Here is a 57,671-nt window from a genome sequence, read left to right on the forward strand (position 1 = left end):
GCTAAGTTACCGTTACCATCACCCGCAACTTCAATTAAGTGCACAGGTAAGCCAGTCGCTTTTAACATAGCAGCATGGTTAACAGGATCTGCAGAATCTACCGCTGTTTGAACCGCAAAGGCAAACGTCGGAATAAACTGTGCGTATACCGCCTGCACCAGTGCCGCATATTCAGGGCTACCAGGCTCATAACCTGCTGTATTAGCCGCATCGACCTGTGCTTGGAAAGTTGCAGATGCCGTAATATTACTAAACAGTACTGGGCCAAAAGTTGCAGAACCTGCGAATGATCCTGCTAATCCACCTGCTGGCGCAACTAAGGATACAGCATTGATAACATAAGCATTTGGCAAGGCATCGCCGGTTGCTGGATTCTTCATACCTGTGCTGGCATAGGTCGCAAAATCGGTGCCCACAATGGCGCCTAAACTCAGACCTTGAGCACTGATTTTAGTCACATCAAATACTTGCGGCTGACCTGCTTGTGCTAAGCCCTGTGCTAAGCCCGTAAGAGCAAGACGCACCCCTAAATGGTCCATCGTCGCTTGACGGAAATTATCTCGCACCGACAAAGTGCTAGAAATATTCACAAACACCAACGGGTTACCATTTTTAAAGGCGTCCGGTTTACCGACAACTGCACCGAAGGCAGGATCTGTCGCAGAGACTTCATAAATACCATCACCGTTAGCATCGAATGAACGCGCACCGTGAAGTGGCATATCAATAGCCACAGTCGCAACCCCCATTGCTGCATACGTGCCGGCATAGGCCAATGACATTTCTTTACCGCCGCCTAAACCATGCAGTGCGATTGTTGTTGGCCAACCAGATGTAGGAGGAATAAACTCACGACCTTGCTGTTGATAAAAAGCGGCCAATTTCGTTGCATTGGGCATAGAAATCAGCACAGATACTGTTTCATAACCTTTAATTGCTGGAATAGGATTGAATTTAGTCAGATGTTTGGTTTTATCAACTGCCGTACCATCGTCTAAAACCCATGTTTTACCCGCCATTAACGAGGGATTAGCTAAAGCATCAGCAGGGTTGGCAATACCATTAGCCACCGCTTGCATACCAAAATTATTCTGGCTGAGTGTGCCCGCTTGCAGTGCTAGTAGCACAGAGACAGGGCTATCACCTTGTGCTTTCCAATGACCATTAATTAATGGTTTACCTTCAGCGGATAAACAACCAACTGAAGAACAATCACCGTAAATAGGCAGTTTAATTTTTGCCGTATACACATCAGCCAAGTTTGCGGCAACATAGGCAGCTCCAGCAGCTGGTGTTAAGCCCGCCACTTGAGCCACAGTCAATCCAGTCGGTGTTGGCATCTGGGCAAAGCTTGGTGCATAGGGAGCACCCTTCGCCATCAGCAATTTGGTGGTTTCATAGACGTTAGCAACAGACTGAGTGGTAAATAAGCCAGAGTAACTGATGGTTAAAGGATCGACCTTATGGGCCGCAGCAATCCCTTTCTCATAACTGTTCACTAAGGTTTGCAGCATCAATTGATCTGGCGTTTCTAAAGGTAACGTATTGATATCCAGCTTCAACAAACCATAGGTCGTTGAAGGAGCGATACCACGACCTTCAGAATCTTGAATAAGATTCGTTGTCGCATAAATATAAGATTGCCCGGCTTTGAGTGGCTTAAGCGGAATTATCACCACTTTTTTGCCCGAAGCGGTTGATATAAAGTCAACGCCAAACTGCAACTCAGCGCCCACTTTACAGGCTGAAACTGACGGTTTAGCCTTACATTCGGGATCAGATGATAATGCGCCGCCTACTGTGGCTTCAAACATTCTGACAGCACCCGGTTGCGCAACCGATGCCGCCATTAAGGTCAGCGGTGTACCGTCATGTTTTTTCGCCAAATCGATATCAATAGAAATCGGTGATGTCGTCGACCACCCATCTAACGCCCCAAGCGCTATTTGTGGATCAACATAATTGCCCGAGCTTTCACCCGGAATTGATAATGTGCCATCTTTGGTGCCACTGAACAGCAAATCATTCGGTAATGGAACTTTTGAATTAGCAGGGTCGAACACCATGTGCGATTCAGGGATGAGCACTTCTGTCTTATCCTTGAGTTCATTAAAACTGTCCTCACCACATCCTGTGAGGCCCAGTGCAGATGCAATCGCAACACCCAAAATGAGTCTTTTCATCTTTTTTCCCCAAATCTTGTTGTAATAGTTTTGTTTTCCCCAAGAAATTAGTCACAATAGCTTTTAGATCTGTGACCAATAGGGCTTATGTTAGCCCCTAACTCATTTCAAGTTAACGTAAAAATATTGAGTTAGCCACAAGTTTGTCACAAAGATTTTAGCTATTGATAACAAAGTTTCATTCATTTGTTTGAAACATGCGTTTATCACTTCGGCGACTCTAGAAGTGGCGGGCATTCTCGCCAAGAGGAAAAAGAGACTCATGTTGGAATATCAAGCAGCAAAAGATTTACTCAAGGGCAAGACGATTTTAGTCACAGGCGCTGGTGCTGGCATAGGCCGTACCGCCGCCATTGAGTTTGCAAAACACGGCGCCACTGTGATTTTACTTGGTAAAACAGTGAAAAAATTGGAAGCAGTTTACGACGTAATAGAACAAGCCGGTTATCCCAAACCTGCCATAGTGCCATTGGATCTTAAGGGCGCAACGGAACAAAATTATCGCGATATGGCCGATACCATAGCCGAGCAATTCGATCATTTAGACGGCTTATTACATAACGCTAGCTTACTCGGTGCCTTAGGTCCGTTTGAACACATAGATATTCCATCACTCGAAGACGTGCTCAAAGTGAACGTCACGGCCCAAGTCATGCTAACTAAAGCATTACTACCTGTGATGCGCCAAGCACCCAGTGCATCGATTATCTTTACGTCGAGCAGTGTGGGTCGTCAAGGCCGAGCCTATTGGGGACCTTATGCTTTCTCTAAGTTTGCCACCGAAGGCATGATGCAAGTTCTCGCCCATGAATGCGATGGCACCTCAGTTCGAGTTAACAGCATCAATCCAGGAGCTACCCGCACTGAGATGCGCGCTAAAGCCTACCCTGCAGAGAATCCACTGGATCTCAAAACCGCTGAAGAGATCATGCCGACCTATCTATATTTGATGGGTCAAGATTCTAGTGCCGTCAACGGACAGCAGTTTAACGCACAGTAATCGAATCGCTTATTGAGTTTCTGTCGGTATGATTCGGCAATATTAAAGGGCCTATTTATGGCTCTTTATTATTTTAGATATTCTCAAAATGAAACCCAGAACTTTGTCGATGACATTAAGTACGACAAAGATAGCGCACCGCCAATCTTAGCTTAACTGAATTTTTGCAAAATAAATCATCGTTTTAGCTTTGGCGACTCTGTTTGATTCATCAAGCGAATTTTGCGTATCCAGCTGTGAGTCAGCTAACTCATGGCTGGAGTAATAACTTACCCACAACTCATTTCCATCAATAACAACGCCCGCATAACTAGTATCGCCCTTCGATGGCAGTGTCAGTAGTTCTTGAACCACGCCAGTATCTGGATGAATTTCAACTAAAGCCGTGCGAACTTGCTCATCGTATAAACGCACTACAGCCAACAAACGGGATTGATACATTAACATCACTGGCCCACCAATGCGCTTATCGAGTTCTTGCCATTGCCAATCAGTGAATGGCATTTGACTGCGGCCGAGTAAACCGACAAATTCTGGGCCCCATACGGGATCGCGCCTCAATAGACAAAAGCCGTTTTCTTGATGAAAAACAATGGCAGTTTCGTTGACATAACCTTGATTATTAAACACCTTTAACCAAGTCTCAAACTGCACCCCATCATCACTTTTATACAAGCGAGTATCGCCATCAGGCCCAGCGCGATAACCCACGCCATAGAGTGCATTTTGATGCTCGGTTAAGCGCCATAACCAATAGCCTTTATCAGCGACTTTTAACGCATCCGACCACGCTAGCCCATTGGCTGAGCGCCAAAGATGTGATTGTAAGCCGGACTTATCGTGTAAAGTCCCGCCGCCGAGTAAGAGTAATTCCCCTTGATACTCAATCAGTTTGCCATCGCGTAAATCCGCCTCATCCGAACGGATCAGCGCCACGCTCTGCCAAGTGTCGCCTAAATCCGCTGAGCGTAGAATTCGTAGCGCACCATCGGGTGACACATGGGCAGTCCCTTCACGGAAAACGCAAAACAGTGCCCCCTGAAACGTGATTAAATCGGTAAACGCATTATGGGCAGCGTGTTCCCAAATCCGTTTCACTGAAATTAGCTTCATCCATTCACTCCTCAATCCAACTGAGACTTGTTATAACATAGCTGCAAATAACAGAAAGCAAAAAGGCCGCTTAGCGGCCTTTTTCATTGGGATAAAACAACTTAGCTGCGCTGACGCGATGGCTTAGGTTTTCCCGATCCGGTTACTTTATGCTTACGTACGGCGCGGCGAATTTTAGCACTCTTCACCTGAGCACGGGCTACGCTGTGTTTATCAGCGGCGAGCATAGTACGAGTTTCGGGCTCAAGACCTGCCAGCTTACGCAAGTAGTTAACTTGCTCTACGGGCAATTCAACCCAGCCACCACGAGGCAGTGATTTTGGCAGTTCGACCATACCATAACGAATACGGATCAAACGGCTCACTTGCACTTCTTGGGATTCCCACAAACGGCGCACTTCACGGTTGCGACCTTCGCGTAAACACACATGCCACCACTGGTTCATGCCTTCGCCGCCCGCTGGTTTGATGCTATCAAACTGCGCAGGGCCGTCTTCTAACATGACGCCAGTACGTAAACGTTGCACTGTCGCCTCAGGGATTTCACCAAAGGTACGCACTGCGTATTCGCGGTCGACTTCGTTCGATGGATGCATTAAACGGTTCGCCAACTCACCATCTGACGTAAACAACAATAAGCCTGAGGTGTTAATGTCTAAACGACCAACCGCTACCCAGCGTGAATCACGCACTTTAGGTAAGCGATCGAATACCGTTGGACGGCCTTCAGGATCTTTACGACTACAAATTTCGCCTTCAGGTTTATGATATGCCAGCACACGGCAAATCACATCTTCGGCAGACTTTAACGAAATGGCTCTGCCATCGATACGCACTTTAGCATCAGCTTCAATACGATCCCCAAGGCTAGCAATTTCACCATCAATACTAACTCGGCCTGCAGCAATCCATGCCTCCATCTCACGACGGGAGCCATGGCCTGCACGGGCCAAGACTTTCTGCAATTTTTCACTCATTTAGTATTTTGCTCTTCTGACTGTTCTGGCGTTGATTTCAAACCTGAAAAAACCGCCTGCAATGACTCAGTATCCGACAACGGCGGTAAATCCGCTAAGGTATCTAAGCCAAAATATGCTAAAAATTCTAAGGTAGTGGCATATAACGCGGGTCGCCCCGGTACTTCTTTATGGCCAACTACTTTAATCCAATGTCTATCTGACAAACTTTTTATGATGTGACTACTAATGGCCACACCGCGCACCTGCTCAATATCGCCGCGAGTCACAGGTTGACGATAAGCAATCACCGCCAAGGTTTCTAATGTCGCACGCGAATATTTAGGCGCCTTTTCTTGCCACAGAGGCTGCAAAAAAGGACTCAAGACTTCTAAGGTCTGGAAGCGATAACCTCCAGCGACTTTCACAAGTTGCACACCTCTGTCTTGATAATCCTGCTGCAGCTCATCCAATGCAGCTTTTATTTTGTCTCTAGAAACCGTGAAATCCACCAATACAGTGTCTTTCAACATTTTCGCCGACAAGGGTTTCCCCAATACAAACAAACTCGCTTCAATAAGCTGTTTTAATTGAGTCGGATTTATCTGCATCAATTAATAGGCCTTAACGTAAATAGTTGAAAACGGCTCTGTTTGGTACAATTCGACCAATAATTCTTTGACTAATTCCATCAAAGCTAAGAAGGTGACTACCACGCCGGCACGGCCTTCTTCTAGGGTAAATAAACGTTCAAATGCCGTAAAATCTTCCGAGTTCAACATGGCTAAAATCTGGCTCATGCGCTCACGGGTCGATAACTGTTCACGCTTAACATGATGATCTTCATAGGCATCGATACGTTTGAGTACATCACCAAAGGCGCGGGCAATTTCAAACAACGAAACTTCTGGCGGGATCATTAACGGCTTAATGTCGGGTGCTGCCACTGCTTTGGCTTGAAATACATCCCGCTCGAGCCGCGGTAAATCATCGAGTTTTTGCGACGCTTCTTTAATCACTTCATAGGCTTTCAACTGACGGATCAATTGCGCCCGAGGATCTTCCTCAACCTCATCTTCGGCCACCATACGCGGCAGCAGCAAACGGGATTTAATCTCGGCAAGCGTTGCCGCCATCACTAAGTAATCAGCGGCAAGTTCGATTCTAGCCTGAGTCAGCAACGTAATATATTCTAAATACTGCGCGGTGATTTGCTGAATGGGTAAATCGACAACGTCTAATTTTTGCTTACGGATCAAATATAAAAGTAAATCCAATGGCCCTTCAAAGGACTCGAGGAATACTTCTAATGCCTCAGGCGGAATAAACAAATCCAGCGGCATTTCGGTCATTGCCTGACCACGAATAACGGCTAAGGGTAAACTTTGTTGCGTGCCCTGCATCCGCTATCTTGCTCCGTTAACACTGCGCTATCCAACCTAGGCTAACGCCAAACGCGCGATTATACCTGTAAATCTACGGCGATAAAACTGCCAAATGTTGACTACCACTATCCGAATCACTTACCCGCATCCATTAGCGATAAATCTAATGCGGCAGATTTAGAGGAACGGCGTGATATCACCCGCGCCTTCACGTAAAATCTCGGCGCCATCTTCAGACATATCAATCACAGTCGTTGGCTTTTCGCCTAAATAACCACCGTGGATAATCACATCCACTTGATGCTCGAGCAAATCACGAATTTGTTCAGGATCAGACTCGGCAAATTCTGCATTCGGCATCACTAAACTGGTCGACATCAGCGGCGCATCTAAGGCTTCAAGTAACGCCAGTGCGATCACATTGTCGGGCACACGAATACCTATGGTCTTTTTCTTGTCATTTTGTAAGCGACGCGGTACTTCTTTAGTCGCTTTGAAAATGAACGTATAAGGCCCAGGCGTGCAACTTTTTAGGATGCGATACGCCTGATTATCCACTTTAGCGTAAGTCGCAAGTTCGGATAAATCACGGCACATCAAGGAAAAGTTATGATCGTTCTCAATTTGACGAATTCTCGCCATCCGCGTCATAGCGTCTTTCTCACCAATCAAGCAGCCTAAGGCATAGCCCGAATCGGTGGGATAAACAATCACACCGCCGCTTTTCAATACGGCGACCGCCTGACTAATAAGCCGCGTTTGCGGATTTACTTCATGTACATAAAAAAACTGACTCATGGTCGTTCCATCCAAGATTCCGATTGCCAGACCCAATCAATACCTTGGGGCTGATACAGATTTTTACCTAATTCTATCCAACTGCTCGGAAAGTGAAAATCACTCCCTATCGATGCGAGCAACTGGTTTTGGACACTCAGCGCCACAAGATTGGCCCTGTCGTCTAACGTTTGCTGGCCAAGCACCACTTCCATGGCATCTCCACCCGCTTCTTTAAATTCACGCACTAAGCGCTTAAGCCACTTAGCCGATAACTTATAACCACTGGGATGCGCCAACACGGCTAATCCACCTGCGTTATGGATGATATCAATGGCACTGGCCATATCACCCCAATTATTAGGCACATAACCGGTTTTACCGCGTGCAAGGTAGCGTTTAAAGACGCTGGGCATATCCACAGCATGACCATTTTCAGCCATCCAGCGAGCGTAATGTCCACGGCTCAATGCCGCATCACCCGCCAACGCCTTAGCACCTTCGTAGGCACCTTCAATGCCGGCTTTAGCTAATCTATGGCCAATTTCTTGAGCACGTAATTCACGTAATTCACGCTGGTTTTCTAAAAATGCTAATAACGCTGGATTATCAGCATCGAAGTTAAGCGCCACTATGTGGATATCGTAACTGTTCCAGCGAGTAGAGATTTCCACGCCAGAAATCAATTTCAATGGAGTAGCTTGAGCCTGATTAAAGGCACGGGCTTCAGGTAAACCAGCCACTGTGTCGTGATCGGTAATGGCAAATAACTGCACACCCTTTTCAAGGGCTCTTGCCACCAATTCAGACGGCGTTAACTGACCATCGGACGCGGTCGTGTGGCTATGTAGATCAGCCAATATGCTTTGAGTATTCATGGCGCTATTGTACGCGAACTTGTTAACAAATGCGCTGCTATCTCGTATTTTGTGGCTGAGTAACATCAATTTTATGCATCATTGCAGCGAATAAATCGCAGAAAGTGAAAAATATTCAATTGACATTCAGCTCCAGCTAAGGTTTTCTATACACCAATTGACTGAATTAGCGAGACCCTTTTGAATGACACACATTAACGCTTCATTAAACATCATTTGGTGGTGGCACTTCCCAACGTAGCGGGTGGTGTGAAGCTCTGTGCTCATTTGAAAGTGACCAGAATCAACAAGAAGCCCGCAGAAATGCGGGCTTTTTTGTTAGGTGCGAAAAATGTCGGCAGACTCGGGTAAAAAAATTAAGAAAGCGAGATAACTCATGATGTTAAAGACATTTTATAAGGTAGCTGGAATATGAACATGCCCAAACAGACATTCGCACGCTCAAGCACACTCAAGGCGGCATTAACCTACCACAGCGATCCACTACGCTTATATCAGCACATCACACAAGATGCGCCCCATACTATGTTGCTCGAATCGGCCGAAATCGACAGTAAAGATCACTTAAAAAGCATGGTGATGACCCATGCCGCCATGATGATCCGCTGTGACGGTTATCAGCTGACCTTCACCGCACTGACCGACAATGGCGCGAGCTTACTTGCTCCCATCGCGCTCTTTTTCAGTACTGCTGTCAATGTGGCCCGAGATAACTTGACCTTAGTGGTGACATTGCAAAAAGACACTCAGCTGCAGGATGAAGATGCACGCTTAAAATCGACCTCGCCACTCGATGGTCTGCGGATGTTTATCCAGCAGATTGATTGTGGCGCTCATACTGGCAGCCAGACTAAACCCGCATTTGAGGATCTGTTTTTAGGTGGCGTGCTGGCATACGACTTGATTGATACCGTCGAACCGCTGCCAGCCGTACCGAACCGCGATAACGATTGCCCTGATTACTTATTTTACCTCGCTGAAACCTTAATCCTTATTGACCATAAACTGAAACAAGCTGACATCATTACCCATAATTTTAGTGGCGATTCCGACCAGTATGCCGCCATTACCGCAGCGCTAAGCGAGCGAGTTCAGCAGTTAAGCACACAATGTAAAACTCTGGGTAATTCACCTGCTGATATACCGACACTGGTCGCCATCGACGCAACTGAGCAAGTCAATATTTCCGATGAGGTGTTTAAACAAACCATTATCGATTTGAAAGAACACATTATTGCGGGCGATATTTTCCAAGTAGTGCCATCCCGTAGCTTTAGTTTGCCTTGCCCGAATACTTTAGGGGCTTATCGTGCCCTGCGCCTGACTAACCCTAGCCCTTATATGTTTTATTTCAGAGGCCAAGATTTCACGCTTTTTGGTGCCTCACCAGAAAGTGCGCTCAAATTTGATGCCAGCAGTAATCAGGTAGAAGTCTACCCGATTGCAGGCACCCGCAAACGCGGTAAAACCGCCACGGGCGAGATTGATTTTGACTTAGACAGCCGTATTGAACTTGAACTGCGTTTAGATAAAAAAGAACTGTCGGAACACTTAATGCTGGTCGATTTAGCTCGCAACGATATCGCACGCATCAGCCAAAGCGGCAGCCGCAAAGTCGCCGAACTATTAAAAGTTGACCGTTATTCCCACGTGATGCACCTCGTCAGCCGTGTAACGGGTCAACTGCGCCAAGATTTAGATGCCCTGCATGCTTATCAGGCCTGTATGAATATGGGCACATTAGTGGGCGCACCAAAAGTACGTGCATCACAACTGGTACGCCAAGCAGAAAAAGCCCGTCGCGGCAGCTATGGCGGCGCTGTGGGTTACCTTAATGCCCTTGGAGACATGGACACTTGCATCGTGATCCGCTCCGCCTTTGTTAAAAATGGTACCGCCTTTATTCAAGCGGGCGCTGGCGTGGTATTTGATTCTGATCCCCAAAGCGAGGCTGATGAAACCCGTCAAAAAGCCCAAGCCGTGATTTCGGCCATCAAAATGGGCGCTGGACTGCTAGTAACTGAATCACCAGTGAATGAATCGTCAGCCCAATCCACTTCAGCACAATCCTCTTCAGCACAATCCTCTTCAGCACAATATAAATAGGAGCCAAACATGAAACTCTATCTACTCGATAACTTTGACTCCTTTACCTATAACTTAGTGGATCAATTTCGCAGCCTTGGCTGTGAAGTGGTGATTTACCGCAACGATGTTGCCGCCGATTATATCGCTGAAAAACTGCTTAACGAACAAGAGCCTGCAGCCCTCGTGTTATCACCAGGACCAGGTGCACCCCATGAGGCAGGTTCTATGATGGCACTTATCGCCAAAGTTGCGGGTAAGGTGCCTATGCTGGGTATCTGCCTTGGGCATCAAGCCATGGTGGAATATTACGGCGGCACAGTGGCACGCGCACCTTTTGTGGTACACGGCAAGGCAAGCCCGACTTTCCATGACGGTACTGGCGTATTTGCCAGTTTGCCCTCTCCCCTGCCCGTTGCCCGCTATCACAGTCTCGTCGCCACTCAAGTGCCGGATTGCCTGCAAGTGATCGCAACCACTGAAGATATGCCTATGGCGATTTTGCACCCTGAGCATAAAGCCGTTGGGTTTCAGTTCCACCCAGAATCAATTCTGACGACGTTGGGCAGCACACTGCTCATTCAAACCTTGGCATTTCTGACCCAAGACATGACAGTAGGAGTAAATGCATGAGTACAAACAATATTCAGCCTTTACTCGACCTTTTATACCAAGGTAAGAGTTTAAGTCGCGAGCACACCTTTGAGATTTTTAGCGCGTTAATTCGCGGTGAAATGAGTGAAGCCACTATGGCTGGCATGTTAGTCGCGCTCAAGATGCGCGGCGAAACCATTGATGAAATCAGCGGCGCCGCCGATGCGATGCGCGCCGCCGCCAAGACGTTTCCCTACTCGAATGGCGATAACCTTAGCAATGGCATCGTTGACATAGTTGGCACCGGTGGCGATGGCTTTAATACCATTAATATTTCCACCACTGCGGCCTTTGTTGCCGCGGCGGCGGGCGCCAAGGTCGCCAAACACGGCAATCGTAGCGTGTCGAGTAAATCGGGTTCATCGGATCTTTTGGCGCAGTTTGGTATCGACTTAACGATGTCACCAGACACCGCCAGTCATTGCCTCGACGCATTGAACCTGTGCTTTTTATTTGCGCCCCACTACCACGGCGGAGTAAAGCATGCAGGGCCGGTCAGGCAAGCACTGAAAACGCGCACTTTATTCAATGTGTTAGGGCCACTAATTAATCCCGCCCGCCCCGAATTTATGTTACTTGGCGTTTATAGCCCTGAGTTAGTCTTACCGATAGCGAAAGTATTAAAGGCGCTTGGCACAAAACGCGCTATGGTAGTGCACGGCAGTGGTTTAGATGAAGTCGCGCTGCACGGCAACACCCAAGTGGCCGAATTAAAAGACGGCGACATCATAGAGTATCAACTCACGCCCGCCGATTTAGGTGTGCCTTTAGCACAAATCAGTGACTTAGAAGGCGGCGAACCCGCGCAGAATGCCTTGATCACCGAGGCAATTTTAAAAGGTTGTGGCACAGATGCGCATGCCAATGCAGTCGCCATCAATGCCGGTTGTGCTTTATATGTGTGTGGAATTGCAGATTCAGTGAAAACGGGAACCTTACTTGCGCTCAGTACCATACAAAGCGGTAAAGCCTTTGAATTGTTAAGCCAATTAGCTAAAGTCAGCAGTGAAACAAAGGAATAAGTGGCAATGACTCAAGAACTGATAACAAATAGCCAAGATATGAGAACTCAGCCACAGGCAGAAACAAACCCTATGCCAAAAAGTAATGTGTTAACCCGTATAGTCGATACCAAAGCGGCCCATATTGCCGCCCTGAAGCTGCGTTTCCCCGAGGCAAGCTTGTCGCCAAAAATCTCTGACCGCAGTTTATTTGCCGCACTCAAGGCGCCCAAGGCGGGTTACATTTTAGAATGTAAAAAAGCCAGCCCCTCTAAAGGGCTTATCCGCGATGTTTTTGATGTAGAAGCCATTGCCGATATTTACGGAAAATATGCGGCGGGCATTTCAGTATTAACCGACGAGCAGTTTTTCCAAGGGGATATGGACTATATCCCTAAGGTACGCGCTCGGGTGAACCTACCTATTCTGTGCAAAGATTTTTTTGTCGATGAATACCAAATTAAACTCGCCGCCCACCAAGGCGCCGATGCCATTCTGTTAATGCTGTCCGTACTCGATGATGCACAATATCACCGCCTAGCGAAAGAAGCCGCTAAGTATCAACTCGATGTGCTGACTGAAGTCAGTAACGAAGAAGAACTTAAACGCGCCATCGCATTAGATGCGCCGATTATTGGGATCAATAACCGTAACTTAAGGGATTTAAGTACCGATCTCGCCACCACAGAAACGCTAGCGCCACACATTGGCAGCGACCGCGTGGTGATCAGCGAATCAGGCATCTACAACAATGAGCAAGTACGCCGCCTGAGTCCACTGGTTGATGGTTTCCTCGTCGGTAGTTCGATAATGGCCGAGGCTGATATCGACTTAGCCTGCCGTAAATTGATCTTCGGTCACAATAAAGTCTGCGGCCTCACCCGCATGGAAGATATTCGCGCCGCAGCAACGGCAGGCGCCGTCTACGCCGGGCTGATTTTTGCAGAAAAATCCCCGCGCGCGTTAACCCTTAACGCCGCTGAACAATTGCTCAGGGAATATCGCGCATCCGCGGCTCCCGCCATTGAATTCGTCGGTGTGTTTGTTAATGCCGCGCCAAGCACCATTACGGATACCGCAGCCAGTTTGCAGTTATCTGCCGTACAGCTGCATGGCACTGAAACTGAACTTGAAATCGCACAACTCGCAGAGCGACTTGAGCAAGCGGGACTCACTACTCAAATTTGGAAAGCCGTCAGCGTCGATGCGCAAACGGGTGAGCTTGGTAACTTACCTCAGGGAGCATCGCGATATCTCTTTGATAGTAAAACGGCAGACCAATTTGGCGGCTCGGGCCAAGCCTTTAATTGGCAAAGCATTGATGCGAAATCCCTCTGCCCACAAAAAGCCCATGCCATGTTGGCGGGCGGACTCAACGCCGACAATGCGGCCAGTGCCAATGCCCAAGGATTTTACGGTTTAGATTTTAATTCTGGCCTAGAAACCGCCGCAGGAATTAAATCGGCGCAACTGATCCAAACGGCTTTTACCCATTTACGTCTCTAGCCTATCGCGCTAAGCAAGAAGCCCTAGATGCAGTTGGTGCTCGACAAGCGTGATGCTCGACAAAAATATGAACCTATTAATGCCAGTGGCCAAATAGATAACGATACGGTTAACCCCAAGATGCTGTTAGCACCATCAAGCCACTGACAAACTGATTGATAAGATAAGGAAAAAGGTATGTCAAAGTTAAAGCTTAACCCTTATTTCGGCGAATACGGCGGCATGTATGTGCCACAGATTTTAGTGCCAGCCCTTAAGCAATTAGAAACTGCCTTTGTGGAAGCACAGGAAGATGAAGACTTTAAAGCCGAGTTTACCGATTTATTGAAAAACTATGCGGGTCGCCCAACAGCACTCACCTTAACTCGCAATTTAAGCCCAAATCCTATGGTGAAAATCTACCTTAAACGGGAAGATTTACTCCACGGCGGCGCCCATAAAACCAACCAAGTGTTAGGCCAAGCCCTCCTTGCTAAGCGCATGGGTAAAAAGGAAATTATTGCTGAAACCGGCGCAGGACAACACGGTGTTGCCACCGCCCTTGCCTGCGCGCTGTTAGGCTTAAAATGTAAAGTCTATATGGGTGCCAAAGACGTTGCGCGCCAATCACCTAACGTATTTAGAATGCGTTTGATGGGTGCGGAAGTGATCCCTGTCACCTCAGGTTCTGCCACCCTAAAAGATGCCTGTAACGAGGCGATGCGCGACTGGTCTGGCAGCTACGAAAAGGCCCACTATCTTCTGGGCACCGCTGCGGGGCCACATCCGTTCCCAACCATAGTGCGTGAATTCCAACGCATTATTGGCGAAGAAACCAAGAAACAAATGCTGGAACGTGAAGGTCGCCTGCCCGATGCCGTTATCGCTTGTGTTGGCGGCGGTTCCAACGCTATCGGTATGTTTGCTGACTTTATCGACGAGCCAAGTGTCGAACTGATTGGCGTCGAACCTGCGGGTAAAGGCATAGACACGCCAATGCACGGTGCGCCGCTTAAACACGGTAAGACTGGTATTTTCTTCGGCATGAAAGCGCCTTTGATGCAAGACAGCGAAGGGCAAATCGAAGAATCTTACTCGATTTCAGCCGGATTAGACTTCCCCTCCGTTGGCCCGCAGCACGCGCATCTTAATGCCACAGGCCGCGCTCGTTATGAATCGGCTACCGATGATGAAGCCTTAGAAGCCTTCCAACAACTGGCGCGCTGTGAAGGTATTATCCCCGCATTGGAATCGGCGCATGCTATCGCCTATGCCGTCAAAATGGCGCGCGAGTGCACCAAAGAAACCATTTTAGTGGTCAATCTTTCCGGTCGTGGCGACAAAGATATTTTCACCGTTTCTGACATTTTGAATGGTAAAGAGGTATAACGAACATGAGTGATACATTGACTAACCCAGGCCTTTACCAAGCGGCCCGTTACCAAGCCACCTTTGCCAAACTCAACGCCGAAGGCCGTGGCGCTTTTGTCCCCTTCGTCACCCTTGGCGATCCTAGCCCTGAGTTATCGCTGAAAATTATCGATACCTTAGTGCAAAACGGTGCCGATGCCTTAGAACTGGGCTTTCCGTTTTCCGATCCCTTGGCCGATGGCCCAGTGATCCAAGGCGCTAACCTGCGTTCTTTAGCCGCAGGCACGACTCCAACGGCGTGTTTTGAATTACTGGCGCAAGTGCGTGCTAAATATCCTGAACTTCCAATCGGTTTGCTGCTGTATGCGAACTTGGTGTTTGCTAACGGCATAGATGCGTTTTACGCCAAAGCGCAGCAAGCGGGTGTGGATTCAGTACTTATCGCCGATGTGCCAGTGGAAGAATCAGCGCCCTTTAGCGAAGCCGCTAAAGCCCATGGTATTGCGCCGATTTTTATCGCGCCGCCCAATGCCGACAGTGAAACCCTTGAGCAAGTGAGTAAAAGTGGTGAAGGTTACACCTATCTCTTATCCCGCGCGGGAGTCACAGGCACAGACACGAAAGCTGGCGTGCCGGTAGAGGAAATTTTATCTAAATTAAAAGCCTTTAACGCCCCACCACCGCTCCTCGGTTTTGGTATTGCCGAGCCTTCACAGGTAAGCGCCGCCATCAAAGCGGGCGCTGCGGGGGCGATTTCTGGCTCTGCCGTAGTAAAAATCATCGAAACCCACCAGCACGATGAAGTTAAGCTACTTGCAACGCTTGGGGAATTTACTCGCGCAATGAAGGCTGCAACCTAAGCGAGTCTTGATTTAAATAATCCAATATAAATCAAGAATTCAATTACAAATAAAATAAGTGAGGTAGACTCGTCGCCTCGCTTATTTTGTTTGTATTTACCAAGCTCTATGTTTACTCAGCCTTTATCTCCCTCAAACACAATCTATCAAGACAATACTGACACTCACGCAGTACTACACTGACAGCGTATTTATTTAGTCACAGTTCCTCGATAGAATGCCCTATCGAAGAAAAACGGACTTTTTATGCAGTATCGGATCTATATTCTCGAATTAACGCCTTGGGGCTGTGGTTTTGAAGGTGAAGTTGCAGGTAAATGCGATAATGGTGCACCAATTTGGTTTTACTACCAAGGTAGCGATCAGCAGGCCGAAATTCGCTTTCCGGTTAACCAATGGGTCACAGTTGAATTGCTTGGCCGATTAGCAAGTGCAAGTCTTCAAGCTGATATGATTAAACAAACTCCACACCAGCATCTAAAATTCCCGTTGCATAACTGTCACTTTGAAGCTTCAGGACAAATCATCGACATCAGCCAAACACCCGAAGATACAATTTACCTGTTGCAATCAAACCTACCGCTCCCCTTTGATAATGAACTTGGGAAATCCCCTATCTCGCTAGGCCATTGGGTTAATGTAACAGGCGAGCTTTGGGTAACAAATTGGATGAATTGAGTCGATAAAAAAAGGTATAGTGCTAGCCTGTAACAAATCATTCGCCTGATACATATCCATTAGAGGATCCGATGACCATTTCTAAATCTTTACCCGATAACAAACCTCGTACTTTTTTGGGAACACCCAAATTACCGGCCAAGTATGCCACTGTGGTGATGCCATTTTTTCTCTCTATTCTCATGAGTTGTATCGTTTCTGGGATCAGCACTTTCAATGGCGTTGGCGCTTCACCGCAATTTCTCGAACTCTGGCTCGGCGCTTGGCTGATCTCATGGGTTGTCGCCTTTCCGACACTGCTGATGGTGTTACCTTTGGTGCGTAAAATCACAGCTCATTTTGTCGATTTACGCTAGTTTTACGACTTAATCTTCCGATTTAACTGTTTTATTTCAAAGCCGTTTTAGGACGGCTTTATATTGAACTCCTTCTCTATATGCGTACAGCGGCTAAAAATCACATCGATAATTGTTCGATCTGTTACCCTGCCAACATTCACTTAAACTAAAACAGTACGACCTACACCATACCAATCGTATTAAATCAAAGCGCTCATTGAGCCCCCAGTCCACGCTTTACAATGGATTTACACTGACCGTTTAGCGGCACCTATGTTTATTGTATAAGGATGACATGACCCCCACCTAAATCAATTTCCCTCTGCTCTCGAACCAACTCAAGCATTAATGTAAACCACTGTATTTATATCTTTTATAAAAATAGAGCTCGTAAAACCCTAAATGATATATCCCCAAAACGCTGCCTAATTATCCCCCCTTTATCACTTACTTATTTGTACCATTAACCGTATCCGCCCCCCTTATTTATCAGTTAAAAGTATTAACCTATAGCCCTGCCCAAATGAGAATGGTTTGCATTTGAATATTTTCACATGCTAATTTACCTACCGTTGTCGGGACAGAGACAGCAGGAAATGGCCTAAGGACTAAGCTAAAAATAGCGAGTTGATCAACGCAAGATAAATAGCCAAACAGTCTATTTTGATAACCGCATTCACTTTGGTTTGCGTCCTTAGGTAACTGATTACTGGATCGGCAACGCGCAGTAGCATGTTGCCAAGGAGGCGTAAGTGAGTACACAGCAAAGGGAAATGGATCGCGAAATCTTTGATCTACTTGGCATAGGCATTGGCCCATTCAATCTTGGCCTCGCCGCCTTATCAGAACCTATTGACGGCTTTAACTGCTTATTTTTAGATGCTAAAACCAGTTTTGACTGGCATCCAGGCATGCTACTCAAATCCTCAAGATTGCAAACACCCTTTATGTCGGATCTGGTGACTATGGCCGATCCCACCAACCGCTACAGTTACCTTAATTTTGCCAAGCAAACGGGCAGGCTTTATCCCTTTTATATTCGTGAGAATTTCTTTTTACCTCGCCACGAATACAACTTGTATTGCCAATGGGTGAGCCAACAACTCAGCAACCTTAAATTTGGTTTTAAGGTCACTCAAGTGGATTACAACGCAGGTGAAAGTATTTATCGAGTTACAGGTTTTGATAGGCGCAGTGGTAAAACCCATACCTATCAATGCCGAAAGCTAGTGCTAGGCACTGGTACTGAACCTTATCTACCAAAGGATTGCCCAATCCAAGATGCACGGGTCATGCATACCGCCAGTTATATGCAGCAAAAAACCTACCTGCAGAGTCAGAGTGCCATCACAGTAATTGGTAGTGGCCAGAGTGCGGCGGAAGTGTTTTACGATCTACTGCAAGAGATTGATACCTATGGTTATCAACTCAATTGGATGACACGATCAGCGCGTTTTTATCCCTTGGAATATACCAAGCTTACTTTAGAGATGACCTCGCCAGATTATGTCGATTACTTCCACGAATTGACCCCTAATCAAAGATGCTCACTGATCGCCAGCCAGAAACAGCTCTACAAAGGGATAAATTCTGAGCTGATAAACGACATTTACGATTTGTTATATCAAAAGCGCCTATTGGCCGATTTTCAATGCCGACTGATGACGAATGCGGCGCTGACTCATATCGAGCCCCAAGCCAATATGCTCAAGTTGCATTTCCACCACAATGAAAAAAATCACACCTTTGAGCAAGAAACGGGCGCCGTCATTTTAGGCACAGGTTACCACTATCGTTTACCCGAGTTTATCAGTGGTATTAAACAACAAGTCGAATTCGATGACGCCGGACAACTTAGCGTGCAGCGTGATTACAGCATAGATATTCGAGGGGATATTTTTGTCCAGAATGTCGGTTTGCATACCCATGGAATAAGCTCTCCAGATCTGGGTATGGGCTGTTATCGCAACGGCACCATCTTAAAAGCCGTGCTCGGTTATGCGCCCTACCACATTGAGGAACATATCGCGTTTCAAACCTTCGATCCGGCCAAACTTGCTAGTCATCAGCCCTGCGGCGCCAATGCAATTAACACGCTGGATCTTAATCCAAGACATTTTCCTAAGGCGCCGCACAGAAAAACTCAAGTTGATGCGCCACAAACTATCCCTCCAACCAAGATTCCAAGTTCTGGCGCAAGTTCAACCGTGAGTTCAGGCGCGGGAACCAATATGCCGGTCTTAATGGCGCCGAACCAGGAGGCATAATAATGGCAAGCCAATTTAGCAACCATTGTTTAACGCAACTATGTTTAACGCAACTATCCGCTATTTCGAGCATTAATGGTTTTCAGTTCAGAGCGTTAGACCTTACACAAGACATTCCAACACTACAGTCTTGGTTTAACCAAGATTACGCCAAGTTTTGGGGTATGCAGGGCTTGAACCTTGATGCCATAAAAAATCTGTTAGCAACAACAGAACACAAGTTTGCCTTGATAGGTGAATGGCAGGCCAAAGCGCTATTTATGGTGGAACTCTACGATCCCGTCCACGATGAAGTCGGTCAGCACTATCGTGTTGCGCCGGGTGATTGTGGTATGCATCTGATTATCGCGCCGCCAGATGGCAAACCCGTCAGCGGCTTATCCTTGAAGGTGATGGATGCGATAGCGCAGCTCGTGCTTGAAAAACTAGCCTTTAATCGCCTCGTGGTTGAACCCGATCAACTCAATAGCAAAATTCATCGCTTAAATAGCCTGATAGGCATTCGCTATGAAAAAGCGATTCAATTAAGCACTAAAGCTGCTTTCCTCGGATTTTGCACTGCGGCCCAGCGCCTTCGACCATCGAGCACGCCCTCTTTGACGAGTCTAGCCCAAACAACCTCAGCCCTGCCAAGCTCAGATCAGTCAATGCCTGCTCTGCCAAACTTAGCAGAACAATACTTAGCAAGCCCAACCCTAGCAAAGTCAAGCTCGCTCACAGCACCAGTAGCCTCTCCCATAACATTATCGACTCTTCAGGTGAATTAGATGAACTTACCCACAAAAGCCTTATTAATGAACCCATTGCCAACGCAAGATCATCATGACCAAGCAGTACATGCTCAGCAAAGCTCGGCGCTATCGACAACATCAGCTTCTATGCCGGAGCATTTGACTCCCGCCTATTGGCAAGCGGCTAATCGTCATTTAGTGAAGAAAATCCTCTGCGAATTCACCCACGAGAAGCTCATTACGCCGACCCTATACGGGCAAAAAGCGGGGCTCAATCACTATGAACTCAGGCTCAAAGACAGCACTTATTATTTTAGTGCACGGCACTATCAGCTAGATCATCTTGCGATTGATGCCGATACCATCCGCGTTTCACTTGCAGGACAAGAGCAAATCCTCGATGCGATGTCGCTGATCATTTCCCTTAAAAATGACTTAGGGATCAGCGAAACCTTACTACCAACCTATTTAGAAGAAATCACCAGCACTCTTTACAGCAAGGCATACAAGTTAGCGCATCAGGCGATTCCCGCAGCCACACTGGCGCGAGCCGATTATCAGAGCATAGAAGCGGGTATGACAGAAGGTCATCCGGTGTTTATCGCCAATAATGGCCGGATTGGTTTTGATATGCAGGATTACCGTCAATTTGCCCCAGAAAGCGCGATGCCGATGCAGTTAGTCTGGCTTGGAGTTCGCAAAAACAAAACCACGTTTGCCGCCCTCGAAAACTTGAGTCACGACGCATTATTAAAGAAGGAGCTTGGCCAGCAGTTCGATGATTTTCAGCAGCATCTTAAAACCCAGCAGCATGATCCACAGGACTTCTACTTTATGCCTGTGCATCCTTGGCAGTGGCGCGAAAAAATCGCCCGCGTCTTTGCCGGCGACATAGCCCGCGGCGATCTGGTTTATCTTGGTGAAGGCAATGAGCAATATCAAGTGCAGCAATCGATACGCACTTTCTTCAATCTTGCATCACCGCAAAAGTGCTATGTCAAAACCGCGCTTTCTATCCTAAATATGGGCTTTATGCGTGGTCTATCGCCTCTTTACATGAGCTGCACACCGCAAATTAATGCGTGGGTTGCAAACTTGGTTGAAAACGATCCTTACTTTGCCCAACAAGGCTTTGTGATCCTTAAGGAAATTGCCGCCATAGGTTACCACCACCATTATTACGAGCAGGCGCTCACCCAAGATAGCGCCTACAAAAAAATGCTCTCTGCCCTGTGGCGCGAAAGCCCACTGCCACACATTGAGCCTAAACAAAATCTGATGACCATGGCTGCGCTACTGCATACGGATCATGAAGATAAGGCCCTTATTGCAGCCTTGATAGCCGCCTCAGGCTTACCAGCAAAGGATTGGGTCAGTCGCTACTTAAACCTGTATTTATCGCCGCTGTTACATGCCTTTTTTGCCTACGATCTGGTCTTTATGCCGCACGGGGAAAACCTGATCTTAGTGCTCGATGAATACGTGCCAGTCAAGATTTTAATGAAAGACATAGGCGAAGAAGTCGCGGTACTCAATGGCGCGAAGCCGCTACCTGATGATGTAAAACGCCTTGCGGTGAGCCTTGAAGAAGAGATGAAGCTTAACTACATCTTACTGGATATTTTTGACTGTATTTTCCGCTATTTAGCACCGCTGCTCGATGAGCAAACCAGTGTCAGTGAAAGCCAATTCTGGGAGTTAGTGGCGGACAATGTACGTGATTACCAAGCCCAGCATCCACATTTGGCCGACAAGTTTGCCCAATACGATCTGTTTAAGGACAGCTTTGTACGCACGTGCCTCAATCGTATCCAATTGAATAATAACCAACAAATGATAGACCTCGCCGACAGGGAGAAAAACCTGCGTTTCGCCGGCGGCATCGACAATCCCTTGGCGGCCTTTAGACAAAGCCATGCCTTTAAGCGCCCTATGCTTAGCAACGCTGAGCAAAGGACACGTTAACACACCACAAAGTGGATAACCTCGAAACTTTAGCATGGGCCAATGTTGGCCCAGCTTGTTTAACCCCCAACCTAAACGGAATTAAAGATCAACATTATGAAGACTTTTCCCCTCTCCAGCATCGCACTCGTCTGTCGGCAAGCCCTCGTTAACCCGAAGCTATTGCTGTGCTCAGCCATGTTAGCTACGGTTCCCCATGCCACAGCTGACACTGTCGATGCGGATAGTAAGACTAAAAAGCACCAGAAAGAAATTGAAGTCATCAATGTCATTGGCGCTAAGGACTTACACGACAACCGTTATAAAACCCAAGCGATGAACACGGCAACTGGGCTCGATTTATCCTATCTAGAAACACCGCAGTCGGTCACGTCTATCACCCGCCAAATGATGAATGATCAACAGCTTAATAGCGTGATTGATGCCATGACCAGCGTCGCGGGGATCAATGCCCGCCCAATGGATAACGACAGATACAGTATTAGTGCCCGCGGCATTGCCGTGAGCAGCATTTTGTACGATGGCGTGCCAACCACCTACGATACTCGCTTCAACTATGGGGATAATCTGATCGACACCGCCATCTACGAGCGAGTAGAAGTGGTACGCGGCGCGACTGGCCTCATGACGGGAGCCGGTAATCCCTCGGCGGCCATTAACCTTATCCGTAAACGCCCGACTCAAGAGTTTATGGGCAACACCTCGTTAAGTGTGGGCTCATGGAATAATGTGCGCGGTATGGTCGATGTTTCCAGCGGCTTAAATGACTCGGGTTCTGTGCGCGGTCGCGTGGTGGCCGCCTATCAGGATAAAGATTCATTCCAAGACAGGTACGAGCAGCAGCGCACTACGCTATACGGCATAGTCGAAACCGATATTGGCGATAGCACCTTATTCACCCTTGGTGTCGATTACCAAAATGCTACGCCGAGCGGCACTATGTCGGGCGGTTTACCGCTATTTTACAGCGATGGCAGTCGCACTAATTATGATCGTGCCACTTCAACGGCGCCCGATTGGGGCTCGGCGCATACCCAAGGCCTCAACACTTTTGCGAGTCTCGAACACAGATTAGACAACGGTTGGAACCTAAAAGGGACTTACACCTACGGCGATAACTCATTGGAGTTCGATGTACTATGGGCCACGGGATATCCTGATCCTGTAACCAATATCGGCGCCACTGCAGGCTCTATCGCCTATGTCGACGGCAGCCGCACCCAACACAATGTGGATTTGCGCGCCGAAGGACAATACCAACTCTTTGGATTAGAACATCAATTGATGTTTGGCTGGAATGGCCAACGCCAAGAGTTCGCCAATCCCTACTATTATCCCACTGCGGCAGTACCGCCTTTGGGGGATTTTCGCGATCCGAACTTCCAATATCCAAAACCTCAATGGAAGGAAACTTATACCACGGGTTCATTTGGCGAAACCAAACAGAGTGCAGCCTATGTAGCAACTCAGCTTAATCTCAGCGACGCGTTAGCTGTCCTCGTCGGATTACGCCTCAATGAGTGGGAAACCGACCAAGATAATTTTGGCAGCCGTTACGATTTCAACATCAGCAACGAACTCACCACTTACTTCGGCCTCACCTACGCCCTGACCGAGCAATATTCGCTCTATGCCAGTTATACGGATATTTTTGCACCGCAAACTAAGCAAAGAATCGATAAAAGCTACCTAGATCCAGTCAAAGGGAAAAACTACGAAGGCGGGATTAAGGCGAGCCTGTTCGATGAGGCTTTAGATATGTCGCTGTCGGTGTTTGAGATCAGGCAAGACAATGTCGGAGTCAGCACTGGCGATGTGATCCCAGGAACAACAACGCAAGTGTATGAAGGCGTAAACGGTACAAAAACACAGGGATTCGAATTTGAATCGACGGGTAAAATCACTGATGACTGGAATCTTTACTTAGGTTACACCCAGTTCACTAGCGAAGATCCTGAAGGCAAACGTATCAGTACCACTTCACCACGCCAGCAATTAAAACTCTTCACCACTTATACCTTTGGCGGTGATTGGCATAAATTGCAAATAGGTGCGGGGGTTAACTGGCAGAGCCGCGTCTACCAAACAGTTAATTCGCCACTTGGCAAAGTCGAAGTCGAGCAAGGCTCTTACGCGCTAGCGAGTCTAATGGCGAGTTACGCCTTCACCGAGCAACTTAAGCTCAGCGCAAACCTGCACAACGCCTTAGATAAAAGCTACTACAGCCAAGTCGGTCAATACAGCCAATTCCAATACGGTACGCCGCGAAGTGCCAGCTTAACCTTAGACTATCGCTTCTAAGTCAGATTTATATTGAGATCGTTCGAAAAACCTTGTGAGCCCAAATCTTGGGCTCGCAAGGTAATCATTTACATGGACTTATCGATAACCGCGGCAATCAATCACAGCCATTAAGGAGTCACTATGGCAAGCCAACGGAGAGACACCAGACTGCAAACATTGTGCGATACAGCGCCAAGCCACAACGCGTTGAATCAAAATATTTTGTCACTCAATCAGCTGTTACATCAACGGGCACCCTTCTATGGCGAGCACCTTCGCGCAACGCAGTCCCCTACTGGGTTCTGTTTTGATGAATGGAGCTGCGCCGATACTTATCAAAAACTCATTGCACGTTTTGCCATCGCACACCCTAGCGCAGAAACTCAGAGTGAAACTGTAACTGAAGCTGAAACCGAGGCGACTAAAACAGCTGCAAACAGCCGAGCGCACGCTTTCGCCAGTAAAAGCGCCTTAGTCAGTAAAAGCGCTACGGCCAGTAGAAAAGACACTCGCAAAGCGCTGCATTCACTTTGGGGTCAATGGTATTTTGGCCTTTTAGTTCCGCCTGTGATGGAGTGGATTTTTAACGCAAAAAAAGCCGATTTCGAGCCTATTCACTGGCAGCCACAGTCCGTTTTTATGCAGCTACACGCCAGTGGCCGAGTGGCAAAATTTGAATTTAACATCGCAAAACACCAGCCAAATACCGCTTTGACCTTTAAAAAATACCACGGCATCGAGCCACTTTCCCAAACAAACACTAAGCCAAGCTTCAGGACAGACACTAAGGTACACTCGCCATTAACCCCATATAAGCCGCCAGTTGATAAAGAACTCGCCCTACAAGGCCTTATCTTAAACTTACTGCAACCGAGTGTTGAGCGCCTACTCACTTTGAGCCCCGTGCCCGCTAAATTATATTGGAGTCACTTAGGCTATCTGATCCACTGGTATCTAGGAGAGTTGGGATTATCTCAGCAACAAAGTCAGCAACTTAAACAAGCTCTGTTTCGCAGAACGACCTTTTTTGATGGCACCCAAAATCCACTGTATAACAGCATCAATTTGATTGTTGAACCCAAAGAAGGCAGCACGAACATCCACTGCATTCGCCGTACTTGCTGCCTAAGGTATCAACTCGCCAACACTGGCCAATGCCACGATTGCCCACTACTAAGTCGTCCTAACGCTAAGACAAACGCAACCAAACAGGCACAAGTCTAACTTGCCCATTAAACGCATTTAATGGGCAAGATCGCAATCCTAGGCCCATGGTGCTTTTGCCCTTATGTTGCACATGCTACACTCAAGCCCATGTCTCTTTAACATGATTATTTATGAAACAACTGCTTGATTTCCTGCCCCTCGTCATCTTTTTTGCCGTTTATAAATTTTTCGATATTTATATCGCCAGCGGCGCATTGATCGCAGCCACCGCGCTTCAATTGATCGTGACCTATGCGCTATATAAGAAACTTGAAAAGATGCACTTAATCACCTTTGCTATGGTGACAGTGTTTGGCACACTCACTTTAGTGTTTCACGATGATTCTTTTATCAAGTGGAAAGTGACCATTATCTATAGTTTGTTTGCCATCGCCTTAGGTGTCAGTCAATTGCTCAATAAATCGATATTAAAGTCGATGTTAGGCAAAGAAATGCAAGTAGACGACAAAATTTGGGCTCGCGTAACTTGGTATTGGGTGATCTTTTTCGCCGCTTGTGGCCTAGTCAATATTTATGTCGCCTTTAGTTTGCCATTAGAAACTTGGGTCAATTTTAAAGTGTTTGGTTTAACCGCTTTAACCTTAATTAATACTGTCCTGACCGTATTTTATCTTTATAAACACCTTCCCGAAGATCAACGCAAGGAACTCAAATAATGTGGTATATGATTTCAGCTCAAGATTTTGAGAATAGTTTAGAAAAACGTTTAGCCGCACGCCCAGCCCATTTAGCTCGCCTACAAGCCCTCGCCGATGAAGGTCGTTTACTGATCGCTGGCCCACACCCAGCCATCGACAGTGAAAACCCTGGTGATGCAGGCTTTAGTGGTTCACTGGTTGTCGCAGATTTTGAATCCTTAGTGGCAGCAAAACACTGGGCCGATGCCGATCCCTATATCGAAGCGGGCGTTTACCAAAGTGTTGTGGTTAAACCCTTTAAGCGAGTCCTGCCTTAATGAAAATAGTGTCCTTTAACATCAATGGTCTGCGGGCGCGCTTGCATCAATTGCAAGCCTTAATCGATAGCCACCAGCCCGACATCATCGGCCTGCAAGAAACCAAAGTGCACGATGAGGCGTTTCCATTAGCCGAAGTCGAAGCCATGGGATATCAAGTGCATTACCACGGCGGTAAAGCTCACTATGGTGTTGCCATGCTGTCTAAAATCGCACCAGAAAAACTGCAAAAGGGTTTTCCAAGCGATGATGAAGATGCCCAGCGCCGCATGATTATCGGCACATTTACCCAAGCGAATGGTCGTCCATTGACTGTGTTCAACGGCTATTTCCCCCAGGGCGAAAGCATAGACCACCCAACAAAATATCCTGCTAAACGTAAGTTTTATCAAGATTTAATGCACTACTTGCAGACAAATCACAGCAACGATGAAGATATCGCCATCATAGGTGACATCAATATTTCGCCGACCGATTTAGACATAGGCATTGGCGAAGTCAATCGTAAGCGTTGGCTAAAAACCGGCAAATGTAGCTTCCAACCGGAAGAGCGTGAGTGGTTAAAAACCTTACAAGACTGGGGCTTAATCGACACTTTCCGTCAATTACACCCAGAGCGCATCGAACGTTATTCTTGGTTCGATTACCGCAGCAAAGGGTTCGATGACAACCGTGGCCTGCGAATTGATGTGATTTTAGCAACGCCTTCACTGGCAGCACGTTTAGTCGAATCCGACGTCGATTACGATCTACGCGGCATAGATAAGCCCTCAGATCACGCCCCCATCTGGAGCACGTTCAAAGAGGCTTAACCCGCTAACGTTCGATCATCTTAGTAGATATAAAACATCGGCTTAGGTCGATGTTTGTTTATGGGCGAAACATATTTTATCTTTATCGTTCGATGAATAGTCAATGAGTCAGGTGTGATACTGAACGTAATTCACTTTTGGACAGATATGTCTTGAAGACGAGTGTTTGGGGACTAATAATTTTAGTTGTGAGGAGTTTAGCGTTTGCTGATGTCCACTCACACATGCTTGCCATGGTATTTGCTCGTCGACTCGCAGCCAGTCCATCCGTGGATGCTCGACCGCCCCATCTGATGTGAAAGGATTCACAAATGCCGCGATGGCATGGACGCCAAAGAGCGGCCATGGGCCGGACGGTCGTCTCGCAAATCACCAAGGCTCACCTGTTTAGCATTGGTGAAACCTGTTTGTTTTAAAGAAATACGTAGTATGCTTTGGGACAAAAGCGTGTTAGGTCATCAGCTATAACAGGTGAATTTCGCATAGAAATTTCTATGGTGTAACGCCTTGCTCAGCTGCATTTTTGGAGTAGAAGCTTTTGTGTTATCAAACAAAAAAGAAGGAACGGAAAAATGTCAGATACAGCAATTTGTTATGTTCGCATTCTGATAATACTATCAACATATTGATGGACCATTATTCAACTTTCACATAGAAGCAATTACATTTACAACTGAAAAGACCAATTTGAGGATCTTTAGGTGTAATGCCCTTACGTTTAGCTTGTGAGTTAGCAACTTCTACAGCGTGCTTAATCTCATTAATTTCTTTGCTAGAGAGCCTTCTCGTATGCCCATGTACAGGACACCGTTCTCGTTCTCCATCACCCGATATTCGCTCTCCTGACATATTGATGCCCTCTTTCTAATTTCTACCGCTTTAAACATAACACCGCCAGCAACTGCCGGAGTGAGTTGGAAGCTTTTTTACGTCTTTTTGCAAAAAAGAAGACAGTTTACGGAGGTCAGATTGACTGGCCTTGTTAAACATTTTAGAACTTGAGCGAATAACCACTGGAAACCCACTCATTGAAATTTTCCGCCAACAATACCATAGACTCTTTCGTTAAATCGCCGAAAGGTACCCTATAAACTGGCCAGTCTTCTGAGCTTATATTATGTGTGGTATCGAAGACAATTGACTCTCCCCCACCATCTGAACCAATAGCAACCAAGCCAGGCAAGTATTGCTCGTAGCAATAGGCTTCTGTTAATTCGGATATCTCTTTAGCGCTCCAGAGCACAACTGAGTCATCTGGTTCTTGCACGCCAATCGGAGTTTCTGCCCCATTAGTTTCAAGCAAGAACTTCTTATACTCACTCGGAAGATCTGTTCCTAACCATTTCTCAAGAGCCTGAATTTCTTCAGCACTTGCTGGATTTTCCGGATATTCGAATTTATCTCGATATTTGCTCATAATACTTAACGCCCATTTAAGGGGCTGATAATCGTTTGCTAAAATTGTGTAGCGAAGCGAAGCCGAGCAAACTGTTAGCAGTCCCGCTTTAAATGCTTGTATGGGTTAACGTTTGGCTAAGGGGCAGGCTTTAACCCATCACTGAGAGCGGAGCGAACGATTTGAACCGCTAGTTAGGCTATCACAGTTACTCAAGGTCAACACAAACCTGCTTGTACCATGCAGAAAGATTCGGCCATTCTTCCTTAGTGCTGCCGTTGTGAGACCAATAAATTATCTCACCCGTCTTTGCTATGCAGAAATAGTCGCCATTATCCTCGATGAATGGCAAAAGGACTCTTGGAAGACCCATGACATTCCAGGCTGTTTCAGCAATGTCAAAGATATCAAGATGGCCAGAGCCAGGTAAAATTACCGCTGGCTCAAAGGTAGCGTTTGCAACATCGCTGCCAGACTTCAAAAATGATCGGTAGTTATCATGAAAACTGATGCCCAGTTTGCTTTCTGCGCTAGCTATTTCGGTATCTGTCGGGTTTCGAAATGGATCGTTATTCATAATTATTGTTGCCTAACGTTAAGCGGCGTCCCAAGCCAATTTTAATTGACCGAGGCGAACAAGTGATACTCTGGTGAACGTTTATCATCAACAAACAATTTAAAATTGCTTGATATTTTTCTTAAATATTTCCGATAAAGGTTAACACAATCAGCCATATAGAAACCATCAATTTCCCCAAATTCTATTTTTACAAAACACAGATTTCCACCGCCAACCACAGTGAAATACCCTCCGCAAAAAGGACATTTTCAGACATAACTTTCTCCCCTGAAATCTATGACCGTCAATTTAGATAATGTCACGCTGATAGAACGGAATGGGGCAATATAACTAAATAGTTCTTTGGGTACTTCCAAATTAAAATGGCGGAAATCTAAGATTTCCGCCATTTTCAGATGATAGGCTAATACTCAATGTGAGACTCAGTATCGGACTTTATGCCTCTGTGACCAATGCGAACTATCCACCTTGAAGGTGAACATTAGCTCGTGCGGTACTGCTTTAAAATCCCATCTAACTCGACCGAGGCATGGTGCAGATCATTAGCTAAGGTCACACTGCGCTGGGCTGTTTGTTTGATAGTTTCCGACTGATGGCGGATTTCATTCAATTGTCCGGCAATGTCGCGAGCGGCGACACTCTGCTCTTCCGCCGAGGCGGCAATTTGGCTGCTCATATCAAATACCGCATTGACCGATTGCGCCATGCCTTGAACATCATCACCGACGGCGATAATCGCACTGCGACCTTCATCGGCCTGATCGACTATCTCCATGGTAATGCTAGATAAACGAGTCGTGCCAGATTGTAAGCCTTCAATCATGGCCTGAATTTCTACCGTGGCCTGTTGAGTTCGACCCGCTAAGGTACGCACTTCATCGGCTACCACAGCAAAGCCACGACCTTGCTCACCGGCACGGGCCGCTTCAATGGCCGCATTTAAGGCTAACAAATTGGTTTGCTGGGAAATACTGTTAATGGTTGTGACTACAGCATCGATACTCGCCGCATCCTTAGACAATTGTTCCACCGATGAAAACGCCGCACCAATCTTAGTTGAGAGTAAACCAATGCTTTCCACTGTATGGCTAATACGCCCACGACTGGCCAACATTTGGCTTGAATTTTCCTTGGTTTGCAACGAAGTATTACTCGCATTAACAGAGACTTCTTCAATCGCTGAGGTCATTTGTGCCATCGCCACGGCAACGGAATCGAGGAATTGATGTTGGAACCCAATCAGTTTATCACTGGTGGCCGCCTGTTGATTAAATTCATCGGATGCCAATGATAAGGTCTGTGCATTTTTGCCAATGGCTGACACCATTTCACTCATATTGTCGGCGCAGCGATCGATTTCGCGGGCAATCAAACTGAAATCGTCAGTACCAAAGAAGTTTAATCTAAAGCTCAAATCACCATCGGCTAAGCGTTTGATGGCTAAATACATGTCCCATAATCCACCACCGAGTGAAGTCGAAATCCAGTAACTCAGTTGGAATAAAGGCAACAAACCCACTAACGCTAACCAGAACATAAAGTTAGCATCGCTACGCGCATCGGCTTCCCACTCATGGACATTCTGCGTCAGTTGTAAGGCTTGGCCTGACACACTGGCGCTGGCCGTCACTTTATCCCCTTGACGCTGCGCATCACTTTGCCTTGAAGTTACAGTTAACCCGTATTGACTAGCAAATTGAGATAAGGCGTCAGCTTCTAGCTTTTGCGCCGTTGCAACTTGCGCTAAGGTATCGACGCTAGCTTGAACCCGAGCGATAGAGGCCTGCTCAAGGTTACGGTGCGCATGTTGATAGTTGACAAGCGCCACGGCAGCCGTGATCAACGCCACCATAGAACACACTACCCAAAACTTTCCGTTGAGACTGAACTTGATCAATATGGCATCAATGGTACGAAACTGGATTTGTTTCATCTTGATAATTCCTAAGAACAAAATGCTATTTGGCACTAAATCAGCAGTATAGCTCAGATCGCCACGACAACTATGTCAGTCATAAGATCTGAGCAGGTATTATGCTAATCCGCGCTAGCAACTTGGTTACGTGTGGCGGCAGACCACTTTTGTGTCAGAGTAACCAACTGCCCTGTTAACAGGCTCATGCTAAAACCTAATAAGCCACCAATGATCAACGACGGCACGACATTGGCCACATCACCCGCCATAGCAAAGGTAGTGCAACAGCCAATAAATGCGCCGGGAATAAAGCTAAGCTTTTGATAACTTGCCTGTAAACACATGGCCGAAGTGGCTATGCCGGTAAAAATATACCCAAATACGGGCGAAATAAAAAAGCTGCTACCCGAGATAATGAGCCAAGCCCAAAATACACCGGACAGGTTTGTGCACCACGCCATCATCACGCCCTGAAAGCCAGCCTTAGGTTGAGCAAAAAAAGTGCTACAACCTAAAAAGCCGATCCAAGTGACCAGATGAAAAGCATCTGCGACGCCACACCAAATAGCCGCCAATAGGCCGGCAGAAATAGCGACTTGCCAACGATTTTCCATGGATGACCCCTTTAGTAATTCTATTCACGGAAGTTTATACCCTTGGGCGCTCTAAAATGTGTATTTTGAGGTAGCTAGGGTAAACATATTGGTTAAATTACCTCTATTTTGGTAACAAAAACCTGATCTATTGCTAATTTTCGGCATTAATGCCCGTAAAATCGCTAACAAGCAAATTTTTTGTGGTAAAAAAACGAAAAAAGCGCTTATTAGGCGCTTTTTTGTTCAAACGGCTTTCAGTTAACCCTCTTGCCGACACTTACACTCGCAATAGTTTATTCACGGGAAGATCGCGGATCCTCTGCCCCGTCGCCGCAAAAATTGCATTGGTCAAACTTGGGGCGACGGGCGGTACACCCGGCTCACCCACGCCTGCGGGCGGCGCATCGGATGCAATAATGATGATCTCCATATCGGGGGTTTGGGGAAATCGCAGCAAAGGATAATCGTGGAAATTCGATTGCTGCACTTTGCCCTCTTTGTAAGTGATTTCCCCCATCAAGGCTAAACTCAGGCCAAATATAATCGCACCTTCTGTCTGTGCTTTTACCCTATCAGGGTTAACTATCGTGCCCGCATCGATAGCAGCGATGGCATTTAGCACTTTAAGCTGTTTATCCTCACTAACTTCCACCAGCATAGCCACGGCGACATAACTGACAAAACTGCGGTGCACGGCAAACCCCCAGCCCTGATTTTTACCCGCCTTGGGCGCCTTAGTTTGGGCTTTTTCGACCGCATCAATGACCCCAAAATAGCGACTGACGTCCACAGGGTGACGATTGAGCTCTTCGCCATAGTTGCCGTAAGTGAACTGTTGGTCGGTAAAGGTCTCACGCCTTGCTTCACCTAACAGGCTACGCCACATTGCAGGGCAAGAAACCTGAGAACGATGAGCCATTTCATCGACAAAACTGCCGACACTAAAACCGTGCTGAATGTTACACACAGAGCGCATCCAACCAATACGGCTGTGCGCCTGCGCTTTTACCGCTTCGTATCTTAAATTTGGCAAAGCAAAGGGCACATCCACAAAGCCTAAATCCAACTCACCGCCAGAGGGATATTCCACCCCTTCGGCAAAGGTTGAACTGATCGATGGGAATCCCGTACGGGCTAAAAGCGCGGTCGGTTTGTTGCTGGCATCAAACAGTGCCTGATAGGACTGGGCGCTGATAGCATGGTAATAACCGTTTTGAATTTCATCTTCGCGGCTCCAACTCACCTTAATTGGACGCTTGAATTGCTTCGATAATAGCGCGGCTTCAACGCTAAAATCAGGTTTAGATTTACGCCCAAAACCACCACCCAATAGGGTGACATTCACTTTAATCGCATCTTCTTCCATACCTAGCGCTGCGGCCACATTTTGCTGTGTACTTTGCGGCGTTTGGGTCGATGCCCAGATTTCACAACCCTTTTCAGTCACATGGGCAGTTGCAACGGGCGGCTCGATAGAAGAATGAATCAAATAAGGCACGGTATAAACGGCCTTTAACGTATTCGCCTCGGGCCAGTTTTTGATCTCATCACCAACTTGGCGCACGACATTACCGCTTTGCAGTACTCGCTCGACCAGTGACTTCAAATAAAGACTTGAATCATGCTGACTGTTGTCGGCTTGAGTCCAAGTGACTTTTAAGGCTTTGCGACCTTCGAGGGCACTCCAAGTGTTTGTGGCGATAACAGCAACGCCGCCCAAAGCCTGAAACGCGGGAGCGCCCTTAGCGGCGGGCAAACGATACACATCCACTACACCGCCCACTTTGCGCGCTGCAGTATAATCCAAGCTTGCCACATCGCTCCCAAGCACGGGCGGGCGCATGATGCTGGCGTAGAGCATGCCCTCGAGTTTGATATCGTAACCATAAATCGCGCTGCCACTTAACATGGCATCCATATCAACGATTTGGCGTGATGCGCCAATCTGCTTGAAATCTTTAACCTCTTTAAAGGTTAACGACTCAACAGCGGGTACGGGCTGCTTTGATGCGGCTAATGCTAACTCGCCGAACTTGGCCGAACGGCCAGATTTAGCATGCAACACTTTATGGTCGGCGGTATGCACCTCGCTCACGGGGACTTTCCAGCGCGCAGCGGCGGCTTGCTCTAGCATGGTTCTTGCCATCGCCCCCATTTGGCGCATGCGGTCGTAATTTTCGCGAATACTGCGGCTACCGTCTGTGTTTTGGCTGGCATAACGTTTATCAGCTAAGCCTTGAATGGGGACGATTTTATCCCAATCCGCTTCTAACTCTTCGGCTAAGACTTGCAGAATGCCGGTTCTGATCCCCTGTCCCATCTCGGAGCGATGGCAAGTAAGGTACACTTTGTCGTCTTCACCAATGGCAATAAACAGATTCAGCCGCGCTTCTTTATCCTGCGCCAACGCCATGGGGCTCCAAGTTAGTCCACTCGCCCCTAATGCTAATCCGCCCCCCACTGCGCCAAACAGTTTTAACACGTCGCGGCGGCTGATATTTTCTACGGCAGTAAAAGTACTCATATTAGCCCTCCTGTTTGGCATAGTTTTGCAGTGCGGCTTTGATCCTAGGATAGGTGCCGCAGCGGCAGATATTCCCCGACATGGCCGAGTTGATTTGTGCTTCAGAAGGTTTCGGATGCTGCGCCACTAACGCCGCAGCCGACATCAGTTGTCCCGCCTGACAATAGCCGCACTGGGGCACGTTATGTTCGGCCCAAGCATTTTTAAGCTTTTGATTATCTAGCCCTTCAATTGTTGTCAGACGTTTTCCCTGTGCCTGCCCCAAACTGGTTAAACAGGCGCGTACGGGTTGGCCGTCTAAATGCACAGTGCAAGCACCGCATAACCCTGCACCACAACCATATTTAGTGCCCGTGAGCCCTAAAATATCCCGTAACGCCCAAAGGATTGGCATCTTAGGATCGGCATCTAAGGTAAATGATTTACCGTTGATGAAAAGTGTTTGGGTGGAAGCGGCGGTACTGGCTTCCTTGATAACTGCAGTGGTTGATAATACTTCTGCCATAACTCACTCCTTAAGTGCCAACCACGACGCAAGATCGGCTTGGGTATCAATATCAATTGCGGCGCGGGGTAGTGTTATAGCGACTAACGCTCCCTGCTGTGCTTGTTGTTTTAGAATCGATTTCGCCCCGCGATCACCACTCAAGTGAGTGAACTGCGGTAATGTAGAGGCATTAAAAATAGCAGGTACGCCTAAATCATCCAAATAATGGGCAGCAACGTCTTTACCGGTTTCATGCCATGTCAAAATCAGTTGTCGATAATCGTCTGCACTCAAGGCCACTTGGTCTGCCAATGTCAGCAGCATGGCATCAAAGCCCTGCTCCTTGGCATAGCTTGCCGCCAAACTCACGGAGGATGCCAAGCCTGTTTGCCACAGTGGATTAACTAAAATATCAAAGGGTTGGCGGGAATGAAGCTCGACTAATAATGGCTGCAATATGTGCTGATGAGCACCGAGTATGATTAACAAAGTCGTATGCTGGAGCGAATGAGCGTCTTTGCGATCCAAACCTAAATCTTGGCAACTAAGCTGCTGTAAACGCTCAACATGAGTGTTAATGATGGTTTGTTCGCGAATTTCCGTAGCGCTATGTGATGGTAGAAGTTGCGCTAACTTTACCCCATCAAAGCGCTTACTCTCACCCGCCGCAAGTACCACAATCAGCAGGCGCTTGGATGAAAGTGGCGTTTTCTCTGTCAACGTTAGCGCTGCCGACTTTGGTGCTGAAGACATTAGTACAGAAGGCTTTTGTACTGGCGGCAATGTCATCAACGCATTATCTCATCGAGATGTTTTAAGGTCGCACCATGGAGCACACCGTGGCACTGGGCCAAAATACTTAACGCCACAGCGCTCGGTAACTCGCCGCCAAGGGCAAGCCCTGCGGGAGCAGAAAATACCCCAGAAAAAGATTCAGCACTGAGCCCTGCCATTCCAAGCACTTTATCCCGTCGATGGGCAGGGCCAAGCAAGGCGATATAGGCTAGCGGATGCGCTTGAATAACCTTTAATGCCGCAGCATCTAAGCCCAAGTTATGGTTCATCACCACGGCGCAATCCAATTGAGCGATATGATTCGCGGTTAATTCCCCCGCGGTCAGTTTCACTATATGGGCATGGGGGAAATCCGCCGCTCTGGCATAGGCGGTACGACCATCGAAAACAGTCACTTGCCAACCTAAAGTGTGGGCCATGGCGGCAACGGGCTTAGCATCGATACCACCGCCAAAGATCCCAAGATGGAATCTTGGTCTCAAGGGAATAATCAGTGATTCTCCCGCGTCTTGGGTGAAGACGCCCGTGCGTACAAAATCGCTGGCGGGGAATAGCGTCAACTCCTCAGAATAAAACGCAGCGTGATACTGGCGTGCATCCGTCCCCGCTTTGACTAAAGGCAATTGGTAAAACCCCGACCGACCGTGGCGAAATGCCTGCACTAGCTCAACTAAGCCAAGATCATGATTCTCTTTTAGCAGAGGGATCAACATGATATCTACTATGCCACCACAACCGAGTCGATAGCTGGCATCGGACTCATCGCTTGCATCATAGGTGACGCACATGACTTGCTTAGTCTGCATGGCATTTTGAGCATGACGGCGTAAATCGGCTTCTAAACAGCCGCCACTTAACATACCTACGCCTTGACCAAACTCATGGAACAACATCATGGCACCGGGTTTACGATAGGCCGAACCTTGAATTTGGGTGATCACCGCAAGCACCCAAGCGTCATCCGCCAGTGGTAGCCAATGCTCTAGTAAATCTTCGATTTGGTGATCCATCCGCAAGGACTCCATTGGGTTAGGGAGATTTAAAAAATTTAATGCGCTTATCGCTATTGAAACGATCAGCCGTTAATAACGCAGCTATCGACGTCTATTTGTCATCAAAGCTTGACGCAAGTTTTATCAGCAAATAAAACCGCTTCGTCAAACGCTCGCATTAAACATATGGACAACCAAGTTAGCAAAGGCGTGTGCGTATTGAAAGGAGTAATAGATTTCAAAAAGTGTTGAAGCATAAAATATGTTCAGGGGAAGCTAAAGAGGAAGAATAGACGTCCATGTCTTGAGTGGCGTTTGTTCGCAAATCAATCACATTTATCTAAAACTGGTATTCGCCCGCCTTAGTGCGCAGTATCTGGGATTGGTTGTCTAGACTAATGGATGTCGATTCAATCTGTTCGATAATCTGTGATACTTCACGGGAATTATCGCGGATCACCATCATGCTCGAAGCGATTTCTTTAGAAACCAAGGATTGTTCTTCGGTTGAAGCGGCAACCTGAGTATTGATCCCATGAATCGCTTCCGTACTGTGACGAATATCCTCAAATACTGCCACGATACGTTGCAGTTCTACCCCTGCCTTTTGCATTAGCGTCGCCGCTTGAGTCACAGATGTACCAACTTGATTCGTACGACTTTGAAGGCTTGCGACAATATCATCGATTTCCTTGGTGGAATCTTGAGTGCGCTGGGCTAATGATCGAACCTCATCAGCTACCACTGCGAAGCCTCGTCCTTGCTCACCGGCCCGTGCGGCTTCAATCGCGGCATTCAGTGCCAGCAAATTCGTCTGCTCAGCAATCGCCTTAATCACACTCAACACATTGCTGACTTGGGTACTTTCGTTCACTAGATGTGACATAGAGTCTTGAGTATTCCTAAACTCAGTTTCTAATACCGACATGGCTTTCAACGCTTCAGATACCGTCTGTTTACCTACAGTGACATGCGTTTCATTTTCGGCGGCGCGGCTTTCAGCATTCGAAGTGCTCTCACTCACATGCACTAAGGTCGTGGTCATTTCTTCCATCGCACTGGCGCTGGCGTCCAGTTCTCTCGCCACCCGATTTGAGCTTTCACGCGAAATTTGAATTGATGCTTTAGTTTGCTTAGCTAAATCAGCCACCTCTTTTGCAATGCCATCAGTCGTCGATAATGAACTGGCAAGGGAGGATATAAACAAGTTGATTTGATTAACGATTTCGCCAATTTCCCCCTGAGTCGTAACAGAGATCCGCCGCGCAAGATTTTTAGATCGCTGAATATCGAGCAATTCAACACAGGTCTGCACTAAGGGAGTCACAATCCTGCTTTTAACGATAATAAATCCGCCAACGGCGGCTAAAATCACGATAAATAACACCAGTTGGGACCAGTTTAATGCCGCATGCAGGGAATCGAGTCGGTTATTCACATCACCATCGGTACGTTTATCCAATGCTGTAAAAAACTCATCAATCGGCTGCATGATCTTAGCTTTTTCTCTGTGGTATTGGTCGCTATGTAATAACTCCCTCGCCATAGTTAAGTTAGGCTCACCTTTGATCGTGTAAGTTTGGGTGTTGGGGTCCATAAAAATACCTTTGACGGCATTCATGGCTTTCACTTCGAGGGCGACTAACGCATCTGAGTTTTGCTGAGCTTGTTCAAGGTAACGGAATTCTTCATCAGAAAAACCGAGGGACTTCATTTGTGTGTTTATCGCAATGCTAGCACCGTCGGGTTTTGGCTTATCGCCATAGCTCAGCACCAAATCCCAGTAAATCTGGTGATATTTTTCAGGTCTAGACTTCTCACCATTACGGATAGCCAAAATATCCATATACATTTTTTCGTATTTTTCATCACCCGTAACAGCGTAAGTTCGAGCGAGACGCGTTAGGTCATCAGAACTTTGTCTTAACTCATCGGCGACTTGATAGGACTGATATCGGACGCTAGCCGCATCATTAAAGAGATCGATTTTAGACTTAACATTGAAGCTCAATACCGCAGAAATCACAGCACTCGCGACTATGGTCGAAAAGACCACGCTCATCATTGTTTTTGTTTTCATACTTACCCCAGTAGACGGAAGAACTGCTTTAAGTCTAGAAGGAAAAACAGAAAACATAAAAAAGGTTGGTTTATTAGCTGAAATAATCATTTGATTTGCGAGTGATTATCGCTCACAAATCAAGCAATGCTGAATGGCGTCTCAATTACAGTAAAAGTTGGTCCGCGACAAAGGGGTTATGCTCGCGCTCTTCACCAAAAGTCGACATAGGACCATGCCCAGGAATGAATTCAACCTCGGCGCCTAAGGGCCACAGTTTTTCGGTGATCGAGTGAATTAAATCCTGATGATTTGATTGGGGAAAATCGGTGCGGCCGATAGAACTTCGAAACAAAATATCCCCCACCCACGCCAACTTAGATTGGGCAGAGAAAAGTGCGATGTGTCCCGGCGTATGCCCAGGGCAATGCAGCACAGATAAACTTTGCTCGCCCACTTTAACAATATCGCCATCCTGCAGATATTGATCCGGTTCAAAGGCATCGCAATGGGGAAAACCAAAATTTTGGCTTTGCTTAGGTAAGTTATCAATCCAGAATTTATCGGCAATATGCGGGCCAATAATCGGCACATTGGCGGCTTTCGCTAGGGCTTTTGCACCACCGACATGATCGATATGCCCATGGGTAAGGATGATTTTTTCGAGGACGAGTCCAAGTTTCGTCACTTCGTTTTGGATCCTGTCAATATTCCCGCCGGGATCCACGACCGCAGCACACTTGGTTTTTTCACACCAGATCAAGCTGCAATTTTGCTGAAAAGGTGTCACTGGAATAATCTGATACTTCATAGCTTCAATCTCGTGTTATCCATAAGCGATAGATTACGCTAAGAAACTCATCATGGCTCAAATTTGTATCCAAAAAATTGATCTTCACCAAAAGCTAATCAAATAATCCTAGCTTACGACATAAACTATTTTGTCTATACCCAAGTTAGCTGAAGATACGCGTTTCAGGTAGCCTAGGTTACTGCATCTTCAGCTTATTTGGGTATACAATCTGCCAATCACAATAACATGATCCTCTGCCATTAAGGTTGTTTGATGAAACCCGATATTATTCTCGCCGGAGTGCTGGCGAAGAAACACACTTTTACCTTGCCCCTCAACTATCAAAATCCAATTGCAGAGCAAATCCAAGTGTTTGCCAGAGAACTCTGTAGCCCAGAAAACAAAGATAAAAAACTACCTTATATCGTATTTTTTCAAGGCGGCCCTGGATTTGCGGCCATGCGTCCCGCCAGCAACAGCGGCTGGATCCGCCGCGCATTAAAAGAATATCGAGTGTTATTACTCGATCAACGTGGTACAGGCTTATCAACACCGATTAATTACCAAAGCCTGCAACACTTAGATCCCGCAGCTCAAGCGGATTACCTAAGCCATTTCAGGGCTGACAATATCATTCGTGATGCCGAGACGATTCGTGCCCAACTTTGCCCCGCCGATAAATGGGCGATTCTTGGCCAAAGTTTCGGGGGATTTTGCGTATTACATTATTTAAGCGCCGCCCCTCAAGGTGTCAGCGAAGCCTATATTACAGGTGGCATACCGTCATTAACCCGTAGCAGCGACGACGTCTATCTTGCGACTTATCAACGCGTACTGGCGAAGAATAAACAATTTTTCCAACGCTTCCACGATGCTCAACATCTCGTCACTCGCTTAGCAAAACATTTGCTTGAAAATGAAGTGTATTTGGCAACGGGTGAACGCCTCACGGTTGAAATGTTGCAACTGCTGGGTATTAATATTGGAATGGAGCAAGGGCCTGAATCGGTTTATTATTTGCTTGAACAAGCCTTGATCAACACGGCTTCAGGGACAGTCGTTAACCCGTTATTTTTAAATCATTTCGGTCAAATGCTCGATTACAACACTAACCCGATTTTTGCCCTGTTGCATGAAGCCATCTACTGTCAACACTCGGCTTCACAATGGTCGGCACACAGGGTTAGACAGCAATTCCCCGCCTTTAACTATCAACAAGGTAAACCGTTTTTATTTACAGGTGAGATGATATACCCATGGATGTTTGACCAATTTAGTCACTTAGTGCCGCTTAAAGCCGCGGCAGAAATCCTTGCCCATAAATCAGATTGGCCAACACTTTACAATCTAGAGCAACTGGCACAAAACCGAGTCCCTGTTGCAGCGGCCATTTACAGTGAAGATATGTTTGTAGAGATGCAATACAGTTTAGAAACCACAAAACAAGTTGGCAGGCTAAAGTATTGGTTAACATCAGAATATGAACATAACGGCATCCGCATGGATGGAGAACGCATACTGGATAAGCTCATCAGCTTAAACCGAGGCGACACCCTAAGATAAATATGAGCTTTAAGGGCTAATTAAGTTAATGCTGAGATTATATGCCTGCTCCTCATCAATTGAGTGATTTTGGCAAGCTTTAACGACCTATTTCCGTATGAGTAAACCGTTTTGGTTTACTCTTTTTTTTGCCCAAATTCAGTGCTATGAAAGCGTTATAGCTTAAGGTCGAATATCCCCTACAACAGAATCACAACGCACTCGTGACGATTAAACCTCTGTAGCCATTTTGCGTGTTCGACTCCTTGCGCCAGCACTAGCCACTGACTTATTCACACTGCTTTTAGCTGTACTTGCAGTGCCTGCCCGTTTTGCCGAGCTCGAGGCTTTGCGGTAAGGCGACTTACGATAACCAGATTTATTACTTGCCGTTTTACGATAACATTGGCCTTGTAAACAATTAAGCGCGGTTGGCAGTTGGGCGCCTGCATTCTGGATAAGCGTGGATAAGGTGCCGAGCAGTGGCTGCATAAAGGCTTGATAAGAGGTTTCTTTATGGCAAATGCCGTTCAGGCTCGCTTCCCAAAGCGCTGTCATATCCGGCTTAGTCGCACTCGCGGGCAAGCTGTTAATCAATCCTTTCCCCACGTCTGTCGAGACAATAGATTTACCTAAGCGTTGTAAAAAACCGCGTTTGAACAGCAATTCGATAATACCTGCACGGGTGGCCTCTGTACCTAATCCATCGGTTTCTTTAAGAATTTTACGGATCTCAGGATCGGTCACATAACGGCTAATACCCGTCATAGCACCGAGTAAAGTGGCATCGTTAAAGGCCTTTGGTGGCTGAGTATTTTTCTCCAACAATTCGCCTCGAGTACAATGCAAAGCCTGTCCCAATTTCAAAGGCGGTAATTGGCCGATAAACTCGTCATTCTCCTCATCGTCCTTACCTGCGCTTTCTTCCGTCGACTTGTTGCCACTCGCCTTACTGCCATTTGGCTCTTGGCGGGCAAAGAGTTGCTTCCAGCCGAGGGATTTATCCTGACGCGCCTTGGTATTAAATAAGCCACCCTCGATTGTCACTTGCACTGTGGTTTCATTGTAACAATAAGCCGGATAAAACTGGGCTAAGTACTGGCGAGCAACATGAAGATATAACTGCCTCTCACGCTGACTCAAGCTAGATAAGTTAGCCGTCTTCTCTGTGGGGACGATTGCGTGATGGGCGTCCACTTTTTTATCATCCCATGCTTTAGATTTAAGACGGGGATCGGGTGCATCAGCACCTTGCAATAACTCAGCAGCACCGTCACTTATCGCCTTAAGTACCGAAGGCGCAAGGTTATGTTGCTCAACGGGTAAATAACGACTGTCGGAGCGTGGGTAAGTAATGAGTTTATGACGTTCATACAAACTTTGGCAGGTATCGAGCACATCCTTAGCACTCATACCAAACCGTTTGGCCGCATCAATCTGTAACGCGGATAAGCTGTAGGGCAATGGTGGATTCTGTTTCTTGTCCTTAGCCACTAATTGAGTGACTAAGGCGGGTTTATCACTGATGCGACTCACCACATTTTGCGCTAACCCTCTCGCTAACACTCGTCCTTCTTCATCCATATAGGGCTGACAAGCTTCGCTAGGTTGCCACTTGGCGCTGAAGGTTTCTTGCTTCTCGGTCGCCAAATGCGCTAGTACTTCATAAAAAGGTTTAGATTGAAAGTGAGCAATCTCTTCATCACGGCGCACCACTAGCCCAAGCAATGGCGTTTGTACTCGGCCGACGGATAACACGCCTTGATAACCGACCTTTTTACCTTGGATGGTGTACGCACGCGTCATATTCATGCCATAGAGCCAATCGGCACGACTGCGAGCTAAGGCCGATGTGGATAAAGGAATAAACTCGCGATTGCTGCGTAGCTGCGTTAGAGCCCGTTTTACAGCTTGTGGGTTTAAGTCACTGATCAGTAAACGCTGGGTTTGATGTAGCTTGTCCCCCGTCACGCCAAGATAGGCAATCACTTCATCCACGAGTAACTGCCCTTCGCGGTCGGGATCGCCCGCGTTAACCAGCGTGTTGGCTTGTTTGACTAATCGTTTTAGCACTGTGAGTTGGCTGCGGGTCGCAGCCTTAGGTTTTAGTTGCCACTTGTCTGGCACTATTGGCAAATGCTCGAATTTCCAAGACTTAAATTCGGGATTATAGGCATCAGGTTCTGCTTGCTCGAGCAAGTGACCAACGCACCAAGACACACAATCGCCATTGGCGGCTTCGATAAATCCATCGCCTTTTTTATGGGGTTTAGGCAATACATCGGCAATGGCCCGCCCTAGGCTAGGTTTTTCTGCGATATAGAGAATCATACAAACACCAAGCACTGGATATAATTACAGTATAATTTAGCCCAAACGCCAGTTGAGTGCAAATTTCTGTAGTAAACCGAGCTTAAATGTAAAAGCTTAAGTGTAAATTCAATTGCGAATGATTCTCAACAAGGCATAAGATACAGTAAATAACTAAGGAGTGACTATGAGACAGTTTGCAATAAATGCGCGACAGGCTATGACAATAACTCCAGCATTAATATTAAGATTCAATCAGTTATTGATATTCCATAGCTTAATGTTACTCGCAATAAGCATGCTCACCAGTACCTGGCTGGGACAAATGAAAATCATCGATATGCCGTTAGCATGGGGATTCATTCTCGTCATTCCTATTGCTGTGAGTGTATCTCTATTACTCAGCCACCAAATCACGCGCCATAGCTTAAGCAGCTTATTCGGCGTGTGGATGCTACTTTGGGTAATGGGATAACTGACATTCATAATAAATCACTACCGTATTTCGAGTTAACTCGCCCCTCCGCTCTATTTATCCATGCTAAAACTCAATTTCAAAACACATTGGTTTCAAATATTTAACACTTTAACTATGAAGCTCCCTAAAAAATAGTTATGTTGAGTATCTTGGATATTTACAAAAATGTCTTAATCAAAAGTGAATGTCCTAACTCAACATCTGTTGAATAACCGTAAACCTAAAAACTCTGCTAAAACAACACAATAAAGGAATCGGAGTCTATGAATGAGATTGTCAACGCGATCAATAGTGTAATTTGGAGCCCTGCACTTATTTTTCTTTGCCTAGGTGTCGGGCTCTATTTCTCCCTTCGCACTCGATTTTTACAGCTGCGCCATCTGCCAGAAATGATCCGCCTGATGTTTGATGGCAAGAGTACTGATGCGGGAGTGTCGTCTTTTCAAGCACTTGCGATGACATTAGCGGGTCGAGTCGGTACAGGTAACATTGCAGGGGTCGCCACAGCAATCACCTTTGGTGGTCCTGGCGCTTTATTTTGGATGTGGATGGTTGCCTTTCTCGGTGCCAGCTCCGCCTTCGTTGAATCGACCTTAGGTCAAGTCTATAAAGAAAAAATCAATGGTGAGTATCGCGGTGGACCTGCTTTTTATATTGAAAAAGGCTTAGGCATGAAATGGTATGCATGGGTATTTGCAATTGCGACCATATTTGCTTGCGGGATCCTGCTGCCGGGCGTACAAGCTAACTCGATAGGTTCAAGTTTAAAAACCGCTTTCAACATAGATCCTAATGTGACTGCAGCCATACTGGCTATGCTTCTTGGCTTTATCATTTTTGGCGGTGTAAAACGTATCGCTCACTTTGCCAGTGCCGTCGTCCCCTTTATGGCACTGGGTTACATCATAGTGGCTTGTGTCATCATAGCGCTAAATATTGGCCAGCTACCGGGTATTTTATGGTTAATTATCAAAAGTGCCTTTGGCTTTGATGCGGGTTTTGGTGCCATTTTAGGCTTAGCCATCATGTGGGGGGTAAAGCGGGGTATTTACTCCAACGAAGCGGGTCAAGGTACAGCGCCACATGCCTCATCTGCAGCGGCGGTAAGCCATCCAGCCAAACAAGGGTTAGTTCAAGCTTTTTCTGTGTATATCGACACCTTATTCGTTTGCTCTGCAACTGGTTTCATGCTGCTTATTACAGGACTGTATAATGTTCAGGGCCCTGACGGTGCGGCGCTCTATACCGGCATTGCCGGAGTCGCTGCAGGACCAGGCTACGTACAAACGGCAATGGAAAGTATGATGCCAGGATTTGGCAATATCTTTGTGGCTATCGCACTGTTCTTCTTCGCCTTTACGACCATAGTGGCTTATTACTACATTGCCGAGACCAACATTGCCTATATTAACCGTAAAGTAAATCATCCTTGGTTCATGGTCGTTCTCAAAATAGTGATCATTGGCTCAACCGTATACGGCACAGTTAAAACGGCTGATATGGCTTGGGGAATGGGTGACATTGGTGTTGGACTCATGGCATGGCTCAATATTATTGCCATTATTCTATTGAGGAAAACCGCATTCACTTGCCTTAAAGATTATGAATCACAGCAGGCACTTGGCATAGAGCCACTTTTCGATCCGGTAAAATTGGGTATTAAAAATGCGGATTACTGGGTTGAACGTAAGCACGCTGAAGAAAATGTAATGACTGAAACAGCGCAACGCATAAATACGTAGACGTTATCACGATGATCCGTTAAGCAAATATAAGCCATTAAAAAGCCAGTGATTTCTCACTGGCTTTTTTGTATCGTTTAGAACAAAAAGGACACAAACTTTACGATACTGAATTACCCACAATCCTTATGGGTGACAGACGTTATGCAGCTCTAAGTTAGTGCCGATATCTTTATTTCGATCGGCTTTGGCATCGTCATTACGCAGTTGCGTCAAGTGATCTAAATAAGCTTGGTCAACGTCGTTCGTGATGTAGTGACCATCAAATACAGACGTTTCGAAACGTTTAATCGCAGGATTTTCCATTCTTACCGCTTCAATTAAATCGGGTAAGTCTTGGAAAATAATGCCATCAGCACCAATTAACTTGGCGATTTCATCGGCATCACGACCGTGGGCAATAAGCTCATTCGACGTTGGCATGTCAATACCGTACACGTTCGGGAAACGAATTTCCGGTGCGGCAGAGGCAAAGTACACTTTCTTAGCACCTGCTTCACGGGCCATTTCGATGATTTGCTCAGAGGTCGTACCGCGAACGATAGAGTCGTCCACCAACAGGACATTTTTGCCTTTGAACTCAGTGTTAATGGCATTCAACTTACGACGCACTGACTTCTTACGCTCCTGTTGACCAGGCATGATGAAGGTACGGCCAATATAACGGTTTTTCACAAAACCTTGGCGGTACGGTAAATCCATGCAACGGGCAATTTCCAGCGCGATATCGCAAGAGGTTTCAGGAATAGGAATAACCACGTCGATATCGTGATCGTACCATTCCTTCTTAATCTTCTCGCCAAGCTTAGCGCCCATGTTGACGCGACTTGCATATACAGACACTTTGTCGATCGTCGAATCTGGACGGGCAAAATAGACGAATTCGAAGATACAAGGTGCATAGCTAGGCTCGGCTGCACATTGACGGGTATACAGCTGGCCGTCAATTGAAACATAAATCGCTTCACCCGGTGCCACATCACGCATCACTTCAAAGCCAACGGCATCAAGTGCCACACTTTCAGAAGCCACCATGTATTCAGTGCCAGTGGCGGTTTCGTGCTTACCTAATACTAAAGGACGAATACCAAATGGGTCACGGAACGCAACTAAGCCTTGACCAATAATCATGGCAACAACCGCGTAGGCGCCACGAGCTTGTTGGTGTACGTTAGCGACCGCATCGAACACTTCTTCCGACGTCAGGGTCAAACTCGTGGTTTTTTGCAGTTCGTCGGCCAACAGGTTTAACAAGACTTCAGAATCCGAAGTGGTGTTCACATGACGACGTTTTTTGATCAGCCCTTCGGCTAATTCGACTGTGTTGGTTAAGTTACCGTTATGGGCTAATGAGATCCCAAATGGCGAGTTAACATAGAAAGGCTGCGCTTCAGATGCGCTTGAACTGCCCGCAGTTGGATAACGCACATGGCCAATACCAGCATTACCTTGTAGGCGTTGCATATGTTTGACTTCAAAAACGTCTTTAACCAAACCATTGGCTTTACGTAGTCTGAAAGCACCACGATCAATGGTCACAATACCTGCCGCATCCTGACCTCTGTGCTGCAACACTGTCAGTGCATCATAAATGGTCTGATTAACCGATGATTGGCCAACTATTCCGACGATACCACACATGGGTAAGCTTCCTCATTGTAAGATGTTCTATCACTTAGGATTATTTTATTTTCTTTCTTATAGTTTGGGTACAAAGCTGGAGGTATTTTCCAAATAGTCAAAAAACCATTGAATAACAACGCCAAATTCGGGTACTAGCACAGAATCTTTCCACCATTGGGAGTTGGGAGAGCCTGTAAAAGCATCCATGAAAAACAACAAGGCACTCACAATAAGCGCGCCTCGAATAGCACCGAAGCACAAGCCCAAAAGCCTGTCAGTGCCAGATAATCCGGTTTTGACAACAAGTTGTCCGAGAATATAGTTAACTAAGGCACCGAGTACCAAAGTGGTAATAAAGAGGATGGCAATAGAAACGCCATTACGCAGCATCTCATCGTTCATTTGTGTTAAGTGAACGGCAAGATCTTGGTAAAATTGGCTGGCAACAAAGAAAGCCGCAAACCATACCACTAAGGACATGGCTTCTTTGGCAAATCCACGGATCAGACTGATGAGAGTCGATAATCCGATGACGAATATGATAGCGTAATCAATCCAAACCATTGAGATGGCTTTCCGACATGGGCTTTAAGACGGCGCGATTCTACCAGAGACTGAAACGATTCTCACCCCTAGTGAGGTAAATAAATCATTTTCAGTCTCGTGTGTTGTATCACCATTAAGATTCTAAGGGATTAAAAGGAACAATCCAGCCCTTGAGACGTGTAAGGTTTTCCACCTCAACTTGTACTTTCTTCAGCTTTGCCTCAGACACATCGGGTCCGACAAACACTTTGGTTAATACGCCATCTTTAGGGTTTTCAGGAATAGTGTACGCTTTAAAACCACTCTTACGCAGCTGTGCAACCAAGGCTTTAACATTCGTTGCGTTGTTAAAACTGCCAAGCTGCAAGGTAAAGCCACTTTTCAAGCTGTCACGGCTGACCACTTTAACGGCATCCTCTTTGGCTGCACTGGCTTTGGGCGTTTCTGCTTTAGGCGTTTCTGCTTTAGGCGTTTCTGCTTTAGGCTTTTCAGCCTTAGCCACAGTAGTCGCTTTAGCGTCCGCTTTTTTAGCCGGCTCAGTTTTTACAGTGGCTTTAGGCGGCTCTTTTTTAGCTTCAGGTTTCGTTTCAGGCTTAGGCTCTGCTTTTTTTACATCAGGCTTAACGTCTTTCTTAACATCTTGCTTTGCGACTTCGATTACTGGCGCAACGGCAGACTTTTCATTGTCAGCATTAACTGGCATTTCGGCTAAGGCGACCTCAGTCCCATTCAGCGCAGCAGCATCCTCGGCCGACAAGACTTCAAACATATCATCGTCGGCTTTTTGCTGCTCAATCACGGTCGGGCGCAAAGGAATTTCGGAAAACTGCTCTTCTTGGCGATCTTTTTTGCCATCCAAAATATCCGGCAAAAAAATTACCCCAAGCGCAACCAGCACTACAGTGCCGACTAAACGATTATGAAACTGGCTAGACAAAACTGACTTCCTGCATAAATTGAGACTTAAAACCTGCCACAGTGTAAAAGGAGCCAAACACAATTACCACATCATCTGGGTTAATTTGCGCTTTTAATGCAGACCAAGCCTCAGATATGTCCTCAAACTCAAATGCAGCAGCCTCAGTGGCTAATGTTTTGCGTAGCATGGCCGAACTCGCGCCACGCTCACCGTGCAGACTGACCAAATACCAAGTGTCGATCAGTGGGTTGATCACAGGCAACACACCTGCGATATCTTTATCCTTCAACATGCCGCAAAGGGCGAAGACGCGCTTACCCACAACGATTGGCGCTAATTGTTGTACCAAAAACCGCGCCGCATGGGGATTATGGGCAACATCGAGTAACACTAACGGCTTCTCACTCACCCGCTCTAATCGACCCGTTAACCGAGCCGTGCTAATACCCTCAGCAATAATTGAAGGTGTGATATCCGGCCAGCCCTGTTCAATCACTGCCAATACAGTCGCCGCATTAGGTAATGGCAAAGTTGGTAACGCTAAATCGTGCAGTTTGAGCACTTGACCTTGAAAATCCCACACATTGCCATGGGCTTGATAACTGAATTCGTTACCGACGCGATACAAGATGGCGCCAACCTCATTGGCGACATCATTGACAGTGTGTGGCAAGTTGGGTTCACCTACAATGGCAGGTTTACCACGGCGGAAAATGCCCGCCTTTTCACGGCCCACAAGCTCACGGGTATTACCGAGATAACTTTCATGGTCTAAATCGACCGACGTCAGTACGCTAATGTCGGCATCGATAATATTGGTGGCATCTAACCGTCCACCTAAACCGACTTCTAAGATAACCACATCAAGCTGAGCGGTTTTAAAGAGTATCAAGCCTGCAAGCGTAGCGTACTCAAAAAAGGTCAGAGAAATATCGCCGCGCGCGGCTTCAATTTGCTCAAATGCCGTAACAAAACCGCTATCACTGACATCGCTACCATTGATACGCACTCGCTCGTTGTACTTCAGCATGTGTGGCGAACTGTATACGCCCACAGTCAAACCCGATAAGCGCAGAATATTTTCGAGCATGGCGCAGGTGGTGCCTTTGCCGTTCGTCCCCGCCACTGTCACTATCTTGGTTTGACCTAAATCCAAAAGACCAAGGGTTTGCGCGACCTTAGAGACACGGGTTAACCCCATATCGATTTCGATTGGATGTATAGATAGCAAATAATCCAACCACTGTTCCAATGCTGCATTTGACGCTGGTACTGTAAGCATGTCCGTATATCCTCGTATTCGATTATCTCTCAAATAAGATCTTTTCAATCCAACATGAATAATGGCCCAAGGGCGAGCTTAGGTAATTGATATTGTTCTGGATAAGTCACATCAACTAAATAGAGTCCATGGGGTTTAGCCGTTGCTGCGGCTTGGTTTCTGTCTTTTAACGCGAGCAAATCGCCCATCCAAGTCAGTGGCTGATTACCTAGACCGATTTCTAACAATGAACCGACAATATTGCGCACCATGTGATGCAAGAAAGCATTCGCAGCGATATCAACAATCACATACATACCTTGGCGCGTGACATTAACGCAATGCACATTACGAAACGGTGTTTTCGACTGACACTGGACAGCGCGAAAGCTAGTAAAATCCTGCTCACCCAAGAGTGCCTGTGCCGCTTGGTGCATTTTGTCAGCATCGATATTGCCGTGATAATGGCTTACACCATGGCGTAAAATCCCAGGGCGAAAAGTGTGATTATAAATCACATAGCGGTAGCGTCTGGCGGTCGCCGAAAAGCGCGCATGGAAACTGTCGTCGACTTCTTTGACCCAACGTACGGCAATATTGTCGGGCAAATTAGCATTCACCCCTAAGGTCCATGCACCTTCATTACGAATGGCATTGGTTTCAAAATGAACCACTTGGCCTGTGGCATGCACGCCCGCATCGGTACGGCCAGCGCAGAAGACGCCGATAGGCTCATTAGCCACTATCGATAACGCCCGTTCTAATTGCCCTTGTACTGAATCGACTTCGGCCTGACGTTGCCAGCCAAAATAACCATTACCGTCATATTCAATACCTAATGCAATCCGCATCCACTTATCCTCACAATTGATTTAGCGGCGCATTTTATCACAGCAGCCCATAAAAAAAACGGCGCTGAAGGCGCCGTTAGATTGAAACACTCTCAATCGGGATTAACTAATCTCTTTGAGCAAACGTCCAGCTTCATCCTGCTGGCGCTCGTTACCGTCAATTTGCACTTCTTTGAGCAGGGCTTTCGCACTGTCGCTGTCGTCAATTTCGATATAAGCACGCGCTAAATCCAGCTTAGCGTTGACTGAGTTTTCTTCATCATCAACATCGATCATCGCGGCATCACCGATTAAGGCACCGACATCACTCATCTCAACGTCAACTTCCGAATACAAATCGGTATCTGCGCCCTCTTCATCGGCATCATTCAGCAACTTGTCGATGTCGATAAAACCGTTTTCATTTTGGAAACTGGTTAAATCATGGTCAGGAACAAACTTTTTCTGCGCTTTTCGCGACTCCTGGGCATCGAGTGCAGCCAAGGCTTCATCGACGGTAAGATTATGATCATCGACCAGAGAGAAACTGTCTTCCGACGTCAACACATCTTCATCGTCATAATCTGTATTGGCTGTAAAAGCGGCGAGCACATTATCGTCACTTAAGTCGAGCCCTTGCTCAAGGTCCAAATCATCCGTGTCTTCTTTGATATCAAGTTTAAAATCTTCACTAAAATCAATATCGTTACGCGTAGCCTTAATGGGCTTCTCTTGAGAAGCATAATCGAGCGCTGTGGCATCTTTGTTAGGCTCAACATCATTAGCCGTTACATCTGCTTGCGTTGCCAAAGGCTTAGCCTTAGGCGCAAAATCTAGCTCTGAGTCCCAATCGAGCACATGGGGATCTTTGCTCTTATTGGCTTTTAAATCATTAAAGAAAGAAGATTCTTTTTCTTTAACACTGGCCGCGGCTGCAGCTGCGGCCAAAGTGACTGCGGCCGTCGCTAATACATCAGCGTCGTTATCGTCACTCAATTCCTCGACTAATGTAAAAGTATCATCGGTGCCGTCGATAGAGTGAGCCGCACCTATGCCTTTAAGTAAATTATCTTCGTCAACTGAATTGTCTTCTGAATCGAGTTGCGCCGTTTCCATATCAAAGTCGAATTCATCTTCATCGGCATCCAATTGCTCCGGCACATCAAACTCAGCTAAGAGTGCATCTAAATCATCATCACCTGACGCTTCACCTTTTATGTCTTCCGGTAACGAAGCTTCTAATTCTGCGGCGATTTCTGCACTGATATCATCATCTTCTGCATCGACTTTGAGTTCAGGCTCAGCATCAAAACTCGCCAGTAGTGAATCAATATCATCGGATTCTTCTACGCCTAATTCATTAAGCTCATCGTCTAACTCAGCGGCAATTTCAGCACGAATATCGGGCTCGACTTCAGGTTCAACCGCTGGCGTCGGTTTATCAAAATCCGCTAACAGAGCATCAATATCATCGGTATCTTCCACACCCAGCTCATCAAGCTCAGCGTCTAACTCTGCGGCAATTTCAGCGCCGAGGTCGGGTTCAACTTCAGGTTCTGCTGGTTTATCGAAATCGGCTAACAGGGCATCAATGTCGTCGGTATCTTCTACGCCCAGTTCATTAAGCTCAGCGTCTAGCTCTGCGGCAATTTCAGCGCCGAGATCAGGTTCAACTTCAGGTTCTGCAGGTTTATCGAAATCGGCTAACAGGGCATCGATGTCATCGGTGTCTTCTACGCCCAGTTCATTAAGCTCCGCATCTAGTTCAGCAGCAATTTCAGCGCCAAGATCAGGCTCGACTTCAGGTTCTGCAGGTTTATCGAAATCAGCTAATAAGGCATCGATATCATCAATGTCTTCTCCGCCAAGTTCATCATCTAGCTCATCACCGAGTTCTGCCGCGATGGCAGCACTGAGATCTTCATCATCAGACGCAACAATGTCTGGTGCAGGCGCTTGTGCAATCTCAGTATCTTCAGCAGGAACACTAAACTCGGCAAGTAATGCATCAAGATCATCGTCATCCGCGATGGCTTCATCGGCAGGTTTAGTGTCTGCGACTTCAACATCATTCAGCTCAGAAGTAATATCATTACTGTCATCTTCTTGAGCTAAATCGCTCGCAAAGTTACGCTCTAATTCACTTAAATCGGCTTCGGTGCTGTCGCCAGAAGTGCTGTCGTCAGAACCTAGGCCCGCTAATAGTGCATCAAGATCGGCTTCCTCAAGAATATTGCCAGATTTAGGTTTCTCTTCAGGAATATCCTCTTCCTGATCGCCCATAGCTTCTGCCCACAAATCATCAAGAGATTGCCCTTCGTCTTCAACCTCTGGTTCGGCAGAGATCCCCGGATCGACAAACATTTCAGAAGCCATATCCATCTGATCGTGGGAGTCAGTCAAATCTTGCTCAGGTTGTAAATCGACACTGCCCATATCAAGAAGACTATCGATGGAGTCCGCATGGTCAGAATCTAAATGTACCGCCATATCGTCTAAATCGTCATCATCCATGTCCATGATGGCGGTACCCGCAATCCCAGCGGCACCGGCGGCCATAACCGCTTCTTGTGTCTGCATTTCACGACGTTCTTTATTGCGTTTACGGCGCAGGAACCAGAACACAGCAAGCAGTAAGAACAAGGCAGGGATCACAGCCGCGGCAATCAATAACACAGGATTATTAAGGATATTGCGCCACAAGTCATCGGGCTCAATAGGTGCCTCTGCCTCTACTTCAGCTTCAACAGCTGTCGTCTCTGGCACTTGCGCAGCTTCAACTTCGGCTTTCAAGGCTTGGTTTTGTAGTTTACTGGCTTGAAGTGTTTCTTCCAGCACAGCAATCCGTTGATTTAATTCTTCAACTTTAACTTTTAGCGCTTCAACATCTGAAGTGCGCACTGACAGTTGATCTTGCGTGCGGGCTAATTCATCGGTTAATGACAGATTTTTGCTTTCTGCCGCTTCTAACCGCGCCGTCACATCTGAACTCAGCATCTTGGGCTTTTCTGGAACAGGTGTTTCAACAACCGCTTTAGGTGGTGTCACTTTCGTTTCAACAATCACCGCAGGAGCCGTGACTAGCGCTTGAGCTGTCGTCACCTTAGCTGGCGGTTTAGATGCTGCTTTCGCCGGAGCCCGAGATTGTCTATCACTTTGCTCTGCTCTGGCTATCGCCATACGATTGGGGATCGACAGCATGACTTCTTTAGACGGAATGAGCAGGATCATACCGCGTTCTAAACTGTTATAACTGGCAGAGTTAAACGCATGAGGGTTAGCATCGTATAAGGCGGCCATCACCTGATAGACGCTTACACTGGCATCAGGACGGACTTTTTGCGCTATGCTCCAAAAAGTGTCTTTCGATGTCGTTGGACCATATTGATGGTTAACTTGACGGATCTGTCCGTCTGGCCCCATGATTTTTAAGGGTTTTAATCTTGGTGTATCTGCAGCAACGGCGGGATCAATAAAATAAGCGGTAGAAGAAACAGCTAAAACAGTGGCCATTAGACCCACAAGATACGAAGTGCGAAATTTCATCAATCCTTCCCTTTGAAGCGCTATAAAGTTATCTCACTGATAACAGGCTTTAGGCAATTGTATTTATTGAGATTACTATAAACCAGAAATCCCCGCCCTGCTACTGTTCACAATTGTAAAACAAAAAAAGCCTGCTGACAGCAGGCTTTTCAATGGGCATCAAATGCAATCTAATGCTTAGTAATAATCTCTCACTAAGATCTCGGCAATTTGCACACTGTTCAAGGCTGCGCCTTTACGAATATTGTCTGACACGACCCACAAGTTAATCCCGTGAGAATGAGAAATATCCTTACGAATGCGACCCACATAAACCGGATCGGTTCCTGCGGCATCGGTCACTGCTGTTGGATAATCATCATCGGATTCAAACAATACCACTCCTTCGGCATTACGCAGTAAAGCTTTAACGTCTTCGGCATCAACAGGCTGACGAGTTTCGATATTAATGGCTTCCGAGTGACCATAAAACACAGGCACACGTACGGCAGTCGCATTCACTAAAATCTCATCGTCACCGAAAATCTTCTGGGTTTCCCAGACCATTTTCATTTCTTCTTTGGTATAACCGTTATCCATAAATTTATCGATTTGTGGCAATACGTTAAAAGCAATTTGTTTTGGATAGACTTCAGCGTCAGCAGGTAAACCTTGCAGTAATTTAGTGCACTGATGCGCTAATTCTTCAATGGCTTTTTTACCTGTGCCCGATACTGACTGGTACGTTGCCACATTAATGCGGCTGATACCATAGGCATCATAAATAGGCTTAAGTGCCACCAGCATTTGAATCGTTGAGCAATTTGGGTTAGCAATGATATTGCGATTGCGGAAATCAGCGATAGCATGCGGATTCACTTCAGGTACAACCAAAGGAATATCGATGTCGTATCTAAAGTGAGAGGTGTTATCAATCACAACACAGCCTGCTTCAGCAGCAATCGGTGCCCATTTGGCGGAAACATCACCACCTGCAGAGAAGAAACCAATTTGAGCTTGGGTCCAATCGAAGGTTTCTACGTCGAGAATGGTAATTTGTTTGCCATGAAAGCTGACCGTTTCACCGGCGCTGCGGCTACTGGCTAAAGGGTACAAATTGGCAACCGGGAAATTACGCTCTTCGAGGATCTCTATCATAGTTTGACCCACTGCGCCCGATGCACCTAAAACGACAACATTAAATTCCTGTGACATAGCTACTGACCGACTCCTGAAAAACCTAAATTGGACAACCAATCTACCTCAGATTGACCGTCATAAGCCAGCGCCAATGCACTAAATTCGCGTCTATGTTGGTGATTTTTTCTCATAGTGTCGAAGCCATTCTCATTTAAGAATGTATTTCTGAACATCTTGTCATCATCGCGCAAATCATAGACAAAACGCGCGAGCTGTAATAACGCTTTTTCATTCGGCGCGGTCGCAAGTTCGACCGCCTTAATGTTAAAGCTTGGCAAGAGATCCAGCAGACTTTTATCGGCAGCAATATTAAGTAACTGACACAGCTTTTGATAGAGCATAAAAGTGCCGCGCGCCTTACCTTCTAAGCTGTAACCTGCAATATGCGGCGTGGCAAATTCAGCCAGTGGTACGAGTTCAGGCATCGGTGTTGGCTCACCTTCCCACACATCGAGTACAAGTTTGAGATCATCACGCTGGCGTTTAGCTCTGACAAGTGCTTTGTTATCTATCACATCACCGCGGCAGCAATTCACTAACCATGTATTGGGTTTGAGCGCCTTTAAGCGCGCCTCATCGAACAAATGTTTGGTTTTATGCTCGCCCGTTCGCGTGATGGGCACATGTAAACTGATGATATCGGCCTGCGCCATGATGGTGTCTAAACTCACAAAACTACGCGGATCGCCCTCTGCAGCTTTAATGGGATCGTTAAGCAGTACTTTAATACCATAGGCTTGCAAACATTTTGCCGTTGCAGTGCCAGTGTTACCCGCGCCCACTATGCCGACGACCTTGCCCTTAAGCGGCGAATCAAACCGCTGTGCTAGCTCCAGCATAGCGATAAAAGCAAATTCCCCAACCGCAGTCGCATTGCAACCTGGCGCATTAGAGAAGGGGATATTACGCTCGGCAAGGTAGGCTAAATCCACATGATCTGTGCCTATAGTGGCACTGCCGACAAACTTCAGTTGATGATTGTCCGAGAGCAACTCGGCATTCACTTTGGTGACTGAGCGCACTAATAACACATCGGCATCGCGCACTTGCACTGCGGTTAACGTGCGGCCATTAACAGGAATAATTTCCCCGAGATCGCCAAATAGCGGTTCAACATAGGGCATATTTTCATCGACTAAAATCTTCATGGGCACCTGATCTAAAAAAAGTGGGAATGGAAGGCATCAAGATGCTCGGTATTCTAACAAGACTAATGGGATAAATCCTTGTCGATGCAACAGGTTTACAAAAAACGCCCATAAAAAAGGGAAGCCTAAGCTTCCCTTCTATCGCGTTTGATAAACAAACTTATTTGAATTTACGCATCACTAGCGTGGCGTTTGTACCGCCAAAACCAAAGCTGTTACTCATGACTGTATTCAGCTCAGCATCGCGATATTCACGCACGATAGGCATATCTTTCGCCGCTTCGTCCAGATTTTCGATATTGATGCTTGGAGCAATAAAGCTGTTTTCCATCATGATTAAGCTGTAAATCGCTTCATGTACGCCTGCGGCGCCTAATGCATGACCTGTCATAGACTTAGTCGATGCAATCGGTGGGCACTTGTCTTTGAAAACTTCACGTAGCGCTTCTAATTCACGCACGTCGCCCACTGGCGTTGAAGTGCCGTGAGTATTGATGTAATCGATTGGGGTATCGACATCCATCATCGCCATTTGCATACAACGCACAGCGCCTTCACCCGATGGCGCCACCATGTCATAACCGTCTGAAGACGCGCCATAACCAATCACTTCAGCGTAAATTTTTGCGCCGCGAGCCAGAGCATGCTCTAACTCTTCAACCACTAAAATACCGCCGCCGCCAGAAATCACAAAACCATCACGGTCTGCATCATAGGTACGAGAGGCTTTTTCGGGTGTGGCATTGTACTTGGTTGACAGTGCGCCCATAGCGTCGAAGCCCATGGTCAGTGTCCAATCCACTTCTTCAGCACCACCGGCAAACACCATGTCTTGCTTACCCATTTGGATAAGTTCAACGGCGTGACCAATACAGTGGGCGCTAGTTGCACAGGCTGAACTGATAGAATAATTCATGCCTTTAATTTTAAATGGCGTGGCTAAACAAGCGCTGGCCGTGCTCGACATGATGCGAGGCACAATATACGGACCTACGCGTTTAACGCCTTTTTCACGCAATGTATCGGCAGATTGTACTTGGTTGGACGATGATGCGCCGCCTGTACCCACAATCAAACCTACGCGCGGATCTGAATACTGTTCTTCAGTTAAATTGGCATCGGCAACCGCTTCTTGCATAGCAATGTAGGCATAAGCTGCCGCATCACCCATAAAACGCAATGCCTTACGATCGATATGCTCAGCAGGGTTTAACTTGATGTCACCCCATACATGGCTACGTAATTGCATCTCTTCAAACTGAGCTGAATGCGTAATACCACTGCGGCCCGCTTTCAGTGACTCGGTCACTTCTTGCTTGTTATTACCGATACTTGAAACAACACCCATTCCGGTGATCACGACTCTTTTCATTTTATTGCTATCCATTGTGTACATGTCAGTACCT

Annotated in this window: 47 protein-coding genes and 1 other annotated feature (1 of these 48 only partly in view); of the genes, 20 read left to right on the forward strand and 27 right to left on the reverse strand. The window is 46.7% G+C overall.

The window, feature by feature from the left end:
* A protein-coding gene (locus L5M10_RS01170; RefSeq protein ID WP_198572806.1) for a VolA/Pla-1 family phospholipase crosses the window boundary here: on the reverse strand, window positions 1-2,183 show its 5' portion. The gene continues 301 nt to the left of window position 1, outside the view; only the first 2,183 of its 2,484 coding nucleotides appear in the window; the start codon lies at window positions 2,181-2,183; the stop codon falls past the left edge of the window.
* 262 nt (window positions 2,184-2,445) lie between these two features.
* On the opposite strand from L5M10_RS01170, the gene L5M10_RS01175 reads away from it, so the two are divergent.
* The gene (locus L5M10_RS01175) at window positions 2,446-3,183 is read left to right on the forward strand and encodes a YciK family oxidoreductase (RefSeq protein ID WP_105252124.1); all 738 of its coding nucleotides are present in this window, start codon (window positions 2,446-2,448) and stop codon (window positions 3,181-3,183) included.
* A 147-nt stretch (window positions 3,184-3,330) separates the two neighbouring features.
* On the opposite strand, the gene L5M10_RS01180 is transcribed toward L5M10_RS01175, so the two are convergent.
* The 6 genes from L5M10_RS01180 to rnm all read right to left on the reverse strand — a co-directional run bounded on the left by L5M10_RS01180 (window position 3,331) and on the right by rnm (window position 8,292).
* Window positions 3,331-4,296: a hypothetical protein gene (locus tag L5M10_RS01180; RefSeq protein WP_028760990.1), complete on the reverse strand. Its 966-nt coding sequence runs from the start codon at window positions 4,294-4,296 to the stop codon at window positions 3,331-3,333.
* Between the two features lie 101 nt (window positions 4,297-4,397).
* Window positions 4,398-5,273 carry a 23S rRNA pseudouridine(2605) synthase RluB gene (rluB, locus tag L5M10_RS01185; RefSeq protein ID WP_028760991.1) on the reverse strand — a complete coding sequence of 292 codons (876 nt, stop codon included), beginning with the start codon at window positions 5,271-5,273 and terminating at the stop codon, window positions 4,398-4,400.
* Window positions 5,270-5,863 (reverse strand): SMC-Scp complex subunit ScpB, encoded by a 594-nt coding sequence (scpB, locus tag L5M10_RS01190; RefSeq protein WP_263139034.1) that lies wholly within the window; start codon window positions 5,861-5,863, stop codon window positions 5,270-5,272. Before scpB ends, rluB begins: the two co-directional genes overlap by 4 nt.
* 3 nt (window positions 5,864-5,866) lie before the next feature.
* Window positions 5,867-6,655: a segregation and condensation protein A gene (locus tag L5M10_RS01195; protein ID WP_105252121.1), complete on the reverse strand. Its 789-nt coding sequence runs from the start codon at window positions 6,653-6,655 to the stop codon at window positions 5,867-5,869.
* Window positions 6,656-6,814: 159 nt separating this feature from the next.
* Complete coding sequence (locus L5M10_RS01200) at window positions 6,815-7,435, reverse strand: L-threonylcarbamoyladenylate synthase (protein WP_028760994.1); 621 nt, start codon at window positions 7,433-7,435, stop codon at window positions 6,815-6,817.
* The gene (rnm, locus tag L5M10_RS01205) at window positions 7,432-8,292 is read right to left on the reverse strand and encodes an RNase RNM (protein WP_113940744.1); all 861 of its coding nucleotides are present in this window, start codon (window positions 8,290-8,292) and stop codon (window positions 7,432-7,434) included. The genes L5M10_RS01200 and rnm overlap by 4 nt, the downstream gene beginning before the upstream one ends.
* Before the next feature lie 211 nt (window positions 8,293-8,503).
* Window positions 8,504-8,611: a sequence feature (Trp leader region), on the forward strand.
* A 98-nt stretch (window positions 8,612-8,709) separates the two neighbouring features.
* Here rnm and L5M10_RS01210 point away from each other — a divergent pair.
* From L5M10_RS01210 to xthA, 16 genes are all read left to right on the forward strand, one after another.
* On the forward strand, window positions 8,710-10,398 hold the full coding sequence (locus L5M10_RS01210; protein WP_263254738.1) for an anthranilate synthase component 1: 1,689 nt from the start codon (window positions 8,710-8,712) through the stop codon (window positions 10,396-10,398).
* A 9-nt stretch (window positions 10,399-10,407) separates the two neighbouring features.
* Window positions 10,408-11,010, forward strand: a complete 603-nt coding sequence (locus tag L5M10_RS01215) for an aminodeoxychorismate/anthranilate synthase component II (protein ID WP_173496376.1) — start codon at window positions 10,408-10,410, stop codon at window positions 11,008-11,010.
* A complete protein-coding gene (trpD, locus tag L5M10_RS01220; protein WP_263254691.1) occupies window positions 11,007-12,053 on the forward strand; it encodes an anthranilate phosphoribosyltransferase in 1,047 nt (348 codons plus the stop codon). Before L5M10_RS01215 ends, trpD begins: the two co-directional genes overlap by 4 nt.
* A gap of 6 nt (window positions 12,054-12,059) precedes the next feature.
* Window positions 12,060-13,538 (forward strand): bifunctional indole-3-glycerol-phosphate synthase TrpC/phosphoribosylanthranilate isomerase TrpF, encoded by a 1,479-nt coding sequence (gene trpCF / locus L5M10_RS01225; RefSeq protein WP_263254692.1) that lies wholly within the window; start codon window positions 12,060-12,062, stop codon window positions 13,536-13,538.
* Between the two features lie 177 nt (window positions 13,539-13,715).
* The gene (trpB, locus tag L5M10_RS01230) at window positions 13,716-14,906 is read left to right on the forward strand and encodes a tryptophan synthase subunit beta (RefSeq protein WP_173244108.1); all 1,191 of its coding nucleotides are present in this window, start codon (window positions 13,716-13,718) and stop codon (window positions 14,904-14,906) included.
* 5 nt (window positions 14,907-14,911) lie between these two features.
* Window positions 14,912-15,748: a tryptophan synthase subunit alpha gene (trpA, locus tag L5M10_RS01235; RefSeq protein ID WP_263184842.1), complete on the forward strand. Its 837-nt coding sequence runs from the start codon at window positions 14,912-14,914 to the stop codon at window positions 15,746-15,748.
* 246 nt (window positions 15,749-15,994) lie between these two features.
* Complete coding sequence (locus tag L5M10_RS01240) at window positions 15,995-16,426, forward strand: glycerate kinase (RefSeq protein ID WP_105252115.1); 432 nt, start codon at window positions 15,995-15,997, stop codon at window positions 16,424-16,426.
* A gap of 71 nt (window positions 16,427-16,497) precedes the next feature.
* Window positions 16,498-16,782 (forward strand): DUF2798 domain-containing protein, encoded by a 285-nt coding sequence (locus tag L5M10_RS01245; protein ID WP_028761002.1) that lies wholly within the window; start codon window positions 16,498-16,500, stop codon window positions 16,780-16,782.
* 734 nt (window positions 16,783-17,516) lie between these two features.
* Window positions 17,517-19,031: a lysine N(6)-hydroxylase/L-ornithine N(5)-oxygenase family protein gene (locus tag L5M10_RS01250; protein ID WP_263254693.1), complete on the forward strand. Its 1,515-nt coding sequence runs from the start codon at window positions 17,517-17,519 to the stop codon at window positions 19,029-19,031.
* Window positions 19,032-19,033: 2 nt separating this feature from the next.
* Window positions 19,034-19,798: a GNAT family N-acetyltransferase gene (locus L5M10_RS01255; protein ID WP_263254694.1), complete on the forward strand. Its 765-nt coding sequence runs from the start codon at window positions 19,034-19,036 to the stop codon at window positions 19,796-19,798.
* Complete coding sequence (locus tag L5M10_RS01260) at window positions 19,799-21,727, forward strand: IucA/IucC family protein (RefSeq protein WP_263254695.1); 1,929 nt, start codon at window positions 19,799-19,801, stop codon at window positions 21,725-21,727.
* 96 nt (window positions 21,728-21,823) lie between these two features.
* Window positions 21,824-24,028: a TonB-dependent siderophore receptor gene (locus tag L5M10_RS01265; protein WP_198572798.1), complete on the forward strand. Its 2,205-nt coding sequence runs from the start codon at window positions 21,824-21,826 to the stop codon at window positions 24,026-24,028.
* 123 nt (window positions 24,029-24,151) lie between these two features.
* Entirely contained in the window at window positions 24,152-25,234 is a 1,083-nt protein-coding gene (fhuF, locus tag L5M10_RS01270; protein WP_263254696.1) for a siderophore-iron reductase FhuF, read from the forward strand.
* A gap of 113 nt (window positions 25,235-25,347) precedes the next feature.
* Window positions 25,348-25,893: a septation protein A gene (locus L5M10_RS01275; protein ID WP_028761007.1), complete on the forward strand. Its 546-nt coding sequence runs from the start codon at window positions 25,348-25,350 to the stop codon at window positions 25,891-25,893.
* Entirely contained in the window at window positions 25,893-26,192 is a 300-nt protein-coding gene (locus L5M10_RS01280; protein ID WP_028761008.1) for a YciI family protein, read from the forward strand. Before L5M10_RS01275 ends, L5M10_RS01280 begins: the two co-directional genes overlap by 1 nt.
* Window positions 26,192-27,004 carry an exodeoxyribonuclease III gene (gene xthA, locus L5M10_RS01285; RefSeq protein WP_168824214.1) on the forward strand — a complete coding sequence of 271 codons (813 nt, stop codon included), beginning with the start codon at window positions 26,192-26,194 and terminating at the stop codon, window positions 27,002-27,004. Before L5M10_RS01280 ends, xthA begins: the two co-directional genes overlap by 1 nt.
* 991 nt (window positions 27,005-27,995) lie before the next feature.
* On the opposite strand, the gene L5M10_RS01290 is transcribed toward xthA, so the two are convergent.
* The 10 genes from L5M10_RS01290 to L5M10_RS01335 form a co-directional block, all read right to left on the reverse strand.
* Entirely contained in the window at window positions 27,996-28,421 is a 426-nt protein-coding gene (locus L5M10_RS01290) for an SMI1/KNR4 family protein (RefSeq protein ID WP_131523523.1), read from the reverse strand.
* A 187-nt stretch (window positions 28,422-28,608) separates the two neighbouring features.
* Window positions 28,609-28,977, reverse strand: a complete 369-nt coding sequence (locus L5M10_RS01295) for an SMI1/KNR4 family protein (RefSeq protein ID WP_263175603.1) — start codon at window positions 28,975-28,977, stop codon at window positions 28,609-28,611.
* A 484-nt stretch (window positions 28,978-29,461) separates the two neighbouring features.
* Window positions 29,462-30,913, reverse strand: coding sequence for a methyl-accepting chemotaxis protein (locus L5M10_RS01300; protein WP_263254697.1), 1,452 nt, complete (start codon window positions 30,911-30,913; stop codon window positions 29,462-29,464).
* Between the two features lie 104 nt (window positions 30,914-31,017).
* The gene (locus L5M10_RS01305) at window positions 31,018-31,509 is read right to left on the reverse strand and encodes a DUF1097 domain-containing protein (protein WP_028761013.1); all 492 of its coding nucleotides are present in this window, start codon (window positions 31,507-31,509) and stop codon (window positions 31,018-31,020) included.
* A 259-nt stretch (window positions 31,510-31,768) separates the two neighbouring features.
* Complete coding sequence (locus L5M10_RS01310) at window positions 31,769-34,015, reverse strand: xanthine dehydrogenase family protein molybdopterin-binding subunit (RefSeq protein WP_263254698.1); 2,247 nt, start codon at window positions 34,013-34,015, stop codon at window positions 31,769-31,771.
* Between the two features lies 1 nt (window position 34,016).
* A complete protein-coding gene (locus tag L5M10_RS01315; protein WP_028761015.1) occupies window positions 34,017-34,520 on the reverse strand; it encodes a (2Fe-2S)-binding protein in 504 nt (167 codons plus the stop codon).
* 3 nt (window positions 34,521-34,523) lie between these two features.
* Window positions 34,524-35,291: a nucleotidyltransferase family protein gene (locus tag L5M10_RS01320; RefSeq protein ID WP_411569335.1), complete on the reverse strand. Its 768-nt coding sequence runs from the start codon at window positions 35,289-35,291 to the stop codon at window positions 34,524-34,526.
* Entirely contained in the window at window positions 35,291-36,307 is a 1,017-nt protein-coding gene (locus L5M10_RS01325; protein WP_263254700.1) for an XdhC family protein, read from the reverse strand. Before L5M10_RS01325 ends, L5M10_RS01320 begins: the two co-directional genes overlap by 1 nt.
* A gap of 322 nt (window positions 36,308-36,629) precedes the next feature.
* Window positions 36,630-38,369 carry a methyl-accepting chemotaxis protein gene (locus tag L5M10_RS01330; protein WP_028761018.1) on the reverse strand — a complete coding sequence of 580 codons (1,740 nt, stop codon included), beginning with the start codon at window positions 38,367-38,369 and terminating at the stop codon, window positions 36,630-36,632.
* 145 nt (window positions 38,370-38,514) lie between these two features.
* Window positions 38,515-39,159 (reverse strand): MBL fold metallo-hydrolase, encoded by a 645-nt coding sequence (locus L5M10_RS01335; protein WP_263254701.1) that lies wholly within the window; start codon window positions 39,157-39,159, stop codon window positions 38,515-38,517.
* A gap of 255 nt (window positions 39,160-39,414) precedes the next feature.
* Here L5M10_RS01335 and L5M10_RS01340 point away from each other — a divergent pair, with 255 nt between their 5' ends.
* Complete coding sequence (locus tag L5M10_RS01340) at window positions 39,415-40,704, forward strand: alpha/beta fold hydrolase (protein WP_028761020.1); 1,290 nt, start codon at window positions 39,415-39,417, stop codon at window positions 40,702-40,704.
* A 210-nt stretch (window positions 40,705-40,914) separates the two neighbouring features.
* On the opposite strand, the gene L5M10_RS01345 is transcribed toward L5M10_RS01340, so the two are convergent.
* Window positions 40,915-43,014: a DNA topoisomerase III gene (locus L5M10_RS01345; protein WP_263254702.1), complete on the reverse strand. Its 2,100-nt coding sequence runs from the start codon at window positions 43,012-43,014 to the stop codon at window positions 40,915-40,917.
* 166 nt (window positions 43,015-43,180) lie between these two features.
* Between L5M10_RS01345 and L5M10_RS01350 the strand changes: the two genes are divergently transcribed.
* Together L5M10_RS01350 and L5M10_RS01355 are read left to right on the forward strand one after the other, a co-directional pair.
* Complete coding sequence (locus L5M10_RS01350; protein ID WP_113940721.1) at window positions 43,181-43,468, forward strand: hypothetical protein; 288 nt, start codon at window positions 43,181-43,183, stop codon at window positions 43,466-43,468.
* Window positions 43,469-43,734: 266 nt separating this feature from the next.
* Window positions 43,735-45,213 (forward strand): alanine/glycine:cation symporter family protein, encoded by a 1,479-nt coding sequence (locus L5M10_RS01355; RefSeq protein WP_212600669.1) that lies wholly within the window; start codon window positions 43,735-43,737, stop codon window positions 45,211-45,213.
* Window positions 45,214-45,339: 126 nt separating this feature from the next.
* Here the strand turns inward: L5M10_RS01355 and purF are convergent, their stop codons facing one another.
* The 9 genes from purF to fabB all read right to left on the reverse strand — a co-directional run bounded on the left by purF (window position 45,340) and on the right by fabB (window position 57,637).
* Entirely contained in the window at window positions 45,340-46,854 is a 1,515-nt protein-coding gene (purF, locus tag L5M10_RS01360; RefSeq protein ID WP_028761029.1) for an amidophosphoribosyltransferase, read from the reverse strand.
* Window positions 46,855-46,911: 57 nt separating this feature from the next.
* The gene (locus L5M10_RS01365; RefSeq protein ID WP_028761030.1) at window positions 46,912-47,400 is read right to left on the reverse strand and encodes a CvpA family protein; all 489 of its coding nucleotides are present in this window, start codon (window positions 47,398-47,400) and stop codon (window positions 46,912-46,914) included.
* A 115-nt stretch (window positions 47,401-47,515) separates the two neighbouring features.
* Window positions 47,516-48,319 (reverse strand): SPOR domain-containing protein, encoded by an 804-nt coding sequence (locus L5M10_RS01370; RefSeq protein ID WP_263254703.1) that lies wholly within the window; start codon window positions 48,317-48,319, stop codon window positions 47,516-47,518.
* Window positions 48,312-49,583 carry a bifunctional tetrahydrofolate synthase/dihydrofolate synthase gene (gene folC / locus L5M10_RS01375; protein WP_263254704.1) on the reverse strand — a complete coding sequence of 424 codons (1,272 nt, stop codon included), beginning with the start codon at window positions 49,581-49,583 and terminating at the stop codon, window positions 48,312-48,314. Before folC ends, L5M10_RS01370 begins: the two co-directional genes overlap by 8 nt.
* A gap of 44 nt (window positions 49,584-49,627) precedes the next feature.
* Window positions 49,628-50,413, reverse strand: coding sequence for a tRNA pseudouridine(38-40) synthase TruA (gene truA / locus L5M10_RS01380; protein WP_028761033.1), 786 nt, complete (start codon window positions 50,411-50,413; stop codon window positions 49,628-49,630).
* A 102-nt stretch (window positions 50,414-50,515) separates the two neighbouring features.
* Window positions 50,516-53,938: a FimV/HubP family polar landmark protein gene (locus L5M10_RS01385; RefSeq protein ID WP_263254705.1), complete on the reverse strand. Its 3,423-nt coding sequence runs from the start codon at window positions 53,936-53,938 to the stop codon at window positions 50,516-50,518.
* 177 nt (window positions 53,939-54,115) lie between these two features.
* Window positions 54,116-55,132, reverse strand: coding sequence for an aspartate-semialdehyde dehydrogenase (locus L5M10_RS01390; protein ID WP_131523510.1), 1,017 nt, complete (start codon window positions 55,130-55,132; stop codon window positions 54,116-54,118).
* A 2-nt stretch (window positions 55,133-55,134) separates the two neighbouring features.
* Complete coding sequence (locus L5M10_RS01395; RefSeq protein WP_263254706.1) at window positions 55,135-56,265, reverse strand: 4-phosphoerythronate dehydrogenase; 1,131 nt, start codon at window positions 56,263-56,265, stop codon at window positions 55,135-55,137.
* Between the two features lie 160 nt (window positions 56,266-56,425).
* Window positions 56,426-57,637 (reverse strand): beta-ketoacyl-ACP synthase I, encoded by a 1,212-nt coding sequence (fabB, locus tag L5M10_RS01400; RefSeq protein ID WP_041408164.1) that lies wholly within the window; start codon window positions 57,635-57,637, stop codon window positions 56,426-56,428.
* Window positions 57,638-57,671 lie beyond the last annotated feature (34 nt).

This window comes from Shewanella sp. SM32, assembly GCF_025654235.1.
GTDB classification, from domain to species: domain Bacteria; phylum Pseudomonadota; class Gammaproteobacteria; order Enterobacterales; family Shewanellaceae; genus Shewanella; species Shewanella oncorhynchi.

Coding starts and splice junctions, on each gene's coding strand:
- L5M10_RS01175 (WP_105252124.1), top strand. CDS start 2,446: ATGTTGGAATATCAAGCAGCAAAAGATTTACTCAAGGGCAAGACGATT.
- L5M10_RS01180 (WP_028760990.1), bottom strand. CDS start 4,296: ATGAAGCTAATTTCAGTGAAACGGATTTGGGAACACGCTGCCCATAAT.
- rluB (WP_028760991.1), bottom strand. CDS start 5,273: ATGAGTGAAAAATTGCAGAAAGTCTTGGCCCGTGCAGGCCATGGCTCC.
- scpB (WP_263139034.1), bottom strand. CDS start 5,863: ATGCAGATAAATCCGACTCAATTAAAACAGCTTATTGAAGCGAGTTTG.
- L5M10_RS01195 (WP_105252121.1), bottom strand. CDS start 6,655: ATGCAGGGCACGCAACAAAGTTTACCCTTAGCCGTTATTCGTGGTCAG.
- L5M10_RS01200 (WP_028760994.1), bottom strand. CDS start 7,435: ATGAGTCAGTTTTTTTATGTACATGAAGTAAATCCGCAAACGCGGCTT.
- rnm (WP_113940744.1), bottom strand. CDS start 8,292: ATGAATACTCAAAGCATATTGGCTGATCTACATAGCCACACGACCGCG.
- L5M10_RS01210 (WP_263254738.1), top strand. CDS start 8,710: ATGCCCAAACAGACATTCGCACGCTCAAGCACACTCAAGGCGGCATTA.
- L5M10_RS01215 (WP_173496376.1), top strand. CDS start 10,408: ATGAAACTCTATCTACTCGATAACTTTGACTCCTTTACCTATAACTTA.
- trpD (WP_263254691.1), top strand. CDS start 11,007: ATGAGTACAAACAATATTCAGCCTTTACTCGACCTTTTATACCAAGGT.
- trpCF (WP_263254692.1), top strand. CDS start 12,060: ATGACTCAAGAACTGATAACAAATAGCCAAGATATGAGAACTCAGCCA.
- trpB (WP_173244108.1), top strand. CDS start 13,716: ATGTCAAAGTTAAAGCTTAACCCTTATTTCGGCGAATACGGCGGCATG.
- trpA (WP_263184842.1), top strand. CDS start 14,912: ATGAGTGATACATTGACTAACCCAGGCCTTTACCAAGCGGCCCGTTAC.
- L5M10_RS01240 (WP_105252115.1), top strand. CDS start 15,995: ATGCAGTATCGGATCTATATTCTCGAATTAACGCCTTGGGGCTGTGGT.
- L5M10_RS01245 (WP_028761002.1), top strand. CDS start 16,498: ATGACCATTTCTAAATCTTTACCCGATAACAAACCTCGTACTTTTTTG.
- L5M10_RS01255 (WP_263254694.1), top strand. CDS start 19,034: ATGGCAAGCCAATTTAGCAACCATTGTTTAACGCAACTATGTTTAACG.
- L5M10_RS01260 (WP_263254695.1), top strand. CDS start 19,799: ATGAACTTACCCACAAAAGCCTTATTAATGAACCCATTGCCAACGCAA.
- L5M10_RS01265 (WP_198572798.1), top strand. CDS start 21,824: ATGAAGACTTTTCCCCTCTCCAGCATCGCACTCGTCTGTCGGCAAGCC.
- fhuF (WP_263254696.1), top strand. CDS start 24,152: ATGGCAAGCCAACGGAGAGACACCAGACTGCAAACATTGTGCGATACA.
- L5M10_RS01275 (WP_028761007.1), top strand. CDS start 25,348: ATGAAACAACTGCTTGATTTCCTGCCCCTCGTCATCTTTTTTGCCGTT.
- L5M10_RS01280 (WP_028761008.1), top strand. CDS start 25,893: ATGTGGTATATGATTTCAGCTCAAGATTTTGAGAATAGTTTAGAAAAA.
- xthA (WP_168824214.1), top strand. CDS start 26,192: ATGAAAATAGTGTCCTTTAACATCAATGGTCTGCGGGCGCGCTTGCAT.
- L5M10_RS01290 (WP_131523523.1), bottom strand. CDS start 28,421: ATGAGCAAATATCGAGATAAATTCGAATATCCGGAAAATCCAGCAAGT.
- L5M10_RS01295 (WP_263175603.1), bottom strand. CDS start 28,977: ATGAATAACGATCCATTTCGAAACCCGACAGATACCGAAATAGCTAGC.
- L5M10_RS01300 (WP_263254697.1), bottom strand. CDS start 30,913: ATGAAACAAATCCAGTTTCGTACCATTGATGCCATATTGATCAAGTTC.
- L5M10_RS01305 (WP_028761013.1), bottom strand. CDS start 31,509: ATGGAAAATCGTTGGCAAGTCGCTATTTCTGCCGGCCTATTGGCGGCT.
- L5M10_RS01310 (WP_263254698.1), bottom strand. CDS start 34,015: ATGAGTACTTTTACTGCCGTAGAAAATATCAGCCGCCGCGACGTGTTA.
- L5M10_RS01315 (WP_028761015.1), bottom strand. CDS start 34,520: ATGGCAGAAGTATTATCAACCACTGCAGTTATCAAGGAAGCCAGTACC.
- L5M10_RS01320 (WP_411569335.1), bottom strand. CDS start 35,291: ATGACATTGCCGCCAGTACAAAAGCCTTCTGTACTAATGTCTTCAGCA.
- L5M10_RS01325 (WP_263254700.1), bottom strand. CDS start 36,307: ATGGATCACCAAATCGAAGATTTACTAGAGCATTGGCTACCACTGGCG.
- L5M10_RS01330 (WP_028761018.1), bottom strand. CDS start 38,369: ATGAAAACAAAAACAATGATGAGCGTGGTCTTTTCGACCATAGTCGCG.
- L5M10_RS01335 (WP_263254701.1), bottom strand. CDS start 39,159: ATGAAGTATCAGATTATTCCAGTGACACCTTTTCAGCAAAATTGCAGC.
- L5M10_RS01340 (WP_028761020.1), top strand. CDS start 39,415: ATGAAACCCGATATTATTCTCGCCGGAGTGCTGGCGAAGAAACACACT.
- L5M10_RS01345 (WP_263254702.1), bottom strand. CDS start 43,014: ATGATTCTCTATATCGCAGAAAAACCTAGCCTAGGGCGGGCCATTGCC.
- L5M10_RS01350 (WP_113940721.1), top strand. CDS start 43,181: ATGAGACAGTTTGCAATAAATGCGCGACAGGCTATGACAATAACTCCA.
- L5M10_RS01355 (WP_212600669.1), top strand. CDS start 43,735: ATGAATGAGATTGTCAACGCGATCAATAGTGTAATTTGGAGCCCTGCA.
- purF (WP_028761029.1), bottom strand. CDS start 46,854: ATGTGTGGTATCGTCGGAATAGTTGGCCAATCATCGGTTAATCAGACC.
- L5M10_RS01365 (WP_028761030.1), bottom strand. CDS start 47,400: ATGGTTTGGATTGATTACGCTATCATATTCGTCATCGGATTATCGACT.
- folC (WP_263254704.1), bottom strand. CDS start 49,583: ATGCTTACAGTACCAGCGTCAAATGCAGCATTGGAACAGTGGTTGGAT.
- truA (WP_028761033.1), bottom strand. CDS start 50,413: ATGCGGATTGCATTAGGTATTGAATATGACGGTAATGGTTATTTTGGC.
- L5M10_RS01385 (WP_263254705.1), bottom strand. CDS start 53,938: ATGAAATTTCGCACTTCGTATCTTGTGGGTCTAATGGCCACTGTTTTA.
- L5M10_RS01390 (WP_131523510.1), bottom strand. CDS start 55,132: ATGTCACAGGAATTTAATGTTGTCGTTTTAGGTGCATCGGGCGCAGTG.
- L5M10_RS01395 (WP_263254706.1), bottom strand. CDS start 56,265: ATGAAGATTTTAGTCGATGAAAATATGCCCTATGTTGAACCGCTATTT.
- fabB (WP_041408164.1), bottom strand. CDS start 57,637: ATGAAAAGAGTCGTGATCACCGGAATGGGTGTTGTTTCAAGTATCGGT.